We start from the raw sequence: 57,671 nt of genomic DNA on the forward strand, positions 1-57,671 counted from the left end.
CTTGGGGGGTGGGGGGGGGCGGGTGTGGGGGGTTTCCAAAAACCCCCCCCCCCCCCCCCCCCCCCCCCCCCCCCCCCCCCCCCGCTCCCACAATTTAGATCTCCTATATCAGGTAGATATCACTCTGCTCTGGCTCTGGCTCTGGCTTTGCTTTAGATCTTGATTTTGATCTTAGGCGCCCCGTTAAACACGCTGGCCGGAATTCGACAGGGATTTGGGGGGTAAACCGGCAGGGATACCGGTTTAGCCGCCCCGCGCCATGGATGGCGCGGGGCGGCGGCCCCCCAAATCACTGTCGGATTACGGGCACACCGAGCGTGAGCGAGGTGCCGAGTGTTGGGGCAAGAGCCCTTTGGTTACTTTGGGCTGGGCCGGCATTCCGGCTCTTTTCCAAAAGTGACCCGCCGTAAGGGCGGAACCAACATCAGCCATCCCCTAAATAACGGATATGCCCCCAATCAACCCCCCAACTCAACCCCGCCCATTCCCAATCTGCCAAACAAACGGCGGCTCCACCCCATTAACCACCCAATCCCCCACAATCCGCGCCTTGTAAATCACCGGATTATGCGACGACACCGTCCGCGCATTCCGCCAATGCCGATCCAGCGCCTTCCCCTGCCGCACATCCGACGCCCCCAGCGCATTAAACAACTCACTGGTAGCCCGCTGAATCAACCCCGACACCACCACCTGCGCCGTAGCCGACTCAATCTCGGCCGCCACATTGGCCTCGCGCTCCACCGCATCATCGCCCCCAAACCGCGCCACATACGCTCGTTGCGCCGGCAGCGTCGCCTTCAACGCACTCGCCTCAGCGGCATACACCAGCGCAGCCACTTCCCCCACCACCTGCAGAACCTGCGCGTCCTGGCTCACATGCGCCGCATTGCCATGACTGTAGATGCGCTTACGGCTGCGCACCTGATGCGCCACATCGCGCAAGGCCGCACGCCCAATCCCCGCCAAACTGGCGAGCAACACCAACTGGTAAAACGCCGTCTGATATTTAAACCGGCTGGCAAAGTCGATGACGTTTTCCGCATCCACCACCGCGTCGGTAAAGCGCGACGTGCCGCTGCCGGTAGTGCGCTGGCCAAAGCCGTCCCAATCATCACTGTGCACCACGCCCGGCTGGCCGGCGCGGGTAGCCGCGATCACATCACCACCAGTGTCGCTGCGTTGGGCATACACATCGATCCAGTCGGCGAAGATACTGCCGGTGCTGTAGAACTTCTCTCCGTTGAGCTTCCAGTTATCACCGTCGGGGCTGACCTGAGTAACCACATCGCCGATCGCCACGTTGCCGATCTCGGTCCAGGCGCAGCCGACGATATCGCCGTCCACGAACCGCTTGAACCACAGATCCCGGCCAGCACTGGGCGGCGCGTTCAGGCGGTCTTCGGCAAAGGCGAAGTGCCCACGCAGGGCCTGGGGCACGTTGGAGTCGGCTTCGGCCAGTTCGATCAGCAGTTCGAACAATTGCGGCAGGGAAGCACCGCCGCCGCCATATTCCACCGGCACGCGTACTGCGCCAAAACCGGCTTCCTTGAGCCACTGGATCGGTTCATGGGGCAGGATGCGGGACTGTTCGCGCTTTACGGCACCGTCGGCGATGCGCTGGAAGATCGGTCGAAAGCGCGCGGCCAGGATCGGGTAGTCGACACCGGTGGACAGGGGGTTGATGACGTGTTGTTCGGTCATGGGCAAGGTTCCTGGGCAGTGATCAATGCAAGGGGGATTGCACACTCCGTGCCGGGTATCGGCGCCCGTATTCAGGGGCTAAAGCGTTCAGCCACTGTTGCCCTGGCAACAGCGGATCGACAAACCCGCACGCTCTGCGACATCGACGCCGACCTACGGTATTGCGTGCAACGCCCATGGCCCGTGCGTTTCCACGGCCTGGCACGCTTGCTGCTCAAGCCCTCAGTACATCCCTTTTGTGCGAGGTAACGCGAGATGAGCCAGCAAGCCGTGAAATTTGCCTACTGGGTGCCCAACGTCAGCGGTGGGTTGGTGGTCAGCAAGATCGAACAACGCACCCACTGGGGCATCGACTACAACCGCAAACTGGCACAACTGGCGGAAGCCGCCGGCTTCGAATACGGCCTCACCCAGATCCGCTTCACCGCCGGCTACGGTGCGGAAAACCAGCATGAGTCCGTGGCGTTCAGCCATGCGCTGCTGGCCGCGACCACCACGCTCAAGGTGATCGCCGCGATCCTGCCTGGCCCCTGGCAACCCGCGTTGGCGGCCAAGCAACTGGCGACGATCGACCAGCTCACCAACGGCCGTATCGCGGTGAATATCGTCAGCGGTTGGTTCAAGGGCGAGTTCCAGGCCATCGGCGAACACTGGCTGGAGCACGATGAGCGTTATCGCCGTTCCGAAGAGTTTATCCGGGCCCTCAAAGGCATCTGGACCCAGGACGATTTCACCTTCAAGGGCGACTTTTACCGCTTCAATAACTACACCCTCAAGCCCAAGCCACTGGGCCAGCCGGAGGTGTTCCAGGGCGGTAGCTCGCGGGCCGCACGGGATATGGCAGCGCGCGTGTCGGACTGGTACTTCACCAACGGCAACACCCCGGAAGGCATCAAGGCCCAGGTCGATGACATCCGCGCCAAGGCGGCGGCGAACAACCATTCGGTCAAAGTCGGTGTCAACGCCTTTGTGATCGCCCGCGACACCGAGGAAGAAGCCCGCGCCGTGCTGGCAGAGATCATTGACAAGGCCGATCCGGAGGCGGTGAACGCCTTTGGTGATGCGGCCAGGCAAGCGGGAAAGGCGTCACCGGAAGGCGAGGGCAACTGGGCCAAGTCGAGCTTTGAAGACTTGGTGCAGTACAACGATGGCTTCAAGACCAACCTGATCGGTACGCCCCAGCAGATTGCCGAGCGCATCGTCGCGCTCAAGGCAGTGGGGGTGGACTTGGTGCTGGCGGGCTTTCTGCATTTTCAGGAAGAAGTCGAGTACTTCGGCAAACGTGTGTTGCCGCTGGTGCGAGAGTTGGAAGCCAAGGCGGGGATCAAACAGGTGGCGTGAGCAGTTTTTTTTCCAGGCGCAGTGCTGCGGTGTGGTCTTCGTAATAGGCGTCGATCAGGGCAAAGCGCCGATAACCGTTGCGCTCATAGAGGCTGAGAGCGCCGGGGTTGTCGGTGCGCACTTCCAGGCGTAGGCGATTGCAACCCTGTGCCACGGCGCTAGCTTCAACGCGGCTCAGCAACTGTCTACCCAACCCCATGCCACGCGCAGGTTCGGCAATGGCGATGGAATACAGACGCGCCAACGAAGTGCCACGGCGAAACAGCACCAGCGCGTAACCGAGCAGTTGCCCGCCATTTTCCGCCACCAGCAACTCGCCGTGGGCGCGGTTTATCATCCACTGGAAACTGCGCCGTGACAGCCTGTCGGTGGTGAAGCAGTGCTGTTCCAAGGCCAGTAATTCAGACACATCCAAGAGGGTTGCAACGCGAAAGCAAAGAGCCATATGACCGCCGTAAAAGTTGCGTAACGAAACGGGACTTCTCTAAAAGATCGTGCTTAATAGAAAAGGTCGAGTTCTCTAAAGCGGATCAAATATATGTCGGCGGTACAAGGTCATTGGCGTGAAGTATCCGAGCAAACCCTCGCGGCGACAATAACCAATAAAGGTTATTTTTCCGCACCCCCAAAAGGCAATAGTCAAGTCGTGATCATTGTCGAGCGCAAGGAAGATTGGGCCTCTTACTTCCCCAGCGAAGACATCGTCACCGCCCAGGAATACCTGGAGCAGACCCGCGAAAACGAGACTGGCAAGCGCGTACAGGTAATCAACCTGTGCCGCAGCTACAAGTACCTGGGGCACGGTTATTACTGCTCGCTGCTGGCTGAAGCCCGTGGGCACAAGGTGATCCCGTCGGTGCGTACCATCAGCGAACTGACCAAGAAGTCGCTGTACGGCCTGGCCCTGGACGACCTGGATAAAACCCTCGATAAAGCCTTGAGTCATCACCTTTACAGCAATACCGAAGGCTTCACCCTGACACTTTATTTTGGCCGGACCAATATAGAGCCGTTGCAGGACTTGGCCCGTCAGTTGTTTGAAGCCTTTCCATGCCCGATTTTGTTAGTTGATTTTAAAAAGAATAACGGTTGGCATATTGAAGGCGTTAAATCGGGCGTGCTGCACAAGTTGCGCGACGATCAGGAAGATCAATTCGCCCACGCCCTGGACAACTTCAGCCGCAAGATCTGGCGCCAGCCGCGCTCACGTCGCCTGGCCCGTTATGACCTGGCCATCTTGCACGACCCTCAAGAGCAATTGCCTCCGTCCAATGCCAAGGCCCTGGATAATTTCATCCGCGTCGGCAAGGGCCTGGGCATCGATGTGGAGTTGATCGAACGCAAGGATTATTCACGCCTGGCTGAATACGACGCCTTGCTGATCCGCGAGACCACCAGCGTCGACAACCACACCTATCGCTTCGCCAAGAAAGCCGAAAGCGAAGGCCTGGTGGTGATGGACGACCCGGCGTCGATTCTGCGCTGCACCAACAAGGTCTACCTCACCGACCTGCTCAACAGTCACCAACTGGGCATGCCCGCCACGGAGATTCTGTACAAGGAACGACCGGAAGACTTTGAACGGGTCGGCGAGCGCCTGGGGTTCCCGCTGGTGCTGAAGATCCCCGACGGCTGTTTTTCCCGTGGCGTAATCAAGGTCGAAAGCCAGGAAGCCTTGCTCAAGGCCACTGCCGAGTTGTTCGAGCATTCGGTGCTGTTGCTGGCCCAGGAGTTTTTCTACACCGAGTACGACTGGCGCATCGGCGTGCTCAACCGCAAGCCGATCTTTGCCTGCCAGTACTTCATGTCCAAAGGGCATTGGCAGATCTACAACCACAAGGCCATCGGCCAGGCCATCAACGGTGAATGCCGCACCCTGGCGGTCCACGAGGCGCCCAAGGCGGTGGTGGAACTGGCCGTGAAGACCGCCAACCTGATCGGCGATGGCCTCTACGGCGTCGACCTCAAGCAGTCCGGCGACAAGGTGGTGGTGATCGAAGTCAACGACAACCCCAACCTGGACGCGGGTATTGAAGATGCCTACTTGCAGGACGACTTGTACGGTTTGGTGCTGGAGGAGTTCGTGAGGCGCCTGGAGTTGAAGCGTCAGGGCCAGGTCTGGTGACCCGGCGATGATCCAGCGTTTCGAACTGATCGATGGCAAGCTGCACAGCGGGGAGCGTGACGATGCCCCGATCCAGTTGTTCAACAACCCTGACCTGGCCGAGCGCGAGTGGCTGCGCGACCACCATAAGCTGGACGAACACGCCCTGGCCTCTGCGCTGGACCCCGACGAAGTCTCGCGCATCGAGTTTCACCCGGACAATCTGTTCCTGATCTGGAAACGCCCGGAAAACTACTCCGGTGGCGGCAATCTGGTGTTCGAGGTGTCGTCCTGCGGCCTGCTGTTTTCACCGGGCCGCCTGCTGGTGATCGCCACCGATGAAACCCCGCTGACCGGCCTCGGCAAACGCCGCCCGCTGCACACGCCGCTGGATGTGTTGCTCGACTTACTGCTCAATAACATCCATCACTACCTGGGCCATCTCAAGGTGATCAAGCTGGTCGCACGGGAATTGCAGCAGCAGTTCAATGCGTCCATGAGCAACCACCACCTGATGCAGATGTTCAGCCTCAGCGAAAGCCTGATCTATTACATCAACGCGCTGCACAGCAACGGCGCGGTGTTGTCACGGCTGCGCAACCACGCGGAAAAGGAGCATTTCAGTTCGGAGATATTGGCGCTGATCGACGACCTGATCATCGAGAACCACCAGTGCTACAAACAGGCGGAGATCTATTCCAACGTGTTTTCCGGGCTGATCGACGCCCGCGGCAACCTGATGAACAACAGCATGAACAACCTGTTGCGCAAGCTCACCTTGATCAACGTGGTGTTCCTGCCGCTCAACCTGATTGCGAGCATCGGCGGCATGTCGGAGTTCAGCATGATGACGACGGGGACGCCGTGGTGGGTGTCTTACCCATTGTTTCTGGCGGAGATGGGGCTTGGGGCTGCTTTGATGGTAGTGGGGCTGAAGCGGATAGCGGGCGGCGCCAATGTCGTTTAAACCCTGTAGGAAGGTTGTAGGGTCAGCACTTCAAACCCATCCGCCGTCACCGCCACAGTATGTTCCCACTGTGCCGACAGGCTGTTGTCCTTGGTCACCACCGTCCAACCGTCCTTCAGGCTGCGCACTTTCGAACTGCCCTGGTTGAGCATCGGCTCCACGGTAAACACCATGCCTTCGCGCAGTTCCAAGCCGGTGCCGGGGCGGCCGAAGTGCAGGATTTGCGGCTCTTCATGCATCTGCCGGCCGATGCCGTGGCCGCAGTATTCGCGGACCACGCTGTAGCCGTTGGCTTGCGCATGGCTCTGGATCGCGTGGCCGATATCACCCAGGCGTGCGCCGGGCTTGACCTGGCGGATGCCGGCCCACATCGCTTCGAAGGTTTTCTCGACCAGGCGCTGGGCCTTGGGCGCGACGCTGCCGATCATGTACATCTTGCTGGAGTCGGCAATAAAGCCACCTTTTTCCAGGGTGATGTCGATGTTGATAATGTCGCCGTCCTTGAGGATGTCCTTGGCGCTGGGCATGCCATGGCACACCACCTCGTTGATCGAAGTGTTGATGGAGAAAGGGTAGTCGTACTGGCCCAGGCTGGCGGGGCGGGCCTTGAGGTCGTTGCGGATGAAGGCTTCGACGGCGGCGTCCAGCTCCAGGGTGGAACGGCCGGCGGCGACAAAGCCGTCGAGCATCGTGAACACCTGGGCCAGCAGGCGCCCGGCTTCACGCATCACGGCCAGTTGGGCGGCAGTCTTGATCATCAACTGCGCCCCCGGATCAGATCGGGCTTGTCCAGCAACAGCTTGTTGATCAGCTCGTTGTAGGGCAAGTGGGGGTTGAGCTCGGCGAGCAGGCCGATCTTGATCCAGAACTCGGCCTGGGCGTTGATGGAACGGTCCATCGCGGCGCTGGCCAGGCGCAGTTGTTCGTGCAGTTGGTCGGTGATCTTGACGATGCCCATGGGGTTCACTGTGCAGGTTTTATATACAAAGCGTATACGTTTCGTATGCTTTGAGTAAACCTTTTGTTGACGAGTCCAGTCACGGGCGGTTAATTTCGTGACATGACCTTTCAAGCCTTTCGCAGCCAGCCAAGCATTATTACCGCCATTCCTCATTTGGCGGGATAGCGCACGGCTGTACCCAAACCCGCCCTAGAGGCGGGTTTTGTTTTTCCGTCTCCCGGGCCCCGAACAAGAAGCCAGGAGATACCCATGAGCACCTGTCCCCCTACCGCTGACACAGGCTTGCTTGAACACTATGTGAAGAAGATCCTCGCCGCGCCGGTCTATGACCTGGCGGTGCGCACGCCGTTGCAGGCGGCACCGGCGCTGTCGGCATTGCTGGGTAACCAGGTGTTGCTCAAGCGTGAAGACTTGCAGCCGACGTTCTCGTTCAAGATCCGTGGCGCCTACAACAAACTGGTGCAGTTGAGCGACGAGCAAAAGGCGCGCGGCGTGGTCACCGCATCGGCGGGCAATCATGCCCAGGGCGTGGCGTTGGCGGCGCGGGAGTTGGGGATCCAGGCGCGGATCGTCATGCCCAGCACCACGCCGGAGTTGAAGGTACTCGGCGTACGCTCCCGTGGCGCTGAAGCGGTCCTGCACGGCGAGAGCTTCCCCTTTGCCCTGGCCCACGCACTGCAACTGGCCGAAACCTCAGGTTGCACCTTTGTCTCGCCCTTCGACGATCCGGAGGTGATCGCCGGACAAGGCACCGTGGCCATGGAAATCCTGCGCCAGCAACAAGGGGCCCTGGACGCGATCTTCGTGCCGGTGGGCGGCGGTGGCCTGATCGCCGGGATCGCCGCCTACGTCAAATACCTGCGGCCCGAGGTGCGCATCATCGGCGTCGAACCTGAGGGCTCCAGCTGTCTGCTGGCGGCGCTGCGGGCCGGTGAACGTGTGGTGCTGCCCAGCGTCGACGGGTTTGCCGACGGCACGGCGGTGGCGCAAGTCGGTGCCTACGGGTTTCAAATCTGCCGGGATTGGGTGGATGACGTCATCACTGTCAGCAACGATGAACTGTGCAGTGCGATCAAGCTGATCTACGACGATACCCGCTCGATCACCGAGCCTTCCGGTGCCTTGGCGGTGGCGGGAGTGCGCAAGTATGTCGCCCGCCATCAACTGAGCGGGAAGACCCTGGTGGCGATCAATTCCGGGGCGAACATCAACTTCGATAGTTTGCGACATGTTGCTGAAAGAGTGGCTGCGCAGGGCTCCGTCGAAGTTGAAGCCTAGAGTTAAACGTTTAATCGCAGCGGTTCGACGACGATTTAAACAAGGCCGATTTACATATATAACCCGGCGCGCGGCTTATGAGGAAAAGTTACAACGAAGGTTGATTTTGCCGAGTAGGCTTGGGTGTTGTAAGCGTCTTCCAGGGTCGGCAAGGCGCGACGAGTGAGCGCTCGTCGGACACATAAAAATCTGTTGGCAGTCTCAAGAAAGGAGAGGTTGACCATGCTTTCGGAATTAGAACTTCGCAGCATTATTGAAGGAAGTTTCCTGCCCAAACGGTGCGAATGCACCAAAGCCGAAGATGCTTCGCTGACGATCAAGGTCTACGACGACCGCGACCGTGACCGGGTGGATTTGGAAGTCAAAGGGATCAACGCGGACAAACTCGACAGCAGTCGAGCCATTTGCAACCTGATCACCGGGTTGCGTGAAGACCTCAAGCACAGCCATGCTCCCGCCCTGCAAAGAGTGGGAGGGCGCGGCTACTACTAGCTAGCGTGACCAAAGACCTTTGGGCCTGGATGAACGCCAGGCCCAGTAGGGTTGCGCTGCTTTCGCTTGTCCACCCGGCATTCAGTTCTGGAACAAACAGGCCTCGGATAACTTCTTGTAGCTCACGTGCTGCACTTCACCGGCGTTGTCCAAAAACTTGATCTCGGCCTTGATAACCTTGCATTCACGGGTATCCGGTTCGTTCATGGCAATCACTTTCTGGATGTCCATGGGCATGCCGTAGCGATAGGGCACAGCTTTGGATTCAGCCTGGGCCATGGCCGATACGGTGGTGAGGGCGAGGGTGCAGCCGAGCAGGAATACGTTGCGCATTTTCATGAGGTTTCTCCGTCAGTGGTCCGGGTCATCAGCGTGATGAACCGGCGGCCGTACCTTCAGCCGATGGCCATGGAGGTGCGGTCGAAGCCACTGTTGTCTCCCAAGCTTAACCATTGATTAAATTGGGGTTTTTGAGAAAAGTCCTACATGTTTACGCGGTTGATTCCCGCTGTATCGTCTGATGGCTTACGGCTCAGTTCTGGAAGTCGCAGGCTTCCGACATTTTCCGATAGCTCACGTCCTCAACCTTGCCCGCCTTATCCAGGAACTTGATATCCGCCTTGATGACTTTGCATTCATCAGTGGGCGTTTCGTTCATGGCCAGGACCTTGTCGATGTTCATCGGCATGCCGTATTGGTAAGGCACGGGTTTGACAGCGGCGCCTTGGTCGTCGGCCTGGGCCAGGCCTGATACTGCGGCCAGCGCCAAGGCGCTGCCGAGTACGAGAGTGCGCAGTTTCATGGTGGTTCTCCGCAACAAGTGGGTACAACTTCACTGTCGGCGTGCGGGATTAACCATCGATTAATTTTTAGCTGGCTGACAAAACCTTCATCCAAGCTGCTGGCGATAGGGTAGGTCGGGGCCGGTCTTGGTGCAGGTCAGTGCGGCGGCGCGGATGGCGAAGCCGAGCATGGTGTCGATCTGCGCACGGGTGAGTTGTTGCAGGCCGTCCACTGAGTCCAACTGCTGCTCGGTCAACCAGGCAATCAACGCCGCCTGGAAGGTGTCGCCAGCCCCCACTGTATCGGCCATCACTACCTTGACCGCCGGTGCAGACCAGTGGCCATGCTGGCGGCTGAATACACTGGCGCCGTCGCCGCCACGGGTGAGGAACACCAATTGGCAACGGTGTTGCAGCCAGCCCTGCAGCACGCTTTCCGGCGACTGCTCGGGATAGAGCAGGTGCAGGTCTTCATCGCTGACCTTGATCAGGTCGGCATGCTTGACCAGTTCCGCCACACGGTCGCGCCACAGTTGGATATCCGGCTGCGGGTTGAGCCGTACGTTGGGGTCGAGGCTGATCAGGCGCTTGCCGCTTTCACGCTTGACCAGGCTCAGCAAGGTGTCGCCGATGGGTTGCACCACCAGGGAGAACGAGCCGATGTGCAAGCCACGAATATCATCGCCCAGCTCGGGCAGGTGGGCGACTTCCAGCAGTCGGTCGGCGCAGCCTTCGCCGCGAAAGTTGTACTGCGGTGAGCCATTGGCGCCCACGGCGACCATCGACAAGGTGGTCGGTGCGGCGAATTCCACCAGGAACTGCTCGCTGACGCCTTCATCCTTGAGCACCTGCAACAAGCGGCGGCCGAGGAAGTCGGTGGACAAGCCGCCGAACAAGCCCGCCTCGACACCCAAGCGGCGCAAGCCGACCGCGACATTGAACGGCGAACCGCCGGCAATTGCCTTGTAATTGACCTTGGATGCCTGCCCGCTGGCATCTTCCTCACTGAAAAAATCAAACAGCGCTTCACCACACACCAGATACATAGTCGTTCGCTCTTAAAGGGTTGCCACGAGCTGTTGATAGCGCTCGTAGGCGTGTTGATACGCGCTGACGCTGGCCGCCACCGGCAGCGTACGGCTGGCCGGGTCGACGCTCACACATTTGTCGCACAGGCTGGCCAGCGACTCGCCGGACTGGCTCCACGCCGCCTGGATCGCCGCGCCCAGGGCGGCGGCTTCACTTTGTTCGGTGCAGACCACTTCGGTGTTCATGATATCGGCGACCATCTGCCGCCAGACCGGGCTTTTCGAACCGCCGCCGATCAAGCGGATGCTCTGGCTTTGCAGGCCGGTCTGGCGCAGCAGGTCGAGGCCGTAGCGCAGGCCGAAGGTGGTGCCTTCGACCACCGCGCGGCACAGGTTGGCGCGGGTCAGGTTGGTCATGGTCAGGCCGTGCAGGCTGCCGGTAGCGTGGGGCAGGGCGGGAACTCGTTCGCCGTTGAGGAACGGCAACATGCTCACGCCGTCGGCGCCTATCGGTGCTTGCTCGACCAAGGCGTTGAACGCAATCAGGTCGAGATCGAACAGCTCGCGGATCACCCCGGTGGCGTTGGTCAGGTTCATGGTGCAGATCAACGGCAACCAGCCGCCGCTGGACGAACAGAAGGTGGCGACCGAGGCCTGTGGGCTGACGTTGGGCTGGTCGGCAAACGCGTACACAGTGCCCGACGAGCCCAGGCTCATGGTGATCACGCCAGGGGCAATGTTGCCGGTGCCGATGGCGCCCATCATGTTGTCGCCGCCACCGCTGGAGACGATGGCGTTGGGGTTGATACCCAGCCGTTCGGCAATCGCCGGAAGAACGGTGCCGACGCTCTGATCGGCCTCGATCAGCTGCGGCAGGGCCTTTTCAAGACGACCGCTCGGATCGATGTGCCTGAGCAGCGCCACATCCCACTCACGGCTGCGCACGTTGAAGTAGCCGGTGCCCGACGCATCGCCGTACTCCGCGAGGGGGCGGCCGGTGAGCCAGTAGTTGAGGTAGTCGTGGGGCAGCAGGATATGCGCGATGCGCGCAAAGATGTCCGGGTGCTGTTCGCGCGTCCACAGCAGCTTGGACACGGTGTAGCCCGGCGCAATGGCCACGCCGAGGCGTTCCAGGGAGCCGCTTTCGCCACCCAGGTGCTGCAAGAGTCGGTCGTTCTCGGGTGTGGTCTCGGTGTCGCACCACAGTTTGGCCGGGCGCAGTACCTGGCCCTGGTCATCCAGCAGCACCAAACCATGTTGCTGGCCGGAGACGCCGATGCCGAGGATGTCCTGGCCGTCCACGCCGGCCTGTTGCAGGGCGCGGTGGGTGGCTTCGGTAAAGGCGTCCAGCCACTCCTGGGTGTGCTGCTCGCGGCGGCCATTGGCGCCGCTGATCAATGTGTGTGCCGCTGCGCCCAGGCCCAGCACCTTGCCGCTCGTGGCGTCGAGGACGATGGCCTTGGTGCCTTGGGTGCCGCAGTCGATGCCGAGAAACAGGTTTTGCTGGGTCATGGTGAGGGCCTTCAATGGATGTTGGCGAGTAACCGTTCCAGGGTCCTGCTGACACCCACTTCCTGCAGGCTCCTGTAGCACCGCTCGAACGCTGCCACAAACTCGGGCGAATTGGGAATAGCCTTGCCAAAAATCTCTTCCACCCCCAGCAAACGTTGGCTGATCAACGCATCATCACTCACCAGCCCCTGGCAAAACGCTGCACGCGGATCCGGGAGGGTGTAGCTCACTCCATTCTCGTCCACGCCCTTCAAATACAACGCCCACGCCGCCACAACCAACGCCGCGCGCTCAGTCTCGCGCCCATCGGCGATCAGGCGGTTGATGGTCGGCACGGTGAACTTGGGAAACTTCGACGAGCCATCCGAGCACACGCGTTCCAGCTGGTCGGCAATCGCCTGGTTGGAGAAGCGGTCCACCAGCGTCTGCTTGTAGTCCGTCAGGTCGATGCCCGGCACCGGCGCCAGGTTTGGCGTGACGTCCAGGTCCATGTAGGCGCGCATGTAGGCGACAAACACCGGGTCGTTCATGGTCTCGTGCACAAATCGATACCCCTTGAGAAACCCCAGGTAGGTCAGCGCCAGGTGGCTGCCGTTGAGCAGGCCGATCTTCATTTCTTCATAGGGCGTGACGTCGTCGGTAAACTGCACGCCGACCTGTTCCCAGGCCGGGCGACCGTTGACGAATTTGTCTTCCAGCACCCATTGCACAAAGGGTTCGCACACCACCGGCCAGGCATCTTCGATGCCGTGGTCATCATGCAGTTGCAGGCGGTGCGCGGTGCTGGTCATCGGCGTGATGCGGTCGACCATCGCATTCGGAAAGCTCACATTGGCCTTGATCCAATCGTGCAGCTCGGCGTTGTGCAACGCGGCAAACGCCAACAGGGCTTTACGCGTCACGGCGCCGTTGTGCGGCAGGTTATCGCAGGACATCACGGTAAATGCCGGGGTGCCGGCGGCGCGGCGTTGGGTCAGGGCGGCGCAGATAAAGCCAAACACGGTCTTGGGTGCGCTCGGGTGCGCCAGATCATGCTGGATCTGCGGCAGGTGAGCCATGAACTCGCCGTTGCTGTCGTCGATGCAGTAGCCGCCTTCGGTGATGGTCAGCGAGACAATACGGATCGCCGGGTCGGCCAGTTTGTCGATCAGCGCCTGGGCGCCGTCTTCGGCCAGCAGCATGTCACTGATCGAGCCGATCACGCGCACTTCGGTGTCGTCGGTATCGCCCAGCTCATACAGGGTGAACAGGTAGTCTTGGCCGGCCAGGTCGTCGCGGGCCTTGCGGTCTTCGGCACGCAGGCCGACACCGCAAATGCTCCAGTCCAGGCCAACGCCGGTGTTCATCAGCGCGTCGGTGTAATAGGCCTGATGCGCGCGATGGAAACCGCCGACGCCGATGTGGGCGATGCCTTGCGTGGTGCTGGCAATCGCGTAGGCGGGCAGTTTCACGTGCGGCGCCAACTGGGTGAGGTTCTGTTTATTCAGTTTCATCAGCAAAATCTCGCGAAATCAGGCGGCAGCGCGCAGTGGGCGGGCCACGGCAACACCGTCGGTGTCGAACAGATGGCAATGCGCCGGGTCCAGGTGCAGGTGCAGCGTCTCGCCGTACTGGCTGGCCATGTCGCCACGGATCCGCATGGTCAGCGGCTCGCCGTTGGCGGTGTTGACGTGGCAGAAGGTGTCGCTGCCCAGGCGCTCGCCGACGTCGGCGGTGACGGTCAGGGTGGTTTGGCCGGGCGCGGCGATTTCCAGGTGTTCCGGACGAATGCCCAGGGTCACCGCGCTGCCCACGCTCAAGGTGGCACCGCTCAGTGGCAGGGTGATCAGCGTGCCAGCGTCCAACTGCACTTCGCAGCTTTGACTTTCAACACGGGTGATGTTGCCCTTGAGGAAACCCATCTTCGGCGTGCCGAGGAAACCCGCCACGAACAGGTTAGCCGGCTGGTGGTACAGCTCCAGCGGCGAGCCGACTTGCTCGATACGGCCGCTGTTCAGCACCACCACCTTGTCGGCCAGGGTCATCGCCTCCACCTGGTCGTGGGTCACGTAGATCATGGTCGCTTGCAGCTCTTTATGCAGGCGCGCCAGTTCCAGGCGCATCTGCACGCGCAGGGCGGCGTCGAGGTTGGACAGCGGCTCATCGAACAGGAAGATCTTCGGGTTACGCACAATTGCGCGGCCGATGGCCACACGCTGGCGCTGGCCGCCGGACAGCTGCTTGGGCTTGCGCTCCAGCAACGGGCCCAGCTCCAGGATGCGCGCCGCTTCGCTGACCTTGCTCTCCACCAGCTTCTTGTCGACACCGGCCAGGTCCAGGGCGAACGACATGTTCTTGCGCACGCTCATGTGCGGGTACAGCGCGTAGGTCTGGAACACCATCGCAAGGTCACGCTTGGCCGGGGTCACTTCGGTGATGTCGCGACCGTCCAGTTCGATAGTGCCTTCGCTGACTTCTTCCAGGCCGGCGATCAGGCGCAGCAGGGTGGATTTACCGCAGCCCGATGGGCCGACGAACACCACGAACTCCTTGTCGTTCACTTCCAGGTCAATGCCCTTGATGATGGAAAAGCCTTCGAAACCTTTTTGCAGATTCTTGATTTTCAGGTTGGCCATGATGGGCCTCCGCTAGGAATTGTTATTTGACGGCGCCAAAGGACAAACCGCGCACCAACTGTTTCTGGCTGATCCAGCCAAAGATCAGGATCGGCGCGCAGGCCAGGGTCGACACGGCGGACAATTTGGCCCAGAACAAGCCTTCGGGGCTGGAGTAAGAGGCGATCAGCGCAGTCAACGGCGCAGCGGCGGACGAGGTCAGGTTCAGCGACCAGAACGCCTCGTTCCAGCACAGGATCAGCGACAGCAACACGGTGGAGGCCAGGCCGCCCTTGGCAATCGGCAGCAGCACGCGGACCATTTCCTGCCAGAGGGTGGCGCCATCCAGGCGCGCGGCTTCGAGGATGTCCTTGGGGATGTCCTTGAAGTAGGTGTAAACCATCCACACCACAATCGGCAGGTTGATCAGGGTGTAGATGATGATCAGCGCAATGCGCGTGTCCAGCAGGCCAAAGCTCTTGGCCAACAGGTAGATCGGCATCAGCACGCCCACTGGCGGCAGCATCTTGGTGGACAGCATCCACAGCAGCGTGCCTTTGGTGCGTTGGGTTTCGTAGAAGGCCATGGAGTAGGCGGCCGGCACCGAAATCAGTAGGCACAGCGCCGTTGCGCTGAAGGAAATCAGCACCGAGTTCCACGCATAGCTGAAGTAATTGCTGCGCTCGTTGATGTGCAGGTAGTTCTCCAGCGTCGGCGTGAAGATGAACTGTGGCGGCGTGGCGAACGCATCGATTTCGGTCTTGAAGCTGGTCAGCACCATCCAGAAGATCGGGAAGAAGATCAGGATCGCGATGGCCCAGGCCAATGTGCCGAGCAACAGGCTTTGCAGGCGGCGGGATTGTTGAAGCGTCATGGCGCGGCCCTCAAGGCTTGTCAGTCAGGTTTTTGCCGATCATCCGCACCAGGATGATCGCCGCGACATTGGCGATGACCACGGCAATCAAGCCGCCGGCCGAGGCCATGCCCACATCGAACTGCACCAGCGCCTGGTTGTAGATCAGGTAGGCGAGGTTGGTCGAGGCGTAGCCGGGGCCACCGTTGGTGGTGGTGAAAATCTCGGCGAACACCGAGAGCAAAAAGATCGTCTCGATCATCACCACCACGGCAATAGGGCGGGCCAGGTGCGGCAGGGTCAGGTGCCAGAAGATCGCGATGGCGCCGGCACCGTCCAGGCGCGCGGCTTCCTTTTGCTCCTGGTCGAGGGACTGCATGGCGGTCATCAGCAGCAGGATCGCGAACGGCAGCCACTGCCACGACACGATGATGATGATCGACAGCAACGGGTAGTGCGCCAGCCAGTCCACGGGTTCTGCGCCGAAGAACTTCCACACGGCGGCGAGAATCCCCGAGACCGGATGGAAAATCAGGTTCTTCCAGATCAGCGCACCGACGGTGGGCATGATGAAGAACGGCGAAATCAGCAGCACCCGCACCAGGCCGCGACCGAAGAACTCACTGGCTTCGAGCAGAGCGCTGATCAGCACGCCGAACACCACGCTGATCAGCAGCACACTGCCCACCAGCAACAAGGTATTGGTGGCGCCGGGCAGGAAGCCCGAGTCGGTGATGAAATAGGTGAAGTTTTCCAGCCCGACGAATTGGTTTTCGCCGGGGTAGAGCAAGTTGTAGCGGATCAGCGAAAAGTACAGGGTCATGCCCAGCGGCACGATCATCCACAGCAGCAGCAAGGCTACCGAGGGGCTGACAAGGAACCAGCCGGGGTTGGCCAGGCGGTTTTTGGCGGGTGTATTCATGGTATTCAAGGCCAATACAGAGCAAGAATCGGAGTGCGGTTAAATGTGGGAGCGAGCAAGCCCGCTCCCACATTTACAGCGGAAGGCTCACCTATTTGGGATACCCGGCCCGCTTCATCTCACGCTCGGTGGTGGTCTGCGCGGCAGTCAGTGCGGCATCCACCGTCTGCTGACCGGTCAACGCACCCGAGAAGAACTTGCCGACCTGCGTTCCGATCGCCTGGAACTCAGGAATGGTCACCAACTGGATACCGACATACGGCACCGGCTTGAGCGTCGGCTTGGTCGGGTCCGCCACCTTCAGCGATTCCAGGGTCACCTTGGCAAACGGCGCGGCCTTCATGTACTCGTCGCTGTAGGTCGACTTGCGCGTGCCTGGCGGTACGTTGGCAATGCCATCAGTCTTGGCGACCAATGCGCCGTATTCCTTGGAAGTCGCCCAACTGGTGAACACCTTGGCAGCGTCTTTGGCCTTGGAGCTGGTCGGGATCGCCAGGCTCCAGGAGTAAAGCCACGAAGTACCCTTATCGGTCTTCTCGTGCGGGGCAAAGGTAAAGCCGACATGGTCAGCCACTTTGCTCTGGGTCTTGTCGGTGACGAACGAGCCGGCCACGCTGGCGTCGACCCAGATCGCGCACTTACCGCTGTTGAACAGCGCCAGGTTTTCGTTGAAACCGTTGCTCGAAGCACCCGGCGGGCCGGATTTCTTCATGTTGTCGACGTAGAAGTTCAGCGCGTCTTTCCATTCTGGACCGTTGAATTCCGGCTGCCACTTCTCATCGAACCAGCGCGCACCGTAGCCGTTGGCCAGTGTGGTGATCAGCGCCATGTTTTCACCCCAACCGGCTTTGCCCCGCAGGCACAGGCCGTATTGCTCTTTGGTCTTGTCGGTGAGTTTGCTGGCGAATTCGCCGATCTGTGTCCAGGTCGGGTGCTCGGGCATGGTCAGCCCGGCGTCCTTGAACAGGTCGGTGCGGTAATAGGTGATTGAGCTTTCAGCGTAGAACGGCAGGGCGTACAGCGAGCCCTTGACGGACAAACCGTCACGCACCGAAGGGAACACATCATCGAGGTCGTAGGACGCCGGCAGGTCCTTCATCGGTTCCAGCCAGCCCTTGGCGCCCCACAGTGCAGCTTCGTACATGCCGATGGTCAACACGTCGAACTGCCCACCCTGGGTGGCGATATCGGTGGTCAGGCGTTGGCGCAGCACGTTTTCTTCGAGCACCACCCAGTTCAGCTTGATCTCCGGATGCTCGGCCTCGAAGGTTTTCGAGAGCTTTTGCATGCGGATCATGTCGCTGTTATTGACGGTGGCAATGGTCAGGGTTTGCGCGCCAAGGCTGACGGCGCTGAGGGTCATGCAGGTACAAGCAAGCAGTGCTTTTGCTGTGAACTTCATCGCGCACTCCATTTCCGCGCCCAGGGGCTACAGAAGGACAGTTATTGTTGTTGTGTCTTCCACGACAGCTGGAAGAGTGTGCGTTGATTACAGCCTTCAAATGGCGCTGTGACAAATCCTTGGGAACACTGCGGCTGATACTTTTTTGCACTGGGCTTGCACAGTGGGCACTACCACCCGGAGGGGCGTTAACCTGTGAGTTCTGACAGTAGACGCTAAAAGGCCGCAGAGGGTTAATGGTTTGGCACAACCCAACCAGGAGATGTTTATGAACTGTTCTCGCGTAAACCTCAAAAACAGCGCGCTTTATAAAATCGCATTGGGCGTGGTCATTGCTGTTTCGATTAATGCCTGTACAACAAAACCACTGGAACTCAGAGAGCCTGCTTGTGTTCGAGAGGGCTACTTTAAAAGTCTCAAACCTGTTGGCGGTTTTCACCGATGTGTATGGAGGCCTGCTATTCAACGGTACATTCAGTACGCTTACCTCTGTCCGAGTGGGCTAGAGTTTGATGACCGTGCACAGTCATGCATAAGGCCTTGACGTCTCAATTAAATTTGATCGGCGCGCATCAGAAAGTCGGCGGGGATCAGTATTTCTACTGATCCCCGCTTGCATTGACATCAAATGGGATAGGGCGTCTGGACGATGCAAATATCATCCAGATCATAGAGCCCTCCGGTAGTTGGATTTCCGACAGACACTGAGGCCTCAAACGGACCATTCAGATATCCCATCACAACATCGGCGCTCAGCCAGGTATTGATGGCGGTCACATCAAAGCGCTTTTTCAATGTGCCCAGTTGAACCTCGACGAAGGTCGGCGCGCCAATGGCGGCAAACTTGCTGATGCGATATCTGAGTTTGACCCTGTAGTACCCAGCCGCATTGGGCGCAAAGATTTTCTGCAAACCGACACCGCTGCCCGTTTTGGGGAAGGCGTGCCAGAAGAAGTTGCCGTCTGGATCGCGTCGAATGCCTGCATCAGCGTATTCACTCACCCAGTAATTCATGTTGTCGCTGGTGAACGTCGTGCAGTCGTGGACCATCACGCTTCTTACTGTGTAACGCTTTGACGGGAACTCAATCGCCCGCCACTCATCCCTGATACCGTTGAACGCCACCTTCAACTGCAGGGTCAGCAGGCTGCCATTTCCAAGGTCGTGCAGATAACTACTCAGCACCGTTTCCAGGTGATAACCCTGGCTGATCCAGGCAGCGTCTACCTCGCCATTGACCGTACCGTCTAGCAGGGTCAAGTTGTGCGCCTTACCGTCGCGGCCGGTACCAAACAACTTGAGCCATACGGGTTGGTGCTGGGCAATGAATGGCCATATCCCCGCCCGAGCTGTGGCGTTACCTAGCGTGTCCAAATCGATTATGCCGGCGGGTGTGGCTTCATCGATCTGGAGCACGGTTTTTTTCAGCTCGGCTTGAGACAACGGATCAAGATTCACCGTGAGCAAGACAGAAGGCCGGGTATCCGCGCCTTTGGTTACCGTGTACCTGATCGTGAATTGGGTCCTGGTGCTGCCGATATTGGCGGCAATCAATGGGGCGTCCAGGGGCACATTGACGGTGCCATCAGTTTCCCCATAGATCGGCCCGATCGTAGCCGAGCCGGCGCCGGCGCTGCCTAGAACTTCGACATAGATCCTGTCGGTGGCGCTCATCGGACCATAGCTCACCCGCAGATTTGCACCGTATTGTGCATCCAGCGCCGCCAATGTCACCAGCGTGCCGGACCCGCTTGCTTCTTCCAAGATGGGCACCGGGTACTGTGCAGGCAAGGCCCTGACGGTGTAGTCGCGTTGCAAAAAACGTACGGCATTGGACAGGTCCGAGCTCTGGTCGAAGGTGACCGCACAGCGCATGCTCAATTGCGTGCCGTCCTTGAGCTTGCGTATTTCTGCAATGGGCGCCAGTGGATGGAGACCGTTCTGCTCGCCGTCCAGTCCTACCAGGTCGCCATAGCTGAAGGCATGGTAGAACTGATTGTCGTCTGCGTAGGTGCCGAGCAGTTCGAACCACACCCGCTGAAAGTGATGGATGAAGAACCAGGGATCAACCAAAGCGCGTTCGGTGCCCTTCAGTGTGCTGAGGTCGAGCACCGCATCCAACGCGTGGCCTTCCAGATAGGCTTTGGGGAATGGCGGTGGTAACAACTCCAGGTTCAACACCGGCGATGGCGTTCTGTGCAGGCCCCGGATTACGAAGTACTGCACCTGGATAAAGTGCCCCTGCGCCTGGATGTTGGCACCCACGACATCAGGGTCGATGGTGGTGTACACGACCTTCGATGTATTGCCATTCTGGGTTTCGCAATAGGTACCAATTCCCGAGATTCCGCTCCAGCAGGTCTCGACCTGGTCGGTGGGCCGCAATTGCGCAATATTGGCCACGACGGTCGCTCCCCCTGTTGCGGCAACTGCCGCCAGTTGGTCGGGGTAGCGGGTTGCTTCTGCGACTTCCGGTCGTATCAGCGTGAGCGCTTTTCCTACAGTGATAAGCAAAACATCGGAAAAACGTTTCGCGCTGCCATCCGCCGGTTGCAGTGTGTAGCTGAGACGAATTTCCCCATCGTTATTGGCAATGGCATATTTCGCGTCTACCGGAACCACGACCTGCCTGCCTGCCGTCGATGAGTTCAGTTTTATGTCATCACTGGTGGAACCGTTGCTGGCAGAACCTCTCAAAAACCACTCAAAAATGTCGCCGGGCGCCGTACGCGTTTCGGTCAAGGTCACGTTAAGCGTGGTGCCGATGATGCTATCAATGTCCAAATTGTTGAACAGGTCTACATATTGCAGTTTTGGTGCGGGCATTGAGCGTACGGCTGCGCCGAAGGTCACTTCCAGAACCTCGGACTTGCGTACCGTCTGAATGCCTGAGCCCATGATCCGCATCCGGCCGTCGTTCACGAGGTAGAACACGCGGACCAACCCCAGACCGATGAAACGCGAAAACTGCTCCTGGAGCACTGTGCGCGGGGGCGGAGGTGGCTCTTTCGCGCCAGCCAGCAATTCTTCTTCGTACTCGACCAACCTGCCTGTCGAGTCCAGGGCTTCCATGCGGAAGGTTACGCTCCAGTCAGCGTCATAGGGCGAAAATTTTGGGAAAAAGGCCTGGAAATAGGAGATTGATGGGTCAATAAAACCACCTTCGTTTTTATCGATGGTCATTGCAGGCATCGACTTTTTCGTGCCGGAAACCGGGACGTTCAAGCGTCGCGAGGTGCCGAGGAGACCTCCAGTGGCGGTGGTCAGCGTGTAGAACAATTGGACGTGGCCATTGACCGCCATTTCAATATATTTAGGGTCAATGTCAGTGGTGGCCGACAGGCCGATTCGAGCGGGAAACGCGGGTAATGGGGTGGCGGTATTCCCGCCGTCATCATCGAAGACGACGACTGTCAGGTGGATCAGCGTGCCGACAGGTGTGGTCGTGCCGTTGGGTAGGCGCCTGGGAACGAAGACCTCCCCTTTATAGGGGCCATCGCCCGCAAGGTCTACATTGACTTCTGTCACAGAGTTCCCGTTGATTACCAAATGCGGCCTTTCGAGCGCGTCCGGGTCCTGGTCCGCTTCTACATTCAGAGGCTTCGACCACTGCGGCACTTCCCCCGAATAGTTGAACACGATGTCGAAGACCCGGAAGTAAATCACCACCCAGCCACTGCCCCCGGCGATGATGGTTGACTCTGGCACATGCACGACAATCGGCTTGATACCGTCGAGGTGGTCTTGATCAATCTCCAAGAACACTGGGTGACCGTTCCACCACGCCTCGATAGTGTCTCCCACCGCCATGTTCGGATAAGGATCAACTGTCAAGTCCACGCCTTGCTCAGCCCGCTCGGGGTCGATTACACCGTCCACCAGATCAGGCGGTAAATGCATGATCAGCCGCGAGTGATAATAGGGATTGGTGCTGACGCCCCCGGGACGGTCGGTTTTGACAAGCCAGGTTTCATAAGGGGAGGTGCTCGGGGTGCCGCTGCCCACTCGTGTCACTTGGCCAAAACACGGATAAATATAGCCCCTCGGCACCAACCCTTCTGGTATCACCAGCGTGACAAAGTTCTTATCCGGATCCAAATCTTCTTGCCTGATTTCACCGGCGGCAATGGCGTAAGTGAAACTGCCCATGAATAACTTGAACGTGTCGCCTTTATTGAAGTTGAACCACTTGCTGAAACGCACGGTAAGCCAGGGCTGCACCAGTCGAATGTTCAAACCGATTTTAGCGCCTGGAATCGGCTGCACTGCGTCGCTGACAAACGGGGAGTCCAGCGGGTCGGCAATGACGGGGGGCTTTGGCCCATGGCGATGGGGCTTGCAGACAGGGCAGGGCGGGTTGGAGGACGTGAGTTTTTTCATAGTGAGCGCTCCTTATGCAGCATAAAGCTGGGTAAGGAAATCACACACCCCTCGGTGTGGCGCGTATAGCTGTCAAAGTTGACAGTAGCGACGGGTGGTCAGGCCAGGTTCTGCTCCGTCAAGCGCTGTACTGCCAACCGACGGTAGTGCGACGGGGTCATGCCCTTGAGCTGCTGGAAGCGCCGATTGAAATTGGAAATATTGTTGAAGCCCGACTCGAAACACACATCGGTCACGGGTTTTTCGCCATCGGCGAGCAGTTCGCACGACTTGCTGATGCGCAGGCGGTTGACGAATTCAACGAAGGTACGCCCGGTGGCCTGCTTGAACACCCTGGAAAAATAGGTGGGTTTCATCCCCAGGTAATCCGCCACCTCTTCCAGCGGCAACTCGCGCGCGTAGTGGGCAAAGATGTAGTCCACCGCGCGGTTGGTGCGGTCGATGCTGTGCTCGTCCGCCAGTTGTGGCGTAGTCACTCCGGACAGTAGCTGGTAGTCCTCGCAGGCGCTCAGCACCTCCAGCAGGATAAAGAAATGCCCCAGGCGCGCCATGCCCTGGGCGTCTTCGATGCGCTGCATCAAAGTCATGGCTTGGGCGATGGTCTTTTTGCAGCGAAATTCGATGCCGTACTGAGCGCGCTCCAGCAACGGCGCCAGGCTCTTTAACTCGGTAAAAATGTGGCTGCCGTGCTCGAACAACTCATCGGTGAAGTTCACCAGCATGTCCCGCTTGGGCACCACCTCGTCTTCCTCCACCTGGCTGATCCAGTTGTGGGGCAGGTTGGGGCCAGTGAGAAACAGGCTTTCCGGGTAGAAGTTGCCGATGTAGTCGCCGATAAACACCTTGCCGGAACTGGCAACGATCAGGTGCAGCTCGTATTCCTTGTGGAAGTGCCAGCGCACCAGCGGGCAGGGAAAACCGTGCTGGCGATAGATGATGGACAGGCCGTTGTGGTCGTCCATCAACTCGTAGGAAGGGTCGGTAATACGCGTTGCTCGGGTCATGCTGCCGTCGCTTTATTGTGGTTGCTGCGTAGGATAATGCCCCGTCGCGCGCCACCTCGCCAGCGTTGGTGTTTATACGACGCGGTTTTTCGCCTCGATCCACTGAGACATGTACTGCGTACTTTTATGGGCGTGATGGCGCAGCATGCTGCCGGTGAAGTTATCGCGGCGGTGGGCATTTAGTGTGCTGCGGCACTGTTCCAGGCGGGCCACCAGTGCAGGGCCATGGACGTTCTGGTCATAGCGGCGGGCCAACAGATGGCGGCCGTTTTCCTGGGCCTGGGTCCAGCGTTTGCGGTCCTGGTAGAGCGCTACCGCAGCCGCGGCCAGGGCCTGTGCGCTGTGTTCGATCACGCCCGGCCAGGGTTGCTCGTCGCCCATGGCCTCGGCGCCGATGGGCGTGGTGATATTCGGTGTGCCGCAGAGCATCGCGTCCGCCAGCTTGCCCTTGATGCCGGCGCCGAACCGCAAGGGCGCCAGGCAGATACGCGCGGCGGTCATGACTTGCAGGGCATCTTCGGCCCAGTTCATCACATGAAAGCCTTGGGCCGGGTTGTGCAATGCCGTGGCTTTGGGCGGCGTGTAGGCACCGTAGATATGCAGCTGCGCGCCGGGCAATTGCTGGCGGATCAACGGCCACAGGCTGTTTTTCATCCAGAGCACCGCATCCCAGTTGGGCGCGTGGCGGAAGTTGCCGATGCTGAGGAAGTGCGCGCGGTCTTCAAACGGTGCGAACGGTTCGGTCGGTGGCTCCAGCATCAGTGGGCACCAGTGGAGCAGGGCGGCCGGCACTTTGAAATGTTCGGTGAGCAGGCGGATTTCTACATCCGAGATCATCAGGCTGATATCACAGCGGTAGATCGCCGCGATCTCGCGTTTGGCCAGGTCGGTGTCGGCCATCAGTTGGAACTCGGCCTGCAGCGCTGGAGAGAACAGTGCGCTGAAATCGTCGCTGTCGGGGTGCGCCTTCAGGAGATCCTTGAACCGCTGGTGACGGGCGTCGCGCAGGCTCTGCAGGTCAGAGGTTTCCAGCACGCGCAGGGCGTTGGGGCAGCATTTCTCGACGCGCCAGCCGAACTGTTCCTCCATCATGAAACGGTCGAACAGCACGATGTCCGGAGCCAGTTCGCGGATAAAGTCGTCGAAACTGCTGTTATTGAGTTCGATGGCGCATTCGGCGATGCCCAGCGCAGGGAGATCGGCCTTGTGCTCGCCGATGGTCGCGGGGCTGCTGAAGGTGATGTCCCAACCTTGCGTAAGAAAACTCTCAAGGATTTGCATCATATGCCCGCCTGCGGCCGAGGAACGGGGTTCCGGCCAGACGTATCCAATGACCAGGACTTTGGTGGCGGGATGGTCCATTCGCTCGATTCCTTGCAAGTGCTCCGGCTGAACGGCCGGTAAATCCGGCATTAAAGCATGGAGTGACTGACCTTATGCGCTCCTTCAACGCGATGGATGAACTCATCCATGATTGCGAAATGAACTAAGCAACTGTCAATTATTACAGTTATGCAGAGTAGGTGGGGCAGGCAGTGTGATGGGGCGTCTCCCTGGCCTCTGGCGTGGGGGAATTCAGCATCATCAGCGGAGCATATTAAAATGGACAAAGAAACTTCGGCACCCGCTAGTTGGGTAGGCGATACCTTTTCAGGAAGTGCCGGCGGCTACACCGGCAATCTCGAAATGCGCTGGAATCGAGTAAGCAGCAATCTGACAGTAGAGACTCTCAGGTACATGTTCACCGCCAATGGTAATCGCCACAGTGCAAATATCAATGTCGAGGTAGAAGCCGAGAATGGCGCAAAATGGAAGGTCGATTCCCCTGATAACAGGCGGCAGGACGGGCAATGGCACACGTGGGACACCAGCCATACGATCGCCGTGGGGGCCTCCAGATGGATTGATATCTCTGTTACGTTCATTTTTGACATGGGTGGCCCTGATGACCGCAGGACAGTCACTAAGCGTTTTAATATTTAACCGTCAAGTGGGCGTCTGGCATCGCAGATGCCGGCGCCCGTTTTTCCATAAATTATGTGTTTGCCATAGGTCCCCTGAGCAGTTTGTGGTTAACTTTGGCCTCTCGAATTCGTTAAACCCAAATCAGCATAAGGATTCCGTTCATGGCTCAAGTCACCCTTCGTGGTAACCCTGTCCAGGTTGAAGGCGAATTGCCGAAAACCGGTTCCACCGCTCCTGAGTTCAGCCTTGTTGCTGTCGACCTGTCGGAAGCGTCCCTGGAAACTTTCGCTGGCAAGCGCAAGGTTCTGAACATCTTCCCAAGCGTTGACACCCCGACCTGCGCCACTTCGGTACGCAAGTTCAACGCCCAGGCCAACGACCTGAGCAACACCGTGGTGCTGTGCATCTCCTCTGACCTGCCGTTTGCCCAGAAGCGTTTCTGCGGCACCGAAGGCCTGGACAACGTGCTGAGCCTGTCGGACTTCCGCAACGCCGACTTCGCAGTGGACTACGGCGTTTCCCTCGCCGACGGCCCTCTGCAAGGCCTGACCGCCCGCGCCGTGGTGGTGCTGGACGAGAACAACAACGTGCTGCACAGCGAACTGGTGCCAGAAATCGGCCAAGAGCCGAACTACGAAGCAGCCCTGGCTGTTTTGAAGTAACTGTTTCGGTACGTTACTGTCGTTTTGCAGTAACACGCTTGATGCATGATTGCGGCCTGGCCTAGTCCAGGCCGTTTTTATTTGTGGTTCAGATGCTTAGCGAAACGGTCGATGAACTAAGGTCAGAAGTTAAAAGTTGTAAGCCCAAGGTAAATAGCCGGTAAAGGCGCTTTTCTAAATGCGCCCCAGTGCTTATCTTTCAGCCTCCCAAAGAAGAAGCTCTCGCGCCCAATGGTTGATCACTCCATGCAATCCTCCCCCCGTAAGTCCCGCCGCTGGCTGTTCGCCCTGCTTGTGCTGGTGGTTGTCGCCGGCCTGTGCTGGAAATTCTGGCCCGGCAGCCACAAGGATGCTGCGCAGGCGCCAGCCGGACGCGCCGGCAAGTCGGGGATGATGCGCCCAGGCTTCGGTGGCTCCACCGGCCCGGTGCCGGTGCGTGTGGCGCCTGCGGTGCTGGGTGAGTTCCCGGTGTACTACAAGGCGCTGGGCACGGTGACCGCGCTCAACACCATCAATGTGCGCAGCCGGGTGGGCGGCGAACTGGTGAAGATCGCCTTCGAAGAAGGCCAGATGGTCAAGGCTGGCGACCTGCTCGCGGAAATCGACCCACGCAGCTACCAGAACGCCTTGCTCCAGGCGCAGGGCACGTTGATGCAGAACCAGGCCCAGCTTAAAAATGCCCAGGTCGACGTGCAGCGTTACCGCGACCTGTACGCCCAGGACAGCATCGCCAAGCAGACCCTGGACACCGCCGAAGCGCTGGTCCTGCAATACCAGGGCACGGTCAAGACCAACCAGGGCGCGGTGGATGACGCCAAGCTCAACCTCGAATTCACCAAGATCCGTGCGCCGATCAGCGGCCGTGTCGGCCTGCGGCAAGTGGACGTGGGCAACCTGGTGGCGGCCAACGACACCACGTTCCTGGCCGTGATCACTCAGACCCAGCCGATCAGCGTGGCCTTCACCCTGCCGGAAAATACCCTGGAAACCGTACTCACCCGCTACCACGCCGGCAACAAACTGCCCGTGGAAGCCTGGGACCGTGGCGATGTGAAGCAACAGGCCGTCGGCGTGCTGCAGAGCCTGGACAACCAGATCGACGTCACCACCGGCACCCTGAAATTCAAGGCGCGTTTCGATAACAAGGACCAGGCACTTTTCCCCAACCAGTTCGTCAATGTGCACCTGCTGGCCGACACCCTGCATAACGTGGTGCTGGCGCCGTCGGCGGCGATCCAGTTCGGCAATACCGGCACCTTTGTCTACGTGCTCGACGGCGACAAGAAGGTCAAGGTGCAGCCGCTGGTGGTGGGAGATACCGACGGCGACAACACCGTGATCAAGGAAGGCCTCAAGGCCGGCGACCGCGTGGTACTGGAAGGCACCGACCGCTTGAAGGACGGCAGCGAAATCGAAGTGGTCAACGACAGCAGTGAAGTGCCGACCACGCCGACTGAACACCTGCAAGGCAAGCCTGCGGCGAAAGGGGAGACCGGCACCACCGCCGGCAAGGCGCAAAAGGTCGGTTCATGAACCTGTCGCGGCTGTTTATCCTTCGCCCGGTCGCCACCACGCTGAGCATGCTGGCCATTGTGTTGGCCGGCATCATCGCTTATCGCCTGTTGCCGGTGTCGGCGTTGCCCCAGGTGGATTACCCGACCATCCGCGTGATGACCCTGTACCCCGGCGCCAGCCCGGATGTAATGACCAGTGCGGTCACCGCGCCGCTGGAGCGCCAATTCGGGCAAATGCCCGGCCTCACGCAGATGGCCTCCACCAGTTCCGGCGGTGCGTCGGTGCTGACCTTGCGTTTCAACCTCGACATCAATATGGATGTCGCCGAGCAGCAGGTGCAGGCCGCGATCAACGCCGCGACCAACCTGTTGCCCAAGGACCTGCCGGCGCCGCCGGTGTACAACAAGGTCAACCCAGCGGACACCCCGGTGCTGACCCTGGCAATCACCTCAAAGACCATGCTGCTGCCCAAGCTTAATGACCTGGTCGATACGCGCATGGCGCAGAAAATCGCGCAGATCAGCGGTGTCGGCATGGTCAGCATCGCCGGTGGCCAGCGCCAGGCCGTGCGCATCAAGGTCAACCCCGAGGCCCTGGCGGCCAATGGTTTGAACCTGTCCGACGTGCGCACCCTGATCGCCGCGTCCAACGTCAACCAGCCCAAGGGCAACTTCGACGGCCCCACCCGCGTGTCGATGCTCGACGCCAACGACCAGTTGGTCTCGCCCCAGCAATACGCCGAACTGATTCTGGCCTACAACAATGGCGCGCCGCTGCGCCTGAAAGACGTGGCCCAGATCGTCGACGGCGCCGAAAACGAACGCCTCGCCGCCTGGGCCAATGAAAACCAGGCCGTGCTGCTGAATATCCAGCGCCAGCCAGGCGCCAACGTTATCGAGGTGGTGGACCGCATCAAGGCCTTGTTGCCAAGCATCACCGACAACCTGCCTGCCGGCCTCGACGTAACGGTACTCACTGACCGCACCCAGACCATCCGTGCCTCGGTCAAGGACGTGCAGCACGAATTGCTCATCGCTATTGCCCTGGTGGTGATGGTGACGTTCCTGTTCCTGCGCCGGGTCAGCGCCACGATCATTCCGTCCATTGCCGTGCCGCTGTCCCTGGTGGGCACCTTTGGCGTGATGTACCTGGCGGGGTTCTCCATCAACAACCTGACGCTGATGGCCCTGACCATCGCCACCGGGTTTGTGGTGGACGATGCCATCGTGATGCTGGAGAACATTTCCCGTTACATCGAAGAAGGTGAAACCCCGCTGGCGGCCGCGCTCAAGGGCGCCAAGCAGATCGGCTTCACCCTGATTTCCCTGACCCTGTCGCTGATCGCGGTACTGATTCCGCTGCTTTTCATGGCTGACGTGGTCGGGCGCCTGTTCCGAGAGTTCGCCATCACCCTGGCGGTGGCGATCCTGATTTCCCTGGTGGTGTCCCTGACCCTCACGCCCATGATGTGCGCGCGTTTGCTCAAGCGTGAGCCGAAGGAAGAGGAACAAAGCCGCTTTTACAAGGCCAGCGGCGCCTGGATCGATTGGTTGATCGCGCGTTACGGCAGCATGCTGCAGTGGGTACTCAAGCACCAACCGCTGACCCTGCTGGTGGCCATCGCCACCTTGGGCCTCACCGTGTTCCTGTACCTGATCGTGCCCAAGGGCTTCTTCCCGGTGCAGGACACCGGTGTGATCCAGGGCATTTCCGAAGCGCCGCAGTCGATCTCCTTCGCGGCCATGAGCCAGCGCCAGCAGGAATTGGCCAAGATCATCCTGGCCGATCCGGCGGTGGAAAGCCTGTCTTCCTACATTGGTGTGGACGGCGATAACGCCACTCTCAACAGCGGGCGCTTGCTGATCAACCTCAAGGCCCACGGCCAGCGTGACCTCAGCGCGGCCCAGGTGATCACGCGTTTGCAGCCGGAAATCGACAAGTTGGTAGGGATCCGTCTGTTTATGCAGCCGGTACAGGACCTGACCATCGAAGACCGTGTGAGCCGTACCCAGTACCAGTTCAGCATGTCGTCGCCGGATGCCGAGTTGCTGGCGCTGTGGAGCGACAAACTGGTCCACGCGTTGAGCCAATTGCCCGAACTCACCGATGTCGCCAGCGACCTGCAGGACAAGGGCCTGCAGGTGTACCTGGTGATCGACCGCGACGCGGCGTCGCGCCTGGGCGTCAGCGTGTCGACTATCACTGACGCGCTATACGACGCCTTCGGCCAGCGGCAGATTTCCACCATCTACACTCAGGCCAGCCAGTACCGTGTGGTGTTGCAGGCCCAGTCCGGCGAAACCCTTGGCCCGGACGCGCTGAACCAGATCCACGTGAAAACCACCGACGGCGGCCAGGTGCGCTTGTCCAGCCTGGCCCGTGTGGAGCAGCGCCAGGCGCAACTGGCGATTGCGCATATCGGCCAGTTCCCGGCGGTGATGATGTCGTTCAACCTGGCCCCCGGCGTGGCGCTGGGCAAAGGTGTGGAGCTGATCAACCAGACCCAGAAAGACATCGGCATGCCGGTGGGCGTGCAGACTCAGTTCCAGGGCGCGGCCCAGGCCTTCGAAGCCTCGCTGTCGAGCACTTTGCTGCTGATCCTGGCGGCGGTGGTCACCATGTACATCGTGCTGGGTGTGCTCTATGAGAGCTATATCCACCCGATCACCATTCTTTCGACCTTGCCGTCGGCAGCCGTCGGAGCGTTGTTGGCGTTGCTGCTCAGTGGCAATGACCTGGGCATGATCGCGATCATCGGCATCATCTTGTTGATTGGTATCGTCAAGAAGAACGCGATCATGATGATCGACTTCGCCCTCGACGCCGAACGCAACCAGGGCCTCGACCCTCAGACCGCGATCTACCAGGCAGCGCTGCTGCGCTTCCGGCCGATCCTGATGACCACGCTGGCCGCACTGTTCGGCGCGGTGCCGCTGATGCTGGCGACCGGTTCCGGCGCGGAACTGCGCCAACCCCTGGGCCTGGTGATGGTCGGTGGCCTGCTGGTGAGCCAGGTGTTGACCCTGTTCACCACGCCGGTCATCTACCTGTACTTCGACCGCCTGGGCCGTCGCTGGCGCAAAGAGCCGCAAAGCCTGGAGCCGGTTGAGTCATGAACCTGTCCGGACCTTTCATCCGCCGGCCGGTCGCGACCATGCTGTTGAGCCTGGCGATCCTGTTGCTCGGCGGCGTGAGCTTCAACCTGCTGCCGGTGTCGCCGCTGCCGCAGATCGACTTCCCGGTGATCGTGGTGTCGGCCAGCTTGCCCGGCGCCAGCCCCGAGGTGATGGCATCCACGGTGGCGACACCGCTGGAGCGCTCGTTCGGCGCGATTGCCGGCATCACCACCATGAGCAGCTCGTCGAGCCAGGGCTCTACGCGGGTGATCCTGGCGTTTGACTCCGACCGCGATATCAACGGCGCGGCGCGGGAAGTGCAGGCGGCGATCAATGCCTCGCGCAACCTGCTGCCCAGTGGCATGCGCAGCATGCCGACCTACAAGAAGATCAACCCGTCCCAGGCGCCGATCATGGTGCTGTCGCTGACCTCGGACGTGTTGCAGAAGGGCCAGCTGTACGACCTGGCCTCGACCATTCTGTCGCAGAGCCTGTCCCAGGTGCCCGGCGTCGGTGAAGTGCAGATCGGCGGCAGCTCCTTGCCCGCCGTGCGCATCGAACTGGAACCCAAGGCCCTCGACCAGTACGGCGTGGCCCTCGACGATGTGCGCAACACCATCGCCAACGCCAATCAGCGTCGGCCCAAGGGTTCTCTGGAAGACAGACAGCGCAACTGGCAGATCCAGGCCAACGACCAGTTGGAAAAAGCCAAGGACTACGAGCCGCTGCTGATCCGCTACCAGAACGGCGCGGCCCTGCGCCTGGGGGATGTGGCCAAGATCAGTGACGGCGTGGAAGACCGCTACAACAGCGGTTTCTTCAACAACGAACCGGCGGTGCTGCTGGTGATCAACCGCCAGTCTGGCGCCAACATCATCGAGACGGTCCGGCAAATCAAGGCGCAGTTGCCGGCGTTGCAGGCGGTGCTGCCGTCCAGCGTCAAGCTGAGTCTGGCCATGGACCGCTCGCCGGTGATCACCGCCACGTTGCACGAAGCCGAGATGACCTTGCTGATTGCCGTGGGCCTGGTGATCCTGGTGGTGTACCTGTTCCTGGGTAACTTCCGCGCTTCACTCATTCCTACGCTGGCGGTGCCGGTGTCGCTGGTGGGCACCTTTGCGGTGATGTACCTGTATGGGTTCTCGCTGAACAACTTCTCGTTGATGGCGTTGATCCTGGCCACCGGCCTGGTGGTGGACGATGCCATCGTGGTGCTGGAGAACATTTCCCGGCATATCGACGAAGGCGTGCCGCCGATGAAGGCGGCGTACCTGGGGGCCAAGGAAGTCGGCTTTACCTTGCTGTCGATGAACGTGTCGCTGGTGGCGGTGTTCCTGTCGATCCTGTTCATGGGCGGGATCGTCACCAACCTGTTCCGCGAGTTTTCCATCACCTTGTCGGCGGCGATCATTGTGTCGCTGATCGTTTCGCTGACCCTGACCCCGATGCTCTGTGCGCGCTGGCTCAAACCGCATGTAAAGGGTGAAATGACCGGGTTGCAGCGCTGGAGCCAGAAGGTCAACGACCGCATGGTCGCCGGCTACGCCACCAGCCTGGACTGGGTGTTGCGCCATCGGCGCCTGACCTTGCTCAGCCTGTTGCTGACCATCGGCATGAACGTCGCGCTGTACGTGGTGGTGCCGAAGACCTTCATGCCCCAGCAGGACACTGGCCAGTTGATCGGTTTTGTGCGCGGCGATGACGGCCTGTCGTTCAGCGTGATGCAACCGAAAATGGAAACCTTCCGCAAGGCGGTGCTCAAGGACCCGGCGGTGCTCAGCGTGGCCGGCTTTATCGGCGGCAACAACGGCACCAACAATGCGGTGATGCTGGTGCGCCTTAAACCCATCAGCGAGCGCAAGATTTCCGCCCAGGCGGTGATCGAGCGCCTGCGCAAGGACGTGCCGCTGGTGCCCGGCGGGCGGTTGTTCCTGATGGCTGACCAGGACCTGCAATTTGGCGGCAGCCGCGACCAGACCAGCGCGCAGTATTCCTACATCCTGCAAAGCGGCGACCTGGCGGCCTTGCGCCTGTGGTACCCGAAAGTAGTGGCGGCCTTGCGTGAGCTGCCGGAGCTCACCGCCATCGACGCCCGCGAAGGCCGGGGCGCGGCGCAGGTCACGCTGATTGTCGACCGTGACCAGGCCAAGCGCCTGGGCATCGACATGGACATGGTCACGGCGGTGCTCAACAACGCCTACAGCCAGCGGCAGATTTCCACCATCTATGACAGCCTCAACCAGTACCAGGTGGTGATGGAGGTCAATCCCAAATACGCCCAGGACCCGATTACCCTCAATCAGATGCAGGTGATCACGGCCGATGGTGCGCGGGTGCCGTTGTCGACCATTGCCCATTATGAGAACAGCCTGGCCGACGACCGCGTCAGCCACGAAGGCCAGTTCGCCTCGGAAAACATCGCCTTCGACATGGCGCCCGGCGTGACGGTGGAGCAGGGCACGGCCGCCATCGAACGGGCGATTGCCAAGGTTGGCCTGCCGGAAGACGTGATCGCCAAGATGGCCGGCACCGCGGATGCCTTCGCCGCCACGCAGAAGGGCCAGCCGTTCATGATCCTCGGCGCGCTGGTGGCGGTTTACCTGGTGCTGGGCATTCTGTATGAGAGCTACATTCACCCGCTGACCATCCTTTCTACCTTGCCGTCGGCCGGTGTCGGCGCGATGCTCGCGATCTACCTGACCGGGGGCGAGTTCAGCCTGATTTCCTTGCTGGGCCTGTTCCTGCTGATCGGCGTGGTGAAGAAAAACGCGATCCTGATGATCGACCTGGCCTTGCAGCTGGAACGCCACGATGGCCTGGGCCCGTTGGAATCGATCCGCAGCGCCTGCCTGTTGCGTTTGCGCCCGATCCTGATGACCACCCTGGCCGCCATCCTCGGCGCCTTGCCGTTACTGCTGGGCGCGGGCGATGGTGCGGAAATGCGCCGTCCCTTGGGCTTGACGATTATCGGCGGCCTGGTGTTCAGCCAGGTCCTGACCCTTTACACCACTCCGGTGGTCTACCTCTATCTCGACCGCGCGCGCCATCGCTTCAACAAATGGCGCGGCGTGCGTACCGATGCTGCCCTGGACACTGCGCTATGACCGATTCAACCTTTGCCCGACTGGCCCTGTTCCACGGCTCCCGTGTGGCGAGCCTGGTGCTGTGCGGCGTGCTGCTCAGCGCCTGTGCCGTCGGCCCCGACTACAAGCGCCCTGAAGTCATTGAACCGGCGCAATTCAAGGAAGCCCAGGGCTGGCGCCAGGCCACTCCCAGCGATTCCCTGGCCCGTGGCGCCTGGTGGGAGCTGTACGGCGACCGCCAGCTCAATGACCTGGTGGTGCGCCTGAACACGTCCAACCAAACCGTGGCCCAGGCCGAAGCGCGCTTTCGCCAGGCCCAGGCGCTGGTGCGCAGCTCCCGTGGGGCGTTTTACCCCACCGTTGACCTGAGCGCCGGGAAAACCCGCGCCAGCCAGGGTACCGGCAGCAGCAACGCGAGCCTGAGCAGTTCCAGCAGCGGTATCCGCGACACCCTCAATGCCCAGTTGGGCGTGAGCTGGGAAGCGGATATCTGGGGCAAATTGCGCCGTGGCCTGGAAGCCAATGAAGCCAGCGCCGAAGCCAGCTCGGCCGACCTGGCGGCGATGCGTCTGAGCCAGCAGTCCGAACTGGTGCAAAGCTACCTGCAACTGCGGGTCATGGATGAACAGACGCGCTTGCTGCAAGCCACGCTGGAAACCTATCAACGCTCCCTGCAAATGACCGAAAACCAGTACCGCGCCGGGGTTTCCGGCAAGGACGCCGTAGCCCAGGCACAAACCCAACTCAAGACGACCCAGGCCAGCCTGATCGACCTGATCTGGCAGCGCGCCCAGCTGGAAAACGCGATTGCGGTGTTGATCGGCGAGGCGCCGGCCAACTTCAACCTGGCGGTGAGCAAGGACATCCCGGCACTGCCGCAGATTCCCGTGAGCCTGCCGTCGCAACTGCTGGAGCGCCGCCCGGACATCGCCTCGGCCGAACGCTCGGTGATCGCCGCCAACGCCAATATCGGCGTGGCCAAGGCCGCCTACTACCCGGACCTGAGCCTGAGCCTGGCCGGTGGTTACTCCAGCAGCACCTATGCCGACTGGATCAGCCTGCCGAACCGCTTCTGGTCGGTGGGGCCAAAACTGGCCATGACGCTGTTTGACGGCGGCCAGCGTTCGGCGGAAGTCGACCGCACCGTGGCCAGCTACGACGAGACCGTCGCCAAATACCGCCAGACCGTGCTGGATGGTTTCCGTGAAGTGGAAAACTACATGGTGCAACTCAAGGTGCTGGAAGACGAGGCGGTGGTCAGTAATGAAGCACTCGACGCCGCCCGTGAGTCGTTGCGCCTGACCCAGAACCAATACAAGGCGGGTCTGATCGCCTACCTGGATGTGGTCACCACGCAAGCGACCGCACTGAGCAACGAGCGCACGGTGTTGACCCTTCTGCAGACGCGCCTGGTGGCCAGTGTGCAATTGATCGCGGCATTGGGCGGTGGTTGGGACGGGCAGACACCGATTGCCGAGAAGGACTGATTTTGGCGGGGTTTGCAGCCAGTTGATTGACGTCAAAATGCCACTAATGGCCCTCTGATAATTAATCAACTGCTCAAGAATTATTCTCGCTACAATCGCCCGCTTTGCCACCTGGCACGGGCTTCTCACGCCCGTTGCGCACGAGAAGTCCCATGCTCATCGGTAGTTATTCACCCTCGCTGGTCGTGATTTCGCTGTTTGTCGCGATCCTCGCTTCCTACACCGCTTTGGACCTTTCCGGTCGCATTGCTACCGCCAAAGGCCGCGCCGTTTATTTATGGATCGCCGGCGGCGCCATGGCGATGGGCGTGGGGGTGTGGTCGATGCACTTCATCGGCATGCTGGCGCTGCGCTTGCCGTTTGCCCTGGGCTTCGATCTGGGCATCACGGCGCTGTCGTTGTTGATCGCGGTGTTGTCCAGCGGCTTTGCCTTGTGGCTGATCAGCCAGCCGCGTTTGCCCGCCTGGCAACTGGGGTTTGGTGCGCTGGTCATGGGCACCGGCATCGCGTGCATGCATTACACCGGCATGGCCGCCATGCGTATGACCCCAGGCATCGACTATGACCCCACCTTGTTTGGCGCGTCGCTGCTGATCGCGGTGGTCGCGTCTGGCGCTGCGCTGTGGATCGCCCACAATCTGCGCCGTAACACACCGTACGTGCGCCTTTTACGGGGGGGCGCAGCGGTGGTGATGGGCTTTGCCATCGTCGGCATGCATTACACCGGCATGGCCGCCGCACGTTTTGCCGATGAGAGTTTCTGTGGCGCTGCATTGAACGGGTTGAGCGGCAAGGGCCTGGATAACCTGGTACTGGTCACGACCCTGGCGGTGTTGGCCATCGCCTTGCTCACCTCGTTGCTCGATGCACGCCTGGAAGCGCGTACGGCGGTGCTGGCCGATTCCCTGACCCAAGCCAACCAGGAACTGACCCATCTGGCCCTGCACGACATGCTCACCGGCTTGCCCAACCGTACGTTGCTTGCGGACCGCATTCAGCAAGCCATGCAGGCCGTGAAAGAGCAGGGCGGTTGCTTCGCGCTGATGTTTATCGACCTCGATGGCTTCAAGCCAGTCAACGATGCCTTTGGTCACCACATGGGTGACCAACTGTTGCGCGAAGTCGGCCTGCGCCTGCGCGAAGACTTGCGCAGCCAGGACACCCTGGCGCGCATCGGCGGCGACGAGTTTGTGTTACTGGTGCAACTGACCCAGCCGGATGATGCCCTGGGTCTTGCCGAGCGCCAAGTGATCCTGATCAACCGCGCCTTCCAGGTGGCCGAGCATGAGTTGAAGATCTCCGCCAGTGTCGGCATCGCGATGTTCCCGGGCAACGGCAACAACCCTCAGGAACTGTTGATGAACGCCGACGCCGCGATGTACCACGCCAAGGGCATGGGCAAGAACGGCTACAGCTTCTTTGATGTGTCGATGAACACCAACGCGCGCAAGCAATTGCAGCTGTTGCAGGACTTGCGCAATGCTGTGGAACAGGAGCAATTTCGCCTGTACTACCAGCCCAAGTTCGACGCGGTCAGCGGTATTCCGGTCGGTGCCGAAGCCCTGCTGCGCTGGGAGCACCCGCAACAGGGGCTGCTGCTGCCGGCGATGTTTATCGAGTTGGCGGAAAAAACCGGGTTGATCATTCCCATCGGCGAATGGGTACTCAACGAAGCCTGCCGCCAGATGAGCCTGTGGTACGTTCAGGGCTACGAAGATTGGCGCATTGCGGTAAACCTGTCGGCCTTGCAGTTCTGCCACGCCGGGCTGGTCAAGAGTGTGGCGGCGGCGCTTGAGCGGCACCAATTGCCGGCCAACAGCCTGACCCTGGAAATCACCGAAACCACGGCCATGAGCGACGCCGACGCGAGCATGACGGTGTTGCAGCAGCTGTCGGACATGGGCGTCGACTTGTCCATCGACGACTTCGGCACCGGCTACTCCAGCCTGATGTACCTCAAGCGCCTGCCGGCCAACGAGCTGAAGATCGACCGAGGCTTTGTGCGCGATCTGGAACACGACAGCGACGACGCAGCCATCGTCTCGGCCATCGTCGCCCTTGGCCAGGCCTTGGGATTACGGATTGTTGCCGAGGGTGTCGAGACGGATGTGCAGCAGAATTTCCTGACACGGCTTGGGTGCAATTCCCTTCAGGGTTACCTGCTGGGTCACCCGTTGCCGGCGGAAGGCTTTATGGCGGATATCCAACGCGCCGAAGAGGCCGTTGCGCCTGACAAAAGCCGTGCGTGACAGGTATTCTTGGATCCAACCCTAAACATCAGGTTGAATCAGGAGACCGCACGCATGGACAAAGTCGTCATCATCACCGGGGGCAGTCGTGGGATTGGCGCCGAGACGGCCTTGCTGGCTGCTCGCCAGGGCTATCGCATCTGCATCAACTACCAATCCGACGAAGAGGCGGCCCACCGTGTGCTCGAACGGGTGCGTGCACTGGGCGCCCAAGCCATTGCCGTGCGGGCGGATGTGAGTATCGAGGACGAAGTGATCGCGCTGTTCCACCGCGTGGACGCCGAACTGGGTCGTGTGACCGCACTGGTCAACAATGCGGGTACGGTGGGACACAAGTCCCGCGTTGACGAAATGTCCGAATTCCGCATCCTGAAAATCATCAAGACCAACGTGCTCGGCCCGATCCTGTGTGCCAAGCATGCGGTGCTGCGTATGTCGCCCAAGCATGGCGGGCAGGGCGGCAGTATCGTCAACGTGTCGTCAGTGGCCGCGCGTCTGGGGTCGCCGGGTGAGTATGTCGACTACGCCGCGTCCAAAGGCGCACTCGACACCTTCACCATTGGGCTGTCGAAGGAAGTGGCGGGCGAAGGCATTCGTGTCAACGCGGTGCGTCCTGGTTATATCTTCACCGACTTCCATGCCTTGAGCGGCGACCCGGACCGGGTCAGCAAGTTGGAGTCCGGTATTCCCATGGCCCGTGGCGGGCGCCCGGATGAGGTGGCAGAGGCGATTATCTGGCTGCTGTCGGATAAGGCTTCGTACGCGACCGGGACGTTCCTCGATCTGGGTGGTGGGCGTTGAGCATCCACTTTTCAGGTCCGTAGATGGCGCAGTGCTGCGTATCCTTTGCGGGAAAATGCCTGGAGCTGGCTGGCTTCAGAATTGTCGTGCGTTCTGTAGCTATTACAGCAGAACCCGTCGATCTGTCCGTTACGACTATGGCTGGCATTCAAGTGACGGTCGTCCAGGTTGTCCAGAAAACGCAATACCTTGTCCAGGTCGTAGGCCGCATTGGCCCTGGCGTCCGGTTCCGGGTTGGCGGTGGTCCAGTCACCGACCTGTATCTTCAGCTCATCCAGTAAGTGGTCATGATCGCGGTTATCGAGAAAGTGCTGCAGTACAGGGCTTTGCTCGATGATCCTGTCTGCCGATCGATGATCGCCAGCGGGACGGCCCATGGGGCCTGTCATCTCGCGCACTTGTTGTTGTTCGGCTGCACGCATGTAGTGGGGTGGAACAGGTAGTTGTCTAGGCGTGGTAGAGGCGGGCATGTGCATAAGAAATCTCCAGGCAGAATTCGGTAAGGCGCATGTTCAGGCGTGATGCATGCGCTTTTTTGTGTGGCGCCTGGTGGAGTGGGGTTCCGGCTTAAAACGAGCGAACAATGCGCCCCAATGTTTCCATGGCTTTTTCCGACGCCTCGGTCCACGGGCTGCCGTAGTTCAAGCGAATGCAGTTCCGAAAGCGCTGGGTGGCCGAGAAGATCGGCCCCGGCGCGATGCTGATGCCTTGCGCCAACGCCATCTGGAACAACTTCAACGAATCCGTCTGCTCCGGCAGTTCCAGCCACAGAAAGTACCCGCCGGCCGGTTGGCTGACCCGCGTCTGCGCCGGGAAATAGCGGGCGATAGCGGCCAGCATCGCGCTTTGCTGTTCCTCCAGGGCATAGCGCAGTTTGCGCAGGTGCCGGTCATAGCCGCCGTGCTGCAAGTAATCGGCAATCGCCGCCTGGGCCGGCATCGACGGGCAGAGCGAGGTCATCAGCTTCAGGCGTTCAACCTTCTGCGCAAAACGTCCGGCCGCCACCCAACCCACGCGATAGCCGGGGGCCAGGCTTTTGGCGAAGGAGCCGCAATGCATCACCAGGCCTTCGGTATCGAACGCCTTGGCGGGCTTCGGCGCCTGTTGGCCGTAATACAGCTCGGCGTACACATCGTCTTCGATCAGCGGCACCTGATGGCCGCGCAGCAGTTCCACCAGCGCCTGTTTCTTGGCTTCCGGCAGGGTCGCGCCCATGGGGTTCTGGAAGCTGGTCATGGTCCAGCAGGCCTTGATCGGGTAGCGCTCCAGGGTTTGCGCGAGGGCGTTGAGGTCGATGCCGTCGCGCGGGTGCACGGGGATTTCCACGGCCTTGAGTTTCAAGCGCTCCAGCACTTGCAGGCAGGCGTAGAACGCCGGGGCTTCGATGGCCACCAGGTCACCCGGTTCGGTGACGGCTTGCAGGCACAGGTTCAACGCCTCCAAGGCGCCGTTGGTGATCAGCAGTTCTTCCATGGGCAGCATCAGGCCGCCGACCATGTAGCGCAGGGCGATCTGCCGACGCAGTTGCGGGTTGCCCGGCGACATGTCGGTGACCACCAGGCGCGGGTCCATTTCGCGGCTGGCGCTGGCCAGGGAGCGGGCCAGGCGTGGCAGCGGGAACAGCATGGGGCTGGGGAACGCCGAGCCGAACGGTACGGTGTTCGGGTCTTTGATCGAGTCGAGTACCGAGAACACCAGTTCGCTCACGTCCACTTCGGTGGACTCGTGCACCTGCTCGCTCACCACCGGCTCGGAAAACGGACTGGGCGCATGGGTGTTGACGAAGTAGCCCGAACGCGGCCGCGCGCGGATCAGGCCACGGCGCTCCAGCAGGTAGTAGGCCTGGAATACCGTGGACGGGCTGACGCCGTAGGTCTGGCTGGCATAGCGTACCGACGGCACCCGCTGGCCGGGGCCGAGGACGCCGGAGCGGATCAGTTCTGCAATGTCGTCGGCGAATTTTTCGTAGCGTTTCATGGGGGCTCAGTCAGTGTGAATGTTTTTATCGGTTCAACGGCGCCACAAAGCGGCTGTCGGCAATGCTGTAGATCCCTGGCTCATCCACGTCCGAGACTTTGAAACGCAAGGTCTGCGAACTGCTCGCCGGTTTATCCGCCAGCAATGCCACCGACACCGGCACATCGCTGATTTCCCCCGGCGCCAGGCTGATCTCGGTCTTGCCTTGCAACTGGAAGCCGTCGGCGTCTACCAGTTCCAGGCGATAGTCCTGGCGTTGCTGGGTCTTGTTGATCACCTTGAGGCTGTAGATGTTTTCGATCAGACCCTGGGCGTTTTCACGGAACATGCCACGGTCCTTGGTCACATCCAGCGACACCATCGGCCGTTCCACCAGCGCCACTACCAGCGCAGCGATCATCACCAGCAGCACGGCACTGTAGCCGATCAGGCGCGGCCTTAGCAGGTGCGTCTTGCCGCCTTGCAGTTGATGTTCGCTGGTGTAGCTCACCAGGCCACGCGGGTAGCCCATTTTGTCCATGATCGAATCGCAGGCGTCGATGCACGCCGCGCAGCCGATGCACTCCATTTGCAGGCCGTCGCGGATGTCGATCCCAGTGGGGCAGACCTGCACGCACAGCTGGCAGTCGATGCAGTCGCCCAGGCCGACGTCGGCGGGTTTGACGTCACGTTTGCGCGGGCCACGGTTTTCGCCGCGGACCACGTCGTAGGAAATGGTCAGGGTGTCTTTGTCGAACATCACGCTCTGGAACCGCGCATACGGGCACATGTGCATGCACACCGCTTCGCGCAGCCAGCCGGCGTTGATGTAGGTGGCGCCGGTAAAAAACAGCACCCAGAACAAACTGACGCCGCCCATCTGCCAGGTCAGTAGTTCAGCCGCCAAGGGGCGGATCGGCGTGAAATAGCCGACAAACGTCAGGCCGGTCAGCACGCTGATGCCCAGCCACAAGGTGTGCTTGGCCGAGCGTCGCGCCAGTTTGTTCAGGCTCCAGGGCGCCGCTTGCAGCTTGATACGCTGGTTGCGCTCGCCTTCGGTGACTTTTTCGCACCACATGAACAGCCAGGTAAACGAGCTCTGCGGGCAGGTGTAGCCGCACCACACGCGGCCGGCAAACACGGTGATCGCAAACAGGCCGAAGGCGCAGATGATCAACAGCGCCGACAACAGGATGAAATCCTGCGGCCAGAAGGTTGCGCCAAAGATATGGAATTTGCTTTCAGCCAGGTCCCACAGCACGGCCTGCCGATCATCCCAGTTCAGCCACACGGTGCCGAAAAACGCCAGGAACAGGAAGCCTGCACCGCTCACGCGCAAGGTACGGAACAGGCCGGTGAAACTGCGGGTATAAATCAAGTTGTCGCTGGACTTGGCCTTCACCTTCTTTGGGTGTGTGGGCTCAAAGATTTCCACGGTTGGGATGTGTTCTCTCATGGTCGTTCGCTCATCAGCCTCCATCAGGCGGATGAACTATGCGCGTGGCGCTGTTTGCATAACAGACTCAGGTATGGCGATAAAAAGCGGATCAGATGGGGCGGTGAATGCCCGCTGCGACAATGTGCTGCACCCCATGGCACCAGGGGTGCAGCGTTATTTCAAGGGGGCTGACACAGATCAATTAAATCAGCGAACCAGGTTCTTCGGCCTTCACATGCTGGCGCCCATCGTGGGCACCGGCCACCGTCAGGGCGTCGGCCTCGGCCTCGGTGATATAGATCCGCTCGGCGGCCAACTCCACGTAGGACATCGACTTGTCGAGGTCGGTAACAATATTGACCCGGGTCGCTGGCACGCTCTGTTCCTGGCCGTTGTCATCGAGCATGAAGTAGCACAGTTGGTTTTCGATACGAATGGGCATGCCGTTCTCCTTATCTGTGGGCGATGTAAAGTTAGGGCCCAGCGATGTGTGGGGGTTCCAGGCAACTGACTGGCGGTCGCTGCTGTCCATCCATTACCAATAATGACAAAGGGCAGCATCCATGGACGCGTGGTGGCATGAAGTGTGGCAAACCCTGCAGGCTGAATTCGCCGACATTGGCGACGCCAAACAGCTCACCCAGATCACCGTGCGCCTGCTGATCGCCGCGATCCTGGGCGGCATTCTCGGCTTTGAGCGAGAGAGCAAGGGCAAGGCCGCCGGGGTGCGCACCCATATGCTGGTGGCGCTGGGCGCTGCCTTGTTTGTGATGGTGCCGCAAATGTCCGGTAATCAGGCGGACGCCATGAGCCGGGTGGTGCAAGGGGTGATTGCCGGGATCGGCTTCTTGGGCGCCGGTACGATCATCAAGGGCAAGGACGATGAAGAGGGGCACGTCAAAGGCCTGACCACCGCCGCCGGCTTGTGGATGACCGCTGCGATTGGGGTCTCGGCCGGGTTGGGCCGGGAATCGACAGCGGTGCTGAGTACCCTGCTGGCGCTGGCGGTGTTTAGCGTGATGCCAAAGATCGTCAAGCGTTTTGAGAAGGACTGACGATCACGGGCGGCATGGTCGTCGGCGGTTCTTCCACCGGTGGCGGTTCGTTTTCAGGTGGTTCTTTTTCCGGAATCGGTTCCGGTTCGGTCGGCGGCAGGGTGGGTTTGTCGATATTCGGGTCCGGCGTTTCCGCCGGGATCGGGATATTCATCGGTGTGGCCTCCTTTGTGCTTTGCTCTATCGGTGGACAGCCGCCGGTGCGAATCGATTCCCCGCCCGATGGCGGCACATCCAGCTGAACTTTTAACCGGAGCCCAGGCTCGGACCTATTACGGCTTTGCTCAGGAAGAGCTCGGCCGCCTCAGAATTCGGATCAAGCAAAGAGCGTCCACAGGGCGTAAGGGGAAGATGCTCGATGACTGCTGAAACAGACTCCTTGTTACCACTGTCCCAGGCACTGTTGCTGCCCAGGATCGCAATCGAAAGCACCACTCCCGTGATTGATGGCGGCGAATTTGCCGTCAAGGCCGTGGTCGGCCAACGGGTCAATGTCACCAGCAAAGTGTTTGCCGACGGCCATGACAAGCTCGCCGTGCTGATCCGCTGGCGCCCGCTGCAAGACGAAAGCTGGCACAGCGTGGTCATGACCGACGTGGGCAACAACGGCTGGGAAGGCGCGTTTACTGTGGCCCAGCAAGGCCCTCACGAATACTGCATCGAAGCCTGGATCGATACCTTCGCCAGCTTTTGCTATGAGCTGCGCAAGAAGCATGAGGCGGGTGTGCCGGTCAGCCTGGAGTTGCAGGAAGGCCGCAGCCTGGTGCTACAGGCCGCCGAGCGCAGTGACAATGAGCTGCGTGACCGCCTGATGCTGTTGCACCACGAACTCTCCGGCCTGCTGGAAACCGAGCAGGTTGCGCAGTTCCTGCACGAAGACAGTGCACACCTGATGACCCAGGCCGATCACCGCGCCTACCTGAGCATCAGCACCGTCTACCCGATTGATGTGGAGCGCGAGGCAGCGCTGTTCGCCAGCTGGTATGAGCTGTTCCCGCGCTCGATCACCGACGATCCGGCGCGTCACGGCACCTTTAAGGACGTGCACTCACGGCTGTCGATGATCCATGACATGGGTTTTGACGTACTGTACTTCCCGCCGATCCACCCCATCGGGCGCAGCCACCGCAAAGGCAAGAACAATTCCCTGAGCGCCGGCCCCGATGATCCGGGCAGCCCCTATGCCATCGGCAGCGAAGACGGCGGCCATGAGACGATTCACCCGCAACTGGGCAGCCGCGATGATTTCCGCCGCCTGGTCCAGGCGGCCGCCGAGCATGGCCTGGAAATCGCTTTGGACTTCGCCATCCAGTGTTCCCAGGACCATCCGTGGCTCAAGGAACATCCGGGCTGGTTCAACTGGCGCCCGGACGGCACGATCAAATACGCGGAGAACCCGCCGAAGAAGTACCAGGACATCGTCAACGTCGACTTTTATGCCGCAGATGCCATCCCGAGCCTGTGGACCGAGCTGCGCGACATCGTGGTGGGTTGGGTGGAAGAGGGCGTGAAGACCTTTCGCGTCGACAACCCCCACACCAAGCCGCTGCCGTTCTGGCAATGGCTGATCAGCGACGTGCGGTCCAAGTACCCGGACGTGATCTTCCTGGCCGAAGCCTTCACCACGCCGGCGATGATGGCGCGCCTGGGCAAGGTCGGCTATTCCCAGAGCTACACCTATTTCACCTGGCGCAATACCAAGGCCGAGTTGAGCGAATACCTGACGCAGCTGAACGAGTCGCCGTGGCGCGAATGCTACCGGCCGAATTTCTTCGTGAATACGCCGGACATCAACCCAGCCTTCCTGCACGACTCCGGCCGCCCTGGCTTCTTGATCCGTGCCGCGCTGGCCACCATGGGCTCGGGCCTGTGGGGCATGTATTCCGGCTTCGAACTCTGCGAGTCGGCCCCGGTGCCGGGCAAAGAGGAATACCTGGACTCGGAGAAATATGAGATCCGCCCTCGGGACTTCACCGCGCCCGGCAACATCATTGCCGAGATCGCCCAGCTCAACCGCATCCGCCGGCAGAACCCGGCGCTGCAGACGCATCTGGGGCTCACGCTCTACAACGCCTGGAACGACAACATCCTGTATTTCGGCAAGCGCAGCGAGGACGGCAGCAACTTCATTCTGGTGGCGGTGAACCTGGATCCTTATAACGCCCAGGAAGCCCACTTCGAGTTGCCCTTGTGGGAATTGGGGCTGCCGGATGATGCCCAGACCCAAGGTGAAGACCTGATGAACGGCCATCGCTGGACCTGGTACGGCAAAACCCAGTGGACACGGCTGGAGCCGCAGATGCCGTTTGGCATCTGGCGCATCACCCCATCGTCTTGAACCTTCCGATGCATTTTCCAGGAGTTTCCAATGGCGAAGAAACCCAACGCTGCCACCTTCATCAAAGACCCGCTCTGGTACAAGGACGCGGTGATCTACCAGGTTCACGTCAAATCCTATTTCGACTCCAATAACGACGGTATCGGTGATTTTCCCGGCCTGATCGCCAAGCTCGACTACATCGCGGACCTGGGTGTAAACACCATTTGGCTATTGCCGTTCTACCCCTCGCCACGTCGCGACGACGGCTATGACATTGCCGAATACCGTGGCGTGCACAGCGACTACGGGACCCTGGCCGACGCCAAGCGCTTTATTGCCGAGGCGCACAAGCGCGGGCTGCGGGTGATCACCGAGCTGGTGATCAATCACACCTCCGACCAGCACCCCTGGTTCCAGCGCGCTCGCAAGGCCAAGCCCGGCTCGGCGGCGCGGGACTTCTACGTGTGGTCGGATGATGACCAGAAATACGACGGCACGCGCATCATCTTCCTCGATACCGAGAAGTCCAACTGGACCTGGGACCCGGTCGCCGGCCAATACTTCTGGCACCGTTTCTATTCCCACCAGCCCGACCTCAACTTCGACAACCCCCAGGTGATGAAAGCCGTGTTGTCGGTGATGCGCTACTGGCTGGACATGGGCATCGACGGCCTGCGCCTCGACGCCATCCCGTACCTGATCGAGCGCGACGGCACCAACAACGAGAACCTGCCTGAAACCCACGACGTGCTCAAGCAGATCCGTGCCGAGATCGACGCGCATTACCCGGACCGCATGCTATTGGCCGAAGCCAACCAGTGGCCGGAAGACACCCAACTCTACTTTGGTGACAAAAAGGGCGACGACGGCGATGAATGCCACATGGCCTTCCACTTCCCGCTGATGCCGCGCATGTACATGGCCCTGGCCCAGGAAGATCGCTTCCCGATCACCGATATCCTACGGCAGACCCCGGAGATTCCGGCCAACTGCCAATGGGCGATCTTCCTGCGCAACCACGATGAACTGACCCTGGAAATGGTCACCGACAAGGAGCGCGACTACCTGTGGAACTACTACGCGGCTGACCGTCGTGCGCGGATCAACCTGGGTATTCGTCGCCGTCTTGCGCCATTGATGGAGCGGGATCGTCGCCGTGTCGAGCTGCTCAACAGCCTGTTGCTGTCGATGCCTGGCACGCCGACCCTGTACTACGGCGATGAGATCGGCATGGGCGATAACATCTATCTCGGCGACCGCGATGGCGTACGCACACCGATGCAATGGTCCATCGACCGCAACGGCGGTTTTTCCCGCGCCGACCCGGCCAGCCTGGTACTGCCGCCGATCATGGACCCGCAATACGGCTACCAGTCGGTGAATGTCGAGACTCAGGCCCAAGACCCGCATTCGCTGCTGAACTGGACCCGGCGCATGCTGGCGGTGCGTAAGCAATCCAAGGCGTTCGGCCGTGGCAGCTTGAAAATGCTCTCGCCGAGCAACCGCCGCATCCTGGCCTATACCCGTGAATTCACCGGCGAAGATGGGCGTAACGAAATCATCCTCTGCGTGGCCAACGTGTCGCGCAGCGCCCAGGCGGCCGAGTTGGACCTGTCGGCATTTGCGGGCATGGTGCCGGTGGAGATGCTCGGCGGTAATGCTTTCCCACCCATCGGCCAGCTTAATTTCCTGCTGACCCTGGCGCCTTATGGCTTTTATTGGTTTGTGTTGGCGCCGGAAAATCAGATGCCGAGCTGGCACGTGGAGCCGGCCCAGAGCATGCCGGACTTCACCACATTGGTATTGAAAAAGCGCATGGAAGAACTGCTAGACGAGCCGTGCCGCGGTTCCCTGGAGCAGACGGTGCTTCCAGCCTGGCTGCCCAAGCGTCGCTGGTTTGCCGGCAAGGACACGGCCATCGACAGCGTGCGCATTGCCTACGGCGCGCGCTTTGGCGATCCCGAGCATCCGGTGTTGCTCAGCGAGCTTGAAGTAACAGCGGGTGGTCAAGTCAGCCGGTATCAGCTGCCGTTGGGTTTTCTCGGTGAAGACCAGTTCACCAGTGCCTTGCCGCAACAGCTGGCGTTGGCCCGCGTAAGGCGGGTGCGCCAGGTGGGCTTGGTCACGGATGCCTTCAGCCTTGAGCATTTTATCCGGGCGGTGATTCAAGGTTTGCAAGCCGGCACCGTGCTCACTACCAGCGAGGGTGAACTGCGCTTTGACGCCACGCCGCACCTGGCCAAGCTGCAACTGACGGATGAGGCTGAGGTGCGCTACCTGTCCGCCGAGCAGTCCAACAGCTCGGTGGTGGTGGGTGAAAGCCTGGTGCTCAAACTGATCCGCAAAGTCGCTTCCGGCGTGCACCCGGAACTGGAAATGAGCGCCTACCTGACTGAAGCCGGCTACCCCAACATCTCGCCACTGCTGGGCTCGATGGTGCGCCATGATGCCGAAGGCCAAGACAACCTGCTGATGATTGCCCAAGGCTATTTGAGCAACCAGGGAAACGCCTGGAGCTGGACCCAGAACAACCTGGAACGGGCGATCCGCGACGAGCTGGCTGAAGCCATCTCCGAGCAGGAGCAGCATTACAACGCCCTTGGCGAGCTGGCGGACTTTGCCGGATTGCTCGGCCAGCGCCTGGGTGAAATGCACCTGGTGCTCGGCGCTGACACTGCCAATAAAGACTTCAAGCCGGAGGTTACCAGCGCCAAGGACACCCAGGCCTGGGCCAAGGACGTCGGCGCGCAGCTGGACCGCGCGTTGCAGTTGCTCAAACTTCATCAAAGCCAATTGAACCCGGCCGATCAAGCGCTGGTCAGTGATTTGCTGGCGCAGAAAAAAGCCATCGCCAGTCATGTACAGGCCTTGGCAAAAGCCACGGCGGGCGGGTTGCGCATTCGGGTGCATGGTGACTTGCATTTGGGCCAGGTGCTGGTGGTGAAAGGCGATGCCTACTTGATCGATTTTGAAGGCGAACCGGCGCGGCCCTTGCACGAACGACGGGGCAAGCACAGCCCGTATAAAGATGTGAGCGGCGTGTTGCGCTCGTTCGATTACGCGGCGGCCATGGCCTTGAATGTGCAAGGGGTGGATCACTCGCCCGAAGCGGCGGTATCCCGTAAACGTGTAACCGATCGTTATCTGAAAGAAGCACGCCAGGCATTTATCCAGGCTTATCAGTCAGCTACGTCTACACTGGCGCATGACTGGCAGGATGCCAAAGGCCAGGACGCTGCACTGGCGTTGTTCAGCCTGGAGAAGGCCGCGTACGAAGTGGCCTACGAAGCAGAGAACCGTCCGACTTGGTTGCCGGTGCCCTTGCAAGGGTTGCACGGTTTACTGAGCGGGACTGCTTCTATAAAGGAAGCACCCATATCTAAAACTGCACGCGGTGGGGAGACGTCATGAGCTTTACACATAAAGAACCGCTGCAACCGAAATTGACTGCATTGCCGGCGTCCAAGGACGTCGAAGCGCTGGTACGCGCCGAACACCACGACCCGTTCTCGATTCTCGGGCCACACGATGATGAGCACGGCGGCCAGTTTATCCGTGCGTTCCTGCCCGAAGCCTTGAGCGTCCAGGTGCTGGCGCGCGACAGCGGCGAACAGATCGGCAGCCTCGACGCGAGCCAGGTACCGGGCCTGTTTGTCGGGCACTTCCACACGCGCCAGGCGTACCTGCTGAAAATCCAGTGGGCCGGGGGCGAGCAGATCACCGAAGACCCTTACAGCTTCCAGCAACTGTTGCTGGGTGAAATGGACCTGTACCTGTTCGCCGAAGGCAATCACCGCGACCTCGGCAGCTGCCTGGGCGCCCAGGTGACCAGCGTCGACGGCGTGCAAGGTGTGCGCTTTGCCGTGTGGGCACCGAATGCGCGACGCGTGTCGGTGGTGGGCGATTTCAATATCTGGGACGGGCGCCGGCATCCGATGCGCCTGCGCCATCCTTCCGGCGTGTGGGAGATCTTTATCCCACGCCTGCAACCGGGCGCGGCTTACAAGTACGAAGTGCTCGGCGCCAATGGGATCCTGCCGCTCAAGGCCGACCCCGTCGCGCTGGCCACTCAATTGCCGCCGGACACGGCTTCGAAGGTTGCCGAGCCGTTGCAGGTGGATTGGCAAGACCACGAATGGATGCAGTCGCGGGTCGAGAAGCAGAAGACCACCGCGCCGCTGTCGATCTATGAATTGCACGTGGGTTCCTGGCAGGCCGAACTGGACGAGGCGGGCGAAGTGGCGCGTCAGTACAATTGGCGCGAACTGGCCGAGCGCCTGATTCCTTACGTGCAGCAGCTGGGTTTCACCCACATTGAACTGATGCCGATCATGGAGCACCCGTTCGGCGGCTCGTGGGGCTATCAGGCCTTGTCCCAATTCGCCCCGACGGCACGCTTCGGTTCGCCGCAGGATTTTGCCTATTTCGTCAACGCGCTGCACCAGGCGGATATCGGCGTGATCCTCGACTGGGTGCCGGCGCATTTTCCCACCGACACCCACGGCCTGGCGCAATTCGACGGCACCGCGTTGTACGAATACGCCAACCCGCTGGAAGGTTTCCATCAGGATTGGGACACGCTGATCTACAACCTGGGCCGCACCGAAGTGCATGGCTTCATGCTGGCCTCGGCGTTGCACTGGCTTAAACACTTCCACATCGACGGGCTGCGCGTGGATGCCGTGGCCTCGATGCTCTACCGCGACTATTCACGCAAAGCCGGCGAATGGGTGCCGAATCGCCATGGCGGCCGCGAAAACCTCGAAGCCATCGACTTTTTGCGTCACCTCAATGATGTAGTCGCCATCGAGGCGCCCGGTGCCCTGGTGATCGCCGAGGAATCCACCGCCTGGCCCGGCGTCAGCCAGCCGACCCAACAGGGCGGCCTGGGTTTCAACTACAAATGGAACATGGGCTGGATGCACGATTCCCTGCATTACATCCAGCAGGACCCGGTGTATCGCGCCCATCACCACAACGAGCTGAGTTTTGGGCTGGTCTACGCCTGGTCCGAGCGTTTCATCCTGCCGATCTCACACGATGAAGTGGTGCACGGCAAGCATTCGCTGATCGACAAGATGCCTGGCGACCGTTGGCAGAAGTTTGCCAACCTGCGGGCTTACCTGGCGTTCATGTGGATGCACCCCGGCAAAAAACTGTTGTTCATGGGCTGCGAATTCGGCCAATGGCGCGAGTGGAACCATGACCAGCAACTGGATTGGTACCTGCTGCAGTACGCTGAGCACAAAGGCGTGCAGAAGCTGGTGGGCGACCTCAATCGCTTGTATCGCGAAGAACCGGCCCTGCACGAACAGGATGACGCGCCCCAAGGCTTCCAGTGGTTGATCGGCGACGATGCGATCAACAGCGTCTACGCCTGGCTGCGCTGGAGCAAGGACGGCAAGCCCGTGCTGGTGGTGGCCAACTTCACCCCGGTGCCGCGCGAAGGCTATAAAGTCGGCGTGCCGTTCAGCGGGCGCTGGAGCGAGGTGATCAACAGTGACGCCGAGATGTACGCAGGCTCCAATTACGGTAATGGAGGCGAGGTATTTACCCAGGATGAGCCGCACCATGGGCAGGCGGTGTCGCTGTCGTTGAATCTTCCGCCGCTGGGCGTGCTGATTCTGCGTCCGGAACCGCTTTAAAGGCTCTACCGTGCTGGATTCTGTTGTCCGCACTACTGGCAGGGTGCCACAATGGCGCCTTTGTCGTGGCAGTCGAATCAGGCGAATTTCATGAACGGCCTTGGGCGTGGGCAGGAGCAGGATTGCTTTATAGAGGAGCAGGTGCGAACCGACCGTTTGCACCAGCTGTTCCGGCAGTCATTTGCCGCGATTTTCGGCAGTTACCTGGCCGCGGTGATGCTCTGCTGGCTGTGCTGGGAGCGGTTTGACCATCAGGTCATCCTGGTCTGGCTGGTGGTATTGGCGGCGACTTCCCTGTTTCGCATCAAAATGTTCATGGAATGGTTTCGCTGTCCCAATGCCGAGCGCATGCCGGACCGTTGGGAACGCCGCTACTGGGTCACGTTGATGCTGTCTGCCGGAACCTGGGGAATCGGCGCGTTGGCGGTCATGCCCACCGATGACCGGCTTTCCCAGGTGCTGGTGATGCTGTTTACCGTGGGCATGTCAGTCAGCGCAGTCTCCTGTTACTCGGCTTATCGCTACATGACGCTGGCCTCCATGGCCGTGGTGCTGTTGCCGTGCACGCTGTGGCTGCTGTTCCAGCCGTCCTCGATGCAAGTGGGCGTGGCCATTGCGGTCCTGGTGTTTTCCACTTTTGTGGTGAGTGCCACGCGCAAGCTGTCGGATGCTTTGGAAAAGGCCTTCCGCCTGACTCGCCAGATGGAGCGGGCCCACAACATTTCCACCCGCGCCGCACAGACCGACGAACTCACCGGCCTGATGAATCGCCGTGCCTTCTTCGAACATGCCCAGGTGTTGTACGCACAATGCCGCCACAATCATCAGCCGTTGTGTGCGTTGATGATGGACATGGACCACTTCAAGGAAATCAACGACACCTACGGTCACCAGGCCGGTGACCAGGTGCTGCGCCAGATTGGCGGGGTGATCAGTGCCTCGTTCCGTCAGGCCGACGTGTATGGGCGCCTGGGCGGCGAGGAATTTGCGGTGCTGTTGCCCAATACGTCACTGGAAACCGCACGGGACATTGCCGAGCAGTTGATCAAGGCCATCTCGGGCCTGGCCTCCGAGCCGGTGCATGGCTTGACCGCCAGCCTCGGCGTGGCGTCCACCCATACTCAGGACCAAGATCTGCACGGCCTGATGAACACCGCTGACAAAGCGCTGTATCGGGCCAAGGCCCAGGGCCGCAATCAGGTGGCAGTGGCCGAGTAGGACTCAGGGCATCGCTCTGGCGAGTGCCCGTGCGACCTGGTCGGCGGAGTAGGGCTTGGGCAGGAACTCGAACCCTTCATAACCACTCTCGGCCAGTTCCTCGCTGTAGCCGGAGGTGAGCACCACCGGCAAATCCGGGCGCCGTTGGCGCAGCACCTTGGCCATGGCCACGCCGGTCATGCCGGGCATCACCACATCGGAAAACACCCCGTCAAACGCCAGGGCATCCGCGCCGGCCAATGCGAGCGCCTGTTCCGCATCGGTCGCCCATGTGGTCCGGTAACCGAGGTCTTGCAGGATCTGGTTGGCGAAGCGGCCCACTTCCAGGTTGTCTTCCACGATCAGGATATGGCGCAGCGCTATGTCCTGGACCGGCAAGGGATCTTGCAGCCTATGTTCTTGGGCTATTACCTGCGCCGCCACCTCCGGCAGGTACAGGGTAAACACCGTGCCCTGGCCCAGATGGCTCGCCACATCGACGTTGCCACCGGACTGCTTGGCAAAGCCGAACACCTGGGACAACCCCAGCCCAGTCCCTTTGCCCACGGCCTTGGTGGTAAAGAACGGTTCGAAAATGCGTTCGACTGTGTCGCCGGGAATGCCGCTGCCGGTGTCGGCCAGGGCGATGCTCACAAAGGGCTGGCGGCTCTCTTCATCGCCACGGATGCGCGGCAGGGTGTCCACCGTGGCCACGCGCAAGATGAGGGTGCCTTGCCCGTCCATGGCGTCCCGGGCGTTCAGGGCGATATTGATCAACGCGGTTTCAAACTGGCTGGCGTCGACGCGCACATGGCAAGGACGCTCAGGCAATTGCACCTGCACATGGATGCGCGCGCCGGTGACGCTTTCGAGCATTTCGCCGATGTTCTTGACCCGCAGGCCTGCATCGAAGACTTCCGGGTTGAGCGGTTGGCGTCGGGCGAAGGCGAGCAGTTGGCTGGTGAGTTTGCTGGCGCGCTCGACGGTGTCGGAAACGGCGCTCATATAGCGTTGGCGTCGCTCCTCGGACAGCCCAGGTTGGCGCAGGAAGTCCACCGACGAGCGAATGATGGTCAGCAGGTTGTTGAAGTCATGGGCCACGCCGCCAGTCAGTTGGCCGATGGCTTCCAGCTTCTGGGACTGGCGCAACGCAGCTTCCGCCTGGGTGAGGGCGAGGGTGCGCTCCTGTACCCGTTGTTCCAGGGTGGCATTCAGCTCGGTGAACGCCGCCAGGCCTTCGCGTACGGCGGCGTCGGCGCGGACCCGCTCGATATGCGCCCAGGAGCGTTCGGTGACTTCCCCCACCAGCGCCAGGTCATAGGGCGACCAGACTCGCGCCGTCTTGTGGTGCACCGCCATCAACGCGGTCAAGCGGCCGTCCTTGATCAGCGGGAAGCACACGGTCGCCAGCGCGCCCAGGGCTTGGTAGCTGGCGGCTTCCTCCGGCGCGAATTCGGCGCGGTTGTCCTGCACCACCAGCGGTTCTCCGGCACGCAGCTGCTGCACGGCCCGCGCGCCGAACGATGCCAGGCTGTAGCGCCCGACGATGCTCGGTGAGCCCGGCGCTGCCCAGTTGCCGCGAATGGTAAAGCCGTCTTCGTCCGCGTCCATGTCGGCGTAGGCGCAATTGGAGACCTGCAAGTGCTCGGCCAGCAGACGCGTGGTGGTGGACATGATGCTTTCGGCGTCGGTGGCATTGGCCACGGCGCTGCCCACCGCGTCCAACACCGCCAGGCGGCGGTTGAGGAATACGGTGGCCGTGGTTTCGGTGACGGTATCCAGCATCCCCACCACCTTGCCCAGAGGGTCGCGGATGGGGCTGTAGCAAAAGGTGAAGTACGCCTGTTCGAGACCGGCGCCGCGCTCGATCAACAGCGGGTAGTTCTCGATATAGGTGGCGTGCCCTTCAAAGGCGGCCTGAGCAATCGGGCTGACTTCGGCCCAGACTTCACGCCACACCTCATTGAACGGACGGCCCAGCGCATAGGGTTTGTCCCCGAGAATGGGGATGAAGGCGTCGTTGTACAGCATGGTCAACTGCGGCCCCCAGGCAATGGACTGAGGGAAGCTTGAGGCAAAGCACAATGCGACGGTGGTCTTGAGCACATCCGGCCACTGTTCCAGCGGCCCCAGGGGCGTATTCGACCAGTCATGCTGGCGAACCCGCTCAGCCATATCGCTGCTGCTTTGCAGCCAATTCATCATTGCAAGAACACCCTGTACGCTACGGTCTGTTTAACGCCTGAAAGGGGCGGCCCAACAAGCAACAGACCGGAATGCCGGCTGGCAGTTCAGCGCGATTATCCCGGTGATAGCAATTTGATGCACTCTCCGTTTGGAAAGTTTTACTGACTGTTCATTGCGCGCCGAAAACCCCCGTCCAATAGATCCCTGCATCACTCTTCGGATCCATGGCATACGCTGCACCCAACTCGCGAAATTGCGGGTTCATCAGGTTGGCGCAATGGCCGGGACTGGCAAGCCAGCCGTCGACAACCTTGCGTGGCGTATCCAACCCGGCGGCGATGTTTTCGCCGATGTTCTTCGCGATATACCCGGCAAGTTCGGCGCGATCCCCAGGGGTGCGGCCGTCGTGGTCGAGGTGATCGAAGAAGTTGCCGTTGGCCATGTTGCGCGTGTGGCTGTTGGCAGCGCCGGCCAGGTCGTCATTCCACGATAGGGGCGTGGTGGCCGTGAACGCCTGGGTGCCACACTGACGCGGTTGTGAGCGCGCGGTGTTGATCAGGTTGAGCAGTTGCTTGCCTTCGGTCTGCCAATCGCCCAGGCCACTGGTGAGCAGTGGTCGAGCGAGCACGATGCGCCAGTCCTGGCCGCTGTTACTCACGCCGATATCGACAAATTGCGGGTCCAGCACCACGCGGCAGAAGCTTTCGCGCACGGCCTTCATGGCCGCCTGGGCATCCTTGGGCCCGGACAGGCTGATGGCCTGCACGTTGACCATCGGGTACGCAGCCCGCGCCAGCGCCTGCTGCAGGTCGCCAACGTTGGTGGCTGGCAGCACCAGTCGCGTATCGCTGGCCAATGGCGGCAGTTCCTGGGAACCCTGGTCGCCGCAGCGTTGCACCTGGCTGCGGTATTGGTTGATCTGTTGTACCAACTGACTTTCTTCATTCGCCATCGCGCTGGCGCAGAACACCGTAGTGGCGGCCAGCGTCGTAAGACCCATCATCAATGACAGAACGCGCATGGACGTTACCCTTGAGCTTGAAAGTGCCCATGATGCGCGATGTAACCCGGTCTGGTGCAACGCCTTTTTTGTTTTTTTGCCTCAATGGGTGTTCTGCAGGGGGGTGAAGGCGTTAAAGCGGCGCCATGCCATCACGCATGCCAGCAGGATCATGGCCAGTGCGACGCCGAACGTTGCGTGCAGGCCAAAGGCAATGGATTGGGGGAGGGCACGGGTGACATCCGGGCTGGCCCAGGCGAATATCGCCCCCAATGCCCAGGCGCCGACAATCAGCCCGAGATTGCGTGACAGGTTCAGCAGGCCCGAGACCGTGCCGCGCCGCGCGGGCTCTACATCAGTCATCACGGCGGTGTTGTTGGCGGCCTGGAACAGGCTGTAGCCGGTGGTCAGGATCACCAGTGCGCCCAGATAGGCGAACAGGCCCGACGCGCAGGACAACAGCAGCGCGCCACAGGCCATCAGGCCCAGGCCGGACAGGCTCATGCGTTGGCTGCCGAGGCGGTCGGTGAGCCTGCCGGCCGGAACACCGCTGATGGCCGCGACGCAGGGCCCGACCGCCATGGCCAGGCCCATCCACTCGGGATCGAGCCCCAGGCCTCGGGACAAATAGAACGGCCCCACCACAAAAGTGGCCATGATCACGGCGGCCACCAGGGCACTCATGATCAGGCCAGTGCGCAATGACGCATCGTTTAATGATGTCCAGAAACTCGAGTCGGCGGGGGATGCCACGTGGGGCCGATCTGCCGGCAAATAGCGGTAGGCAAGGGCAATCGCCATCGCTCCCAATGGCACGCCAATCAGGAAAATCGCGCGCCAGCCCCACACACTCAGCAATACACCGCCGACACTGGGCCCCATCGCGGTACCGACGGCCGACATCGTGCCCAGCAAACCCATCACGCGGCCGGTACGCTCTTTAGTGACGGTGTCACCGACCATGCCCAGGGCCATCGCCATCATCACGGCCGCACCCAGGCCTTGCAGGACGCGTGCTGCAACCAGCCATGCCAGAGACGGCGCCATGCCGCACAGCCCGCACGCCACGGCGAACAACAGCAACCCGGCGAGCAACAACCGCCGCCGTCCGAACCGGTCGCCCAGGCGTCCGGCACTCACAATCACTGCCGTGATCGCCAACAGGTAAGCCAGCACCACCCACTGCACGGCGTGGAATGAGGCATCAAACGCCTGCGCCAGGCTGGGCAGGCTGACATTGGCAATGCTGGTGCCCAGCGAGGCGAGCAGCGTGGACAGGGACAGGCTGATGAGGCTGCCGCGTGAAGAGATAGACATGGAAAATCCTTGAGTAAAGGCAACTGTCCCAAATCTACGGCGTCGCCTAACATGGCGGAAGACGCATGAGTTGCAGTTAATAGATGCATACAACGCCTTATAAGGAGCACGGATGCCCGATCTCAATCTGCTGATCACCCTGGATGTGCTGCTCGCCGAAGGCAGTGTCGCTGCGGCGGCCAAACGCCTGCGCCTGAGCCCTTCGGCCATGAGCCGTGCCTTGGCCCGATTGCGCGAGACCACCGGCGACCCGTTGCTGGTGCGCGCCGGTCGCGGCCTGGTGCCCACGCCCAGGGCGGTGGCATTGCGTGAGCAGGTCAGCCGCTTGGTGCAGGAGGCCAATGCCGTGCTGCGGCCCGTGCAATCCCTGGACCTGGCTCAAGTGACGCGCACCTTCACCCTGCGCACCAGCGAAGAGTTCGTCGAAAACTTCGGCCCGGCGCTACTGGCCCGCATCGCTGAGGAGGCACCCGGCGTGCGCCTGCGTTTCATCAATAAAACCGATAAGGACAGCACCTTGCTGCGTGAGGGCAGCGTCGACCTGGAAACCGGCGTGGTCGACCCCACCGCCAGCCCGGAAGTGCTGACCCTGGCGCTGTTTCGCGATCGCCTGGTCGGTGTGGTGCGCAGTGGCCATCCCCTCAGCCAGGGTGAGGTCAGCGTTGAACGTTACGCCGCAGGCCAGCACGTCTACGTGTCCCGGGGCAGCCAGGACCGGGGCCAGATCGATGACTTGCTTCAAGCTCAGGGCCTCACGCGACAGATCAATACCGTGGTCGCCGGTTTCGCCACCGCCATCGCCTTGGCCCGCGACACCGACCTGATCGCCAGCGTGCCCGAACGCTACACGACCCACCAACGTGCGGGCCTGCACAGCTTTGCATTGCCGTTGGCATTGCCCACCTTCAGCGTGTCGATGCTCTGGCACCCCAGGCTGGATGCCGACCTGGCCCATCGCTGGTTCCGCGGATGTTTGCGTGAGGTGTGCGCTCTGCAACAGGTACAATCGCCGCTGCCTTGACGCTAAACCCAGGAATTTGCATGTTCAGCCTTACTCGCTACACCACGCCGTGCCCCGAGCCCATCAATGCTCAGATCCTGCAGATGGTGGTCGACAACCTCACCGACATCAGCAGCGTGGCGCTGCCGCCGAGCAACCTGCTGTACAACATCTACCAGTACGCCATTGGCTTTGAGGTGCACCTGTACCTGGAGGCGCTGAATGGCGCCAAGGGCATTGCCGTCGAGTTGGTGGTGGCGATGGAAGAGGAAAAGCTGGTCGGCTTTTGCCTGTACCTGCCGGTGAAGGACGATCCCGAAGCCTGCGGTATCGCGTTCATGGCGGTGCAGGTCG

42 protein-coding genes and 2 pseudogenes (1 of these 44 running past the window's edge) are annotated in these 57,671 nt (G+C 60.8%); 20 read left to right on the top strand and 24 right to left on the bottom strand.

Annotation, left to right across the window (positions count from 1 at the left end):
- Positions 1 to 471 precede the first annotated feature (471 nt).
- Entirely contained in the window at positions 472 to 1,704 is a 1,233-nt protein-coding gene (locus ACP7EW_RS29650) for an acyl-CoA dehydrogenase family protein (protein WP_426221666.1), read from the bottom strand.
- A gap of 255 nt (positions 1,705 to 1,959) precedes the next feature.
- Between ACP7EW_RS29650 and sfnG the strand changes: the two genes are divergently transcribed.
- A complete protein-coding gene (gene sfnG, locus ACP7EW_RS29655; protein ID WP_033901506.1) occupies positions 1,960 to 3,045 on the top strand; it encodes a dimethylsulfone monooxygenase SfnG in 1,086 nt (361 codons plus the stop codon).
- Here the strand turns inward: sfnG and ACP7EW_RS29660 are convergent.
- A pseudogene (locus ACP7EW_RS29660) lies at positions 3,044 to 3,490 on the bottom strand (GNAT family N-acetyltransferase); the annotation flags it as partial. The gene sfnG and the pseudogene ACP7EW_RS29660 sit on opposite strands and share 2 nt — an antisense overlap.
- A 93-nt stretch (positions 3,491 to 3,583) precedes the next feature.
- On the opposite strand from ACP7EW_RS29660, the gene ACP7EW_RS29665 reads away from it, so the two are divergent.
- Entirely contained in the window at positions 3,584 to 5,170 is a 1,587-nt protein-coding gene (locus tag ACP7EW_RS29665) for a RimK family protein (protein ID WP_426221667.1), read from the top strand.
- A gap of 7 nt (positions 5,171 to 5,177) precedes the next feature.
- The gene (locus tag ACP7EW_RS29670) at positions 5,178 to 6,116 is read left to right on the top strand and encodes a magnesium transporter CorA family protein (protein ID WP_426221668.1); all 939 of its coding nucleotides are present in this window, start codon (positions 5,178 to 5,180) and stop codon (positions 6,114 to 6,116) included.
- Here the strand turns inward: ACP7EW_RS29670 and map are convergent.
- Positions 6,113 to 6,874, bottom strand: a complete 762-nt coding sequence (map, locus tag ACP7EW_RS29675) for a type I methionyl aminopeptidase (protein ID WP_033901502.1) — start codon at positions 6,872 to 6,874, stop codon at positions 6,113 to 6,115. The two genes, ACP7EW_RS29670 and map, sit on opposite strands and share 4 nt — an antisense overlap.
- Positions 6,874 to 7,074 (bottom strand): ParD-like family protein, encoded by a 201-nt coding sequence (locus tag ACP7EW_RS29680; protein WP_003190946.1) that lies wholly within the window; start codon positions 7,072 to 7,074, stop codon positions 6,874 to 6,876. The genes map and ACP7EW_RS29680 overlap by 1 nt, the downstream gene beginning before the upstream one ends.
- A gap of 252 nt (positions 7,075 to 7,326) precedes the next feature.
- On the opposite strand from ACP7EW_RS29680, the pseudogene ilvA reads away from it, so the two are divergent.
- Both ilvA and ACP7EW_RS29690 read left to right on the top strand, forming a co-directional pair.
- Positions 7,327 to 8,319 (top strand): annotated as a pseudogene (gene ilvA, locus ACP7EW_RS29685) (threonine ammonia-lyase, biosynthetic); the annotation flags it as partial.
- Positions 8,320 to 8,577: 258 nt separating this feature from the next.
- Positions 8,578 to 8,847, top strand: a complete 270-nt coding sequence (locus tag ACP7EW_RS29690) for a DUF1652 domain-containing protein (RefSeq protein WP_033901501.1) — start codon at positions 8,578 to 8,580, stop codon at positions 8,845 to 8,847.
- A gap of 81 nt (positions 8,848 to 8,928) precedes the next feature.
- Here ACP7EW_RS29690 and ACP7EW_RS29695 read toward each other — a convergent pair whose 3' ends face one another.
- From ACP7EW_RS29695 to ACP7EW_RS29750, 12 genes are all read right to left on the bottom strand, one after another.
- A complete protein-coding gene (locus ACP7EW_RS29695; RefSeq protein ID WP_426221669.1) occupies positions 8,929 to 9,186 on the bottom strand; it encodes a DUF2790 domain-containing protein in 258 nt (85 codons plus the stop codon).
- A gap of 193 nt (positions 9,187 to 9,379) precedes the next feature.
- Positions 9,380 to 9,649 carry a DUF2790 domain-containing protein gene (locus ACP7EW_RS29700; RefSeq protein ID WP_061436689.1) on the bottom strand — a complete coding sequence of 90 codons (270 nt, stop codon included), beginning with the start codon at positions 9,647 to 9,649 and terminating at the stop codon, positions 9,380 to 9,382.
- Positions 9,650 to 9,736: 87 nt separating this feature from the next.
- Complete coding sequence (locus ACP7EW_RS29705) at positions 9,737 to 10,675, bottom strand: carbohydrate kinase (protein ID WP_314532164.1); 939 nt, start codon at positions 10,673 to 10,675, stop codon at positions 9,737 to 9,739.
- A 12-nt stretch (positions 10,676 to 10,687) separates the two neighbouring features.
- Entirely contained in the window at positions 10,688 to 12,169 is a 1,482-nt protein-coding gene (gene xylB, locus ACP7EW_RS29710; RefSeq protein ID WP_426221670.1) for a xylulokinase, read from the bottom strand.
- 11 nt (positions 12,170 to 12,180) lie between these two features.
- Positions 12,181 to 13,662, bottom strand: a complete 1,482-nt coding sequence (locus ACP7EW_RS29715) for a mannitol dehydrogenase family protein (protein ID WP_426221671.1) — start codon at positions 13,660 to 13,662, stop codon at positions 12,181 to 12,183.
- Positions 13,663 to 13,680: 18 nt separating this feature from the next.
- Entirely contained in the window at positions 13,681 to 14,784 is a 1,104-nt protein-coding gene (locus ACP7EW_RS29720) for an ABC transporter ATP-binding protein (RefSeq protein WP_426221672.1), read from the bottom strand.
- A 22-nt stretch (positions 14,785 to 14,806) separates the two neighbouring features.
- Positions 14,807 to 15,637, bottom strand: coding sequence for a carbohydrate ABC transporter permease (locus ACP7EW_RS29725; RefSeq protein ID WP_003173672.1), 831 nt, complete (start codon positions 15,635 to 15,637; stop codon positions 14,807 to 14,809).
- A gap of 10 nt (positions 15,638 to 15,647) precedes the next feature.
- Complete coding sequence (locus tag ACP7EW_RS29730) at positions 15,648 to 16,538, bottom strand: carbohydrate ABC transporter permease (protein ID WP_426221673.1); 891 nt, start codon at positions 16,536 to 16,538, stop codon at positions 15,648 to 15,650.
- 91 nt (positions 16,539 to 16,629) lie between these two features.
- The gene (locus ACP7EW_RS29735; RefSeq protein ID WP_426221674.1) at positions 16,630 to 17,940 is read right to left on the bottom strand and encodes an ABC transporter substrate-binding protein; all 1,311 of its coding nucleotides are present in this window, start codon (positions 17,938 to 17,940) and stop codon (positions 16,630 to 16,632) included.
- 624 nt (positions 17,941 to 18,564) lie between these two features.
- Positions 18,565 to 22,320, bottom strand: a complete 3,756-nt coding sequence (locus ACP7EW_RS29740; RefSeq protein WP_426221675.1) for a hypothetical protein — start codon at positions 22,318 to 22,320, stop codon at positions 18,565 to 18,567.
- A 98-nt stretch (positions 22,321 to 22,418) separates the two neighbouring features.
- Complete coding sequence (locus ACP7EW_RS29745) at positions 22,419 to 23,324, bottom strand: AraC family transcriptional regulator (protein ID WP_038850198.1); 906 nt, start codon at positions 23,322 to 23,324, stop codon at positions 22,419 to 22,421.
- 72 nt (positions 23,325 to 23,396) lie between these two features.
- Positions 23,397 to 24,686 (bottom strand): glycosyltransferase, encoded by a 1,290-nt coding sequence (locus tag ACP7EW_RS29750; protein ID WP_426221676.1) that lies wholly within the window; start codon positions 24,684 to 24,686, stop codon positions 23,397 to 23,399.
- 240 nt (positions 24,687 to 24,926) lie between these two features.
- On the opposite strand from ACP7EW_RS29750, the gene ACP7EW_RS29755 reads away from it, so the two are divergent.
- From ACP7EW_RS29755 to ACP7EW_RS29790, 8 genes are all read left to right on the top strand, one after another.
- Positions 24,927 to 25,307 (top strand): hypothetical protein, encoded by a 381-nt coding sequence (locus ACP7EW_RS29755; RefSeq protein WP_426221677.1) that lies wholly within the window; start codon positions 24,927 to 24,929, stop codon positions 25,305 to 25,307.
- A 143-nt stretch (positions 25,308 to 25,450) separates the two neighbouring features.
- Positions 25,451 to 25,951 (top strand): thiol peroxidase, encoded by a 501-nt coding sequence (tpx, locus tag ACP7EW_RS29760; protein ID WP_016980349.1) that lies wholly within the window; start codon positions 25,451 to 25,453, stop codon positions 25,949 to 25,951.
- Positions 25,952 to 26,182: 231 nt separating this feature from the next.
- Positions 26,183 to 27,484 (top strand): MdtA/MuxA family multidrug efflux RND transporter periplasmic adaptor subunit, encoded by a 1,302-nt coding sequence (locus ACP7EW_RS29765; RefSeq protein WP_061436701.1) that lies wholly within the window; start codon positions 26,183 to 26,185, stop codon positions 27,482 to 27,484.
- On the top strand, positions 27,481 to 30,582 hold the full coding sequence (locus tag ACP7EW_RS29770) for an MdtB/MuxB family multidrug efflux RND transporter permease subunit (RefSeq protein WP_269133963.1): 3,102 nt from the start codon (positions 27,481 to 27,483) through the stop codon (positions 30,580 to 30,582). Before ACP7EW_RS29765 ends, ACP7EW_RS29770 begins: the two co-directional genes overlap by 4 nt.
- The gene (locus ACP7EW_RS29775; RefSeq protein ID WP_426221678.1) at positions 30,579 to 33,686 is read left to right on the top strand and encodes an efflux RND transporter permease subunit; all 3,108 of its coding nucleotides are present in this window, start codon (positions 30,579 to 30,581) and stop codon (positions 33,684 to 33,686) included. The genes ACP7EW_RS29770 and ACP7EW_RS29775 overlap by 4 nt, the downstream gene beginning before the upstream one ends.
- Positions 33,683 to 35,152 carry an efflux transporter outer membrane subunit gene (locus ACP7EW_RS29780; protein ID WP_426221679.1) on the top strand — a complete coding sequence of 490 codons (1,470 nt, stop codon included), beginning with the start codon at positions 33,683 to 33,685 and terminating at the stop codon, positions 35,150 to 35,152. Before ACP7EW_RS29775 ends, ACP7EW_RS29780 begins: the two co-directional genes overlap by 4 nt.
- 152 nt (positions 35,153 to 35,304) lie before the next feature.
- A complete protein-coding gene (locus tag ACP7EW_RS29785) occupies positions 35,305 to 37,401 on the top strand; it encodes a putative bifunctional diguanylate cyclase/phosphodiesterase (protein WP_426221680.1) in 2,097 nt (698 codons plus the stop codon).
- A 54-nt stretch (positions 37,402 to 37,455) separates the two neighbouring features.
- Positions 37,456 to 38,202: an SDR family oxidoreductase gene (locus ACP7EW_RS29790; RefSeq protein WP_426221681.1), complete on the top strand. Its 747-nt coding sequence runs from the start codon at positions 37,456 to 37,458 to the stop codon at positions 38,200 to 38,202.
- Between the two features lie 11 nt (positions 38,203 to 38,213).
- Here ACP7EW_RS29790 and ACP7EW_RS29795 read toward each other — a convergent pair whose 3' ends face one another.
- The 4 genes from ACP7EW_RS29795 to ACP7EW_RS29810 form a co-directional block, all read right to left on the bottom strand.
- Positions 38,214 to 38,678 carry a hypothetical protein gene (locus ACP7EW_RS29795; RefSeq protein WP_426221682.1) on the bottom strand — a complete coding sequence of 155 codons (465 nt, stop codon included), beginning with the start codon at positions 38,676 to 38,678 and terminating at the stop codon, positions 38,214 to 38,216.
- A 91-nt stretch (positions 38,679 to 38,769) separates the two neighbouring features.
- Positions 38,770 to 40,179, bottom strand: a complete 1,410-nt coding sequence (mapR, locus tag ACP7EW_RS29800) for a GntR family transcriptional regulator MpaR (protein ID WP_025855266.1) — start codon at positions 40,177 to 40,179, stop codon at positions 38,770 to 38,772.
- Positions 40,180 to 40,204: 25 nt separating this feature from the next.
- Entirely contained in the window at positions 40,205 to 41,614 is a 1,410-nt protein-coding gene (gene ccoG, locus ACP7EW_RS29805; RefSeq protein WP_426221683.1) for a cytochrome c oxidase accessory protein CcoG, read from the bottom strand.
- 184 nt (positions 41,615 to 41,798) lie between these two features.
- Positions 41,799 to 42,038 carry a DUF3203 family protein gene (locus ACP7EW_RS29810; protein ID WP_033901481.1) on the bottom strand — a complete coding sequence of 80 codons (240 nt, stop codon included), beginning with the start codon at positions 42,036 to 42,038 and terminating at the stop codon, positions 41,799 to 41,801.
- Between the two features lie 121 nt (positions 42,039 to 42,159).
- Between ACP7EW_RS29810 and ACP7EW_RS29815 the strand changes: the two genes are divergently transcribed.
- On the top strand, positions 42,160 to 42,651 hold the full coding sequence (locus ACP7EW_RS29815; RefSeq protein ID WP_012723945.1) for an MgtC/SapB family protein: 492 nt from the start codon (positions 42,160 to 42,162) through the stop codon (positions 42,649 to 42,651).
- Here ACP7EW_RS29815 and ACP7EW_RS29820 read toward each other — a convergent pair.
- Positions 42,629 to 42,805 carry a hypothetical protein gene (locus ACP7EW_RS29820; RefSeq protein ID WP_177075939.1) on the bottom strand — a complete coding sequence of 59 codons (177 nt, stop codon included), beginning with the start codon at positions 42,803 to 42,805 and terminating at the stop codon, positions 42,629 to 42,631. The two genes, ACP7EW_RS29815 and ACP7EW_RS29820, sit on opposite strands and share 23 nt — an antisense overlap.
- 204 nt (positions 42,806 to 43,009) lie before the next feature.
- Between ACP7EW_RS29820 and ACP7EW_RS29825 the strand changes: the two genes are divergently transcribed.
- Genes ACP7EW_RS29825 through ACP7EW_RS29840 form a run of 4 tightly spaced genes read left to right on the top strand, consistent with a single transcriptional unit; the run spans position 43,010 to position 51,834 of the window.
- The gene (locus ACP7EW_RS29825; RefSeq protein WP_426221684.1) at positions 43,010 to 44,989 is read left to right on the top strand and encodes an alpha-1,4-glucan--maltose-1-phosphate maltosyltransferase; all 1,980 of its coding nucleotides are present in this window, start codon (positions 43,010 to 43,012) and stop codon (positions 44,987 to 44,989) included.
- Positions 44,990 to 45,019: 30 nt separating this feature from the next.
- Positions 45,020 to 48,382, top strand: coding sequence for a maltose alpha-D-glucosyltransferase (treS, locus tag ACP7EW_RS29830; RefSeq protein ID WP_426221685.1), 3,363 nt, complete (start codon positions 45,020 to 45,022; stop codon positions 48,380 to 48,382).
- Complete coding sequence (glgB, locus tag ACP7EW_RS29835; RefSeq protein WP_426221686.1) at positions 48,379 to 50,616, top strand: 1,4-alpha-glucan branching protein GlgB; 2,238 nt, start codon at positions 48,379 to 48,381, stop codon at positions 50,614 to 50,616. Before treS ends, glgB begins: the two co-directional genes overlap by 4 nt.
- A gap of 51 nt (positions 50,617 to 50,667) precedes the next feature.
- Positions 50,668 to 51,834, top strand: coding sequence for a diguanylate cyclase (locus tag ACP7EW_RS29840; RefSeq protein ID WP_426221687.1), 1,167 nt, complete (start codon positions 50,668 to 50,670; stop codon positions 51,832 to 51,834).
- 3 nt (positions 51,835 to 51,837) lie between these two features.
- Here ACP7EW_RS29840 and ACP7EW_RS29845 read toward each other — a convergent pair whose 3' ends face one another.
- The 3 genes from ACP7EW_RS29845 to ACP7EW_RS29855 form a co-directional block, all read right to left on the bottom strand.
- Complete coding sequence (locus tag ACP7EW_RS29845; RefSeq protein ID WP_426221688.1) at positions 51,838 to 54,018, bottom strand: GAF domain-containing protein; 2,181 nt, start codon at positions 54,016 to 54,018, stop codon at positions 51,838 to 51,840.
- A gap of 151 nt (positions 54,019 to 54,169) precedes the next feature.
- A complete protein-coding gene (locus ACP7EW_RS29850; RefSeq protein ID WP_028615957.1) occupies positions 54,170 to 55,021 on the bottom strand; it encodes a CAP domain-containing protein in 852 nt (283 codons plus the stop codon).
- 81 nt (positions 55,022 to 55,102) lie between these two features.
- Positions 55,103 to 56,317, bottom strand: coding sequence for an MFS transporter (locus ACP7EW_RS29855; RefSeq protein WP_426221689.1), 1,215 nt, complete (start codon positions 56,315 to 56,317; stop codon positions 55,103 to 55,105).
- Positions 56,318 to 56,429: 112 nt separating this feature from the next.
- Between ACP7EW_RS29855 and ACP7EW_RS29860 the strand changes: the two genes are divergently transcribed.
- Both ACP7EW_RS29860 and ACP7EW_RS29865 read left to right on the top strand, forming a co-directional pair.
- Positions 56,430 to 57,338 (top strand): LysR family transcriptional regulator, encoded by a 909-nt coding sequence (locus tag ACP7EW_RS29860; protein WP_426221690.1) that lies wholly within the window; start codon positions 56,430 to 56,432, stop codon positions 57,336 to 57,338.
- Between the two features lie 20 nt (positions 57,339 to 57,358).
- On the top strand, positions 57,359 to 57,671 hold the 5' portion of the coding sequence (locus ACP7EW_RS29865; RefSeq protein WP_426221691.1) for a GNAT family N-acetyltransferase. The gene runs 356 nt beyond the window's last position; 313 of the gene's 669 nt are visible here — the first part of the coding sequence; the start codon lies at positions 57,359 to 57,361; its stop codon lies beyond the right edge, outside the window.

It is taken from the genome of Pseudomonas sp. DWRC2-2, from assembly GCF_049897885.1.
GTDB classification, from domain to species: Bacteria; Pseudomonadota; Gammaproteobacteria; order Pseudomonadales; family Pseudomonadaceae; genus Aquipseudomonas; species Aquipseudomonas azotoformans_A.

Bases quoted from the DNA above. Each gene is read 5' to 3' on its own strand.
- ACP7EW_RS29820 (WP_177075939.1), bottom strand. From the start codon at position 42,805: ATGAATATCCCGATCCCGGCGGAAACGCCGGACCCGAATATCGACAAA.
- ACP7EW_RS29740 (WP_426221675.1), bottom strand. From the start codon at position 22,320: ATGAAAAAACTCACGTCCTCCAACCCGCCCTGCCCTGTCTGCAAGCCC.
- ACP7EW_RS29775 (WP_426221678.1), top strand. From the start codon at position 30,579: ATGAACCTGTCCGGACCTTTCATCCGCCGGCCGGTCGCGACCATGCTG.
- ACP7EW_RS29790 (WP_426221681.1), top strand. From the start codon at position 37,456: ATGGACAAAGTCGTCATCATCACCGGGGGCAGTCGTGGGATTGGCGCC.
- ACP7EW_RS29825 (WP_426221684.1), top strand. From the start codon at position 43,010: ATGACTGCTGAAACAGACTCCTTGTTACCACTGTCCCAGGCACTGTTG.
- ACP7EW_RS29650 (WP_426221666.1), bottom strand. From the start codon at position 1,704: ATGACCGAACAACACGTCATCAACCCCCTGTCCACCGGTGTCGACTAC.
- ACP7EW_RS29670 (WP_426221668.1), top strand. From the start codon at position 5,178: ATGATCCAGCGTTTCGAACTGATCGATGGCAAGCTGCACAGCGGGGAG.
- ccoG (WP_426221683.1), bottom strand. From the start codon at position 41,614: ATGAGAGAACACATCCCAACCGTGGAAATCTTTGAGCCCACACACCCA.
- ACP7EW_RS29795 (WP_426221682.1), bottom strand. From the start codon at position 38,678: ATGCACATGCCCGCCTCTACCACGCCTAGACAACTACCTGTTCCACCC.
- xylB (WP_426221670.1), bottom strand. From the start codon at position 12,169: ATGACCCAGCAAAACCTGTTTCTCGGCATCGACTGCGGCACCCAAGGC.
- ACP7EW_RS29715 (WP_426221671.1), bottom strand. From the start codon at position 13,662: ATGAAACTGAATAAACAGAACCTCACCCAGTTGGCGCCGCACGTGAAA.
- ACP7EW_RS29735 (WP_426221674.1), bottom strand. From the start codon at position 17,940: ATGAAGTTCACAGCAAAAGCACTGCTTGCTTGTACCTGCATGACCCTC.
- ACP7EW_RS29745 (WP_038850198.1), bottom strand. From the start codon at position 23,324: ATGACCCGAGCAACGCGTATTACCGACCCTTCCTACGAGTTGATGGAC.
- ACP7EW_RS29700 (WP_061436689.1), bottom strand. From the start codon at position 9,649: ATGAAACTGCGCACTCTCGTACTCGGCAGCGCCTTGGCGCTGGCCGCA.
- ACP7EW_RS29680 (WP_003190946.1), bottom strand. From the start codon at position 7,074: ATGGGCATCGTCAAGATCACCGACCAACTGCACGAACAACTGCGCCTG.
- ACP7EW_RS29855 (WP_426221689.1), bottom strand. From the start codon at position 56,317: ATGTCTATCTCTTCACGCGGCAGCCTCATCAGCCTGTCCCTGTCCACG.
- ACP7EW_RS29815 (WP_012723945.1), top strand. From the start codon at position 42,160: ATGGACGCGTGGTGGCATGAAGTGTGGCAAACCCTGCAGGCTGAATTC.
- ACP7EW_RS29860 (WP_426221690.1), top strand. From the start codon at position 56,430: ATGCCCGATCTCAATCTGCTGATCACCCTGGATGTGCTGCTCGCCGAA.
- mapR (WP_025855266.1), bottom strand. From the start codon at position 40,179: ATGAAACGCTACGAAAAATTCGCCGACGACATTGCAGAACTGATCCGC.
- ACP7EW_RS29840 (WP_426221687.1), top strand. From the start codon at position 50,668: ATGGCGCCTTTGTCGTGGCAGTCGAATCAGGCGAATTTCATGAACGGC.
- ACP7EW_RS29695 (WP_426221669.1), bottom strand. From the start codon at position 9,186: ATGAAAATGCGCAACGTATTCCTGCTCGGCTGCACCCTCGCCCTCACC.
- ACP7EW_RS29810 (WP_033901481.1), bottom strand. From the start codon at position 42,038: ATGCCCATTCGTATCGAAAACCAACTGTGCTACTTCATGCTCGATGAC.
- ACP7EW_RS29730 (WP_426221673.1), bottom strand. From the start codon at position 16,538: ATGAATACACCCGCCAAAAACCGCCTGGCCAACCCCGGCTGGTTCCTT.
- ACP7EW_RS29690 (WP_033901501.1), top strand. From the start codon at position 8,578: ATGCTTTCGGAATTAGAACTTCGCAGCATTATTGAAGGAAGTTTCCTG.
- ACP7EW_RS29765 (WP_061436701.1), top strand. From the start codon at position 26,183: ATGGTTGATCACTCCATGCAATCCTCCCCCCGTAAGTCCCGCCGCTGG.
- ACP7EW_RS29750 (WP_426221676.1), bottom strand. From the start codon at position 24,686: ATGGACCATCCCGCCACCAAAGTCCTGGTCATTGGATACGTCTGGCCG.
- ACP7EW_RS29755 (WP_426221677.1), top strand. From the start codon at position 24,927: ATGGACAAAGAAACTTCGGCACCCGCTAGTTGGGTAGGCGATACCTTT.
- sfnG (WP_033901506.1), top strand. From the start codon at position 1,960: ATGAGCCAGCAAGCCGTGAAATTTGCCTACTGGGTGCCCAACGTCAGC.
- treS (WP_426221685.1), top strand. From the start codon at position 45,020: ATGGCGAAGAAACCCAACGCTGCCACCTTCATCAAAGACCCGCTCTGG.
- ACP7EW_RS29720 (WP_426221672.1), bottom strand. From the start codon at position 14,784: ATGGCCAACCTGAAAATCAAGAATCTGCAAAAAGGTTTCGAAGGCTTT.
- ACP7EW_RS29845 (WP_426221688.1), bottom strand. From the start codon at position 54,018: ATGATGAATTGGCTGCAAAGCAGCAGCGATATGGCTGAGCGGGTTCGC.
- ACP7EW_RS29705 (WP_314532164.1), bottom strand. From the start codon at position 10,675: ATGTATCTGGTGTGTGGTGAAGCGCTGTTTGATTTTTTCAGTGAGGAA.
- tpx (WP_016980349.1), top strand. From the start codon at position 25,451: ATGGCTCAAGTCACCCTTCGTGGTAACCCTGTCCAGGTTGAAGGCGAA.
- ACP7EW_RS29850 (WP_028615957.1), bottom strand. From the start codon at position 55,021: ATGCGCGTTCTGTCATTGATGATGGGTCTTACGACGCTGGCCGCCACT.
- glgB (WP_426221686.1), top strand. From the start codon at position 48,379: ATGAGCTTTACACATAAAGAACCGCTGCAACCGAAATTGACTGCATTG.
- ACP7EW_RS29770 (WP_269133963.1), top strand. From the start codon at position 27,481: ATGAACCTGTCGCGGCTGTTTATCCTTCGCCCGGTCGCCACCACGCTG.
- map (WP_033901502.1), bottom strand. From the start codon at position 6,874: ATGATCAAGACTGCCGCCCAACTGGCCGTGATGCGTGAAGCCGGGCGC.
- ACP7EW_RS29725 (WP_003173672.1), bottom strand. From the start codon at position 15,637: ATGACGCTTCAACAATCCCGCCGCCTGCAAAGCCTGTTGCTCGGCACA.
- ACP7EW_RS29785 (WP_426221680.1), top strand. From the start codon at position 35,305: ATGCTCATCGGTAGTTATTCACCCTCGCTGGTCGTGATTTCGCTGTTT.
- ACP7EW_RS29780 (WP_426221679.1), top strand. From the start codon at position 33,683: ATGACCGATTCAACCTTTGCCCGACTGGCCCTGTTCCACGGCTCCCGT.
- ACP7EW_RS29665 (WP_426221667.1), top strand. From the start codon at position 3,584: ATGTCGGCGGTACAAGGTCATTGGCGTGAAGTATCCGAGCAAACCCTC.